Source organism: Corynebacterium sp. HMSC058E07, assembly GCF_001809885.1.
Taxonomy (GTDB): domain Bacteria; phylum Actinomycetota; class Actinomycetes; order Mycobacteriales; family Mycobacteriaceae; genus Corynebacterium; species Corynebacterium macclintockiae.
In genome coordinates this window covers 225,701-275,828 of record NZ_KV799281.1, presented here as the reverse complement: position 1 = coordinate 275,828, position 50,128 = coordinate 225,701, and the positions used below count along the sequence as shown (strand labels likewise).

Genomic DNA, 50,128 nt, shown 5'->3' with positions numbered 1-50,128 from the left:
CCGTCGGAGTCTCTGCGCTTTTGGTACTGATCTTCAGCTTCTTTCCATGGATTGGCTTCACATTCAGGTATTTTGACGAAAAGTCAACGCTGAGGATTAACGGTTGGGGTCACGCTGCCGAAAGCGGCCCGGAATTCGAGGATGATCTCGGTAATTTTGATTTCGGCAATGTAGACCTCGGTGGCCTGTTTATGATTCTCGTTCTGGGGCTGCTGATTGGCGCAGCGGTGATGCTGTGGTTGAAGGCTCAGTCTCGCATTGCTGTTTTTATGACGATCGGTTCCGGAGCGCTTTTGCTGATCTGGGCCATCGTGACATTCGTCCAGTTCAACGGTTCAATCAAGAAAGTGCAAAGCGTCTATGACTTTTATCTGCAAGAGGAGGAAGAGATTGGTATGTCCTGGGTCAGCCTCGATGGTGGCCCTAAGTTCGGGATGTTAGCGGCTATTCTCCTTGCTTTGGCGATCATTGCCTTCGGCGTGTTTGTAATCGTTAAGTACGGCCAACAGCTAAATGCCACCGGTAGCAACGTTTCGAACCAGTTCAGCCAGCCACAAGGTCAGCCACAGACCCAGCCAGGCAACCAGTTTGGCCAGCCACAAGGTCAGCCACAGACCCAGCCGGGTAACCAGAATTCCTTCGGCCAGCCGGACAACCAGAACCCCTAAAAGTCCCAGTTTGCAGGGGGGGGATTCCTCGATTGGAGTCGCCGGTTTGGTAGCTGAATGTAATAATTAGTCGGTTAGTAAACCACGATTTTTCGCAGAAAGATTGAGAGCATTCATCATGAGCGACCCGAACCCCTACGGTCAGCCGGGGCAAGATTTCGGTGGCCCGAACCAACCAAATCAACCTAACCAGTCATTCCCCGCGCAGCAGCCGCAACAACCGCAGCAGTTCGGCTCGCAGAACCAGTACAATTCACAGGGGTCGAAGGGGCTGTCGCTGCAGTGGAACCGGATGAGTGCGATTGCCGTCGGAGTCTCTGCGCTTTTGGTACTGATTGTCAGTTTCTTTCCATGGGTTGGCTTCACAATCGGGATGGGTAATGAAGGATTAATCGTGAGGATTAACGGTTGGGGTCACGTTGCCGAAAGAGGCATAAGCGGCTCGGAATCCCTGGATGATACCGATTGGGATTTCGGCAACGTAGGCCTCGGTGTCCTGTTTATGATTCTCGTTCTGGGGGTGCTGATTGGCGCGGCGGTGATGTTGTGGTTGAAGGCTCAGTCTCGCATTGCTGTTTTTATGACGATCGGTTCCGGAGCGCTTTTGCTGATCTGGGTGATCGTGACATTCGTCCAGTTCAACGGTTCATTCAAGAAAGTGGAAAGCGATTTTGGTTGGCTTCGGCAAGAGGAGGACGAGATGCTTGAAGTGTTTGGTGACTACTTGGTCGGCCTCGATGGTGGCCCTAAGTTCGGGATATTCGTGGCTATTCTCCTTGCTTTGGCGATCATCGCCCTCGGCGTGATCGCGATCGTTAAGTACGGCCAACAGCTAAATGCCACCGGTAGCAACGTTTCGAACCAGTTTGGCCAGCCACAAGGTCAGCCACAGACCCAGCCCCAGCCGGGGAACCAGAACCCCTTTAACCAGCCAGGGCAGTAGCTAAATTGCCTCCCCTGACTAGAAGCGCGTAAAGCGCTTAATCAGGCCGTCCTCCAGAGCTTTCCAGCCCTTGGCTTCTTCGTCGAAAGGTGCAGACGGCTGCGCGTCCGACGGGGATCCCAGCATGTAGGCCAGGTAGTTCTGCAGTTTCGGATAGCTCAGCAGGATCTTGTTTACGCCGTCGTCTCCGGCCCAGTCTGCGGCATCCGCCAGCAGCTCGTAGGCCTGGCCCAGCTGGTCGGTATCCACCGCGTCGATGGATTCCGCGATATCGTCGCGCAGACCGGCGAAGGAGTACTGGTTCGAGTCGTGCACCGTGACCTCCAGCTCGCCAGCGTTCGCGGCACTGACAAGGTCGCCCCAAGTATCCAGCTCTTCGAGGTCGTGATCGTGGGCGTCAATAAGCCACCGCACCAGAGCCCGAGAGTTCGGGAAGGTATTGATCTCCCCGTGGCGCCCCAGGAAGCGCGGCTTGTCGCCGACGTAGCAGCGCAGGGTGTAAACGTACTGGCCGTTCAGGCTAACGCGGATCGGGTCGATGCCGGCTTCCGCCCAGATCGTCTTGTCGTAGGGATCGACGTCCTCGCCGTCCTTGGACTCCGCCGCTGCTGCCGCCTCGGCTTCCTTTTCCTTCTGGCGCTTGTCGCGGGCTTCCTTTGCCTCGTCGATCTTCTCCTGTGCCTTTTCTACCTTGTCCTCATCGACCTCGGGCTCGCTCAGGTGCTCCTCGACATCGTCGAGCATGCCCTTCCAACGATCCAGCACGGTGCGACCGACGCCCGACCACTCCTCCAGGCCATTCTGGGATTGGTAGTGGTCCGGTCCACGGCGGACGTTATCCAGAATGGAATACGAGTGGAACCAGTTGTTAACGCTCTTTAGCCCCAACACGTTGCCCATGGAGCGCAGAAGATCGAAGCCACGGGCGACAGCCGTCGTCGATTCATAGCCGGGGCGCTGAGCCAACTTGCGGGGAACCTCGATCAGGTTGATCTTGCCGGCGCGGGAAGGGACGACATTCGTCGGCAGGTCAGCCTTGAACTGCGACCACTTCGGGTGCTCGGCCAGCTCATTGCGGCCGCCGTCCTCTAGGAAGGCCAGCAATTTGGCTGGGGACTCAAAGACGAAAATGTCATCGTCGTCGCCCAGGAAGCCCTGCCAGCGTTCCCCCTTAACCAGCCAGTTCGGAGCCCACAGGGTGTACCAGGTGCCACTGACGGTCTCTACCTCTACGGCGACGATGCCGTTTCCATATGTCCTCATGCCATTATCTGCTGCCATGGCTAGGCATTCTACTAGGTTAGTCCGACGACTGTTCAGGTCGTCTGGTGCGTAGCTCGTTCGTCAACACAGCCGGCACCGTTTTCGGCATTTCTCCTAGAAACTGCGCCGCCAGATATTCGCGGGGCGGGGGAGTGCTGACGATGCGCGCCAAACCACTGCCATGGGAAGGTCCGTTGATCAGTGACATGTTCTTTGCTCCTTATGTTTTAGTCGGTCTCAGTCAGTACTAGTTAGTCTCAGGCAGCCGTCGGTCGGTAAAAGCCCTTGAAAGCCATTCCGCTGTTTTCCTGCCGGATTGGGCTGATTTGCACCGGATCTCCAGCCTCGATCATGTGCTGGGAATCCACCACCATTGCTACGTGTCCATCCCATACAGCCAGGTCGCCCGCCTGCACCGCCGAACGTGCGATCTGTGGTCCTACCGCTTGCTCGTTGGAGGTGCGGGGTAGATCCACCCCTGCCTGCTGATAAGCCCACTGCACCAGCCCGCTGCAGTCCAGCCCTTTGCCCGGCACTGTTCCGCCCCACTGGTACGGCGTGCCCAGCGCAGTCTTCGCCGCCGCCACCGCAGCAGACGCCTGGGAGGTGGGGGCAGAAGCCGGGGCTTTGGCCTCGTACGCTGCAGGGGTCATCTCCGGAACCGTATCCGGGTTCCGCACAGGCAGACGCTCTGGAATCTGCTCCCGCTTCACCTTGTTCACGTCTGCCGTAAGCCCTCGCAGTTCGTCCTCCAAGGTATGCATGCGATCCTCGGCCCGCCCTATGTGCCGCAGCACCACGGGAAACGCAGCCCCCAGGGCGTTGACCCACCCCATTGGTCCCGCAGCACCGCTGCCCGCGACCGCCTGGCCAACCTCCCGCACACAGTCGTTCAGAATCCCGCCCAGATCCTTGATAGCCCGCCCGACGGCCTGTGCAGCCTGGCCCGCCAACTTGTCTAATGCCCCACCTGCTCCCAGCGCCGTCGAGACCGCCTTGGCCACCGAATCCAGGGAATTGTGCACGTTCCCGCCACCGCGTCCCTGCAGGGCAGCAGCCGCGAGGTTCCCCAGCCCCTCCAGCCCACTGACCCCGGCCGCACTGGCACTTGCACCCGGACTAAAAGGGGAGGGAATCGCCGCAACGAGGGGCGCGACCAGCCCCGCAATATCCAACATCTCAGACCTCCATCAGCCCGCCGAAGGCTTTGGAAAATGTACTTTCATGTCCGTCGAGTACGCGATCTATGCTGGCCAGCGCGAATGTGGCGTCATTAAAATAGCTATCCGCATCCCGCAGCAACCCCTCGTGGGCGTCCCGCGCCGCAGTCAGCGCGCGCAGAAAATCCCCCAATGCTGGGGGCGCTACCGCCCCCAGGGTGCCGTGCAGCGCCGTAGTGCGGCCCTGCAGCGACGTACCCACGGCTTCGGTGCGCCCCTTCAACAACCCCACCAGCTCCGGATCGGCCCGCAACGTATCGCCCATACCCTCGTCCCCCTGAGGCATAGAAACCCTCCCCAAATAATCGCTCAGAACAGTTAGACTCAGTAGCGCATCAAAAGGTTCAATCGGGGATCAACTAATGTGGGGAACCATGGAAATTCAGGTGGTCAATCATCCGCTCGTCGCCTCTCGCCTCAGCATCATGCGCGACAAGAAAACCAACAACGCACAGTTCCGTGCCGCACTGTCTGACCTGGGCGCCATGCTGATCTACGAAGCCTCGGCTGATCTGATGGTCGAGAACTTCGAGGTAGAAACCCCCGTCGCTACAGCCACGGGCGCGCGACTGGAAAAGCCCCCGATCATCGTGCCCGTCATCCGCGCAGGCCTAGGCATGATCGACCCGGCGCTGTCCATGATCCCCGACGCGCAGGTCGGATTCATCGGCATGGCTCGCGACGAAACCACGCACGAGCCCGTGCCCTACTTGGAGGCTCTGCCCCAGGACCTGCGCGACCAGCCGGTGTTCCTGGTCGACCCGATGCTGGCCACCGGCGGCTCGCTGCTGCACGCCATCCGCCTGCTGGAGGATCGCGGCGCCAACGACATCACCTGCGTGTGCATGGTCTCTGCGCAGCCGGGCGTGGATGCCCTGCTCACGGCCAAGGTCGGTGTGCGCAAGCTCGTTACCGCAACGATCGACCCCGACCTGAACGAGGCCGCCTATATCGTCCCGGGCCTGGGCGATGCCGGCGACCGCCTATACGGCCCCCGAAACATCGACCTGTAGGCGCTCCAACAGCGCCTCCACGGCCTGCGCGTCGGCCCCCGGCTCCGCGCTGACCTCCAGGTAGAACTTCGCCTTCGGCTCCGTGCCCGAGGCCCTGGCGACCACGCGCGCTGCCAAGTCCGCCGAGTGTCCGACCAGCCGCACGCCGTCGGTGCGATTGCCGGCGGAATCCTCAATCGGTCCGGCCTGCACAGCCACGCCCGCCAGCTCCGCCGGTGGGTTCTTCGCCCAGCGCGCAATCAGCTCGCCTGCTTGCTCTGCACTGTCGAATCGCGCGCTGACCTGCGCAGTTCTAAACACTCCATAGGTTGCTTCGATGTCGTCCAGCTCTGCGCCCAGGTCCGCCTCGGCCGCCCAGGCCGCCGCGATCAGCGCCGTTGCAATGCCGTCCTTGTCCGCCACGATGTGCGGCGCCGGTGCCGTGCCGATCGCTTCCTCATAGGCAAAGGCCAGTTCGCCGGGCCGACCATGAGCCGCCCGCGCAAGGTTCTTAAAGCCCGTCAGCGTCTCCACGTAGTCCCAACCCTCGGCGCGTGCCATGCGCCCGAGCAGCTGCGAACTCACCACCGTCGTTGCCACTACCGGTTTGTTCCTTGTGGACGCCCCTACGCCCGCCAACACCCGGCGCGCCAGCAAGGGGCCGGCCTCGTCCCCGCGCAGCATGCGGTAGTCACCATCGGCGCGCTTCAATCCCAGCATGCAGCGGTCGGCGTCTGGATCCAGGGCAATCAGCAGGTCCGCGTCGATGGCGCGTGCTTCTTCCAACAGCGCGTCGGTCGCGCCGGGCTCCTCCGGGTTGGGGAACTCCACGGTCGGGAAGTTGGGATCCGGCCAGCGCTGCGAGGCGACTGTGTGGACGTTGCCGAAGCCGTTCTCCCGCAGCGCCCACTCCATAGCGTTGCCGCCCACGCCGTGCAGAGGCGTGTACAGGATCTTCAGCTTGCGGCGTGGCGCCAGCTCGTCCTGGCGACCGGTCGCCACCAGCTTGCTGAGATCGGAGACATAGCCGGAGACGGCTGACAGGTCCACGGATTTTGCCTCGGAACGGGGGATCGCGGCCGCGTCGGTGGGCTGGGCTGCAATGTGCTCTTCGATTTGGCGGTCGGCGGGGGAGACCAGCTGCGAGCCGCCGTCCAGGTACAGCTTGTAGCCATTGTCCTGTGCCGGGTTGTGCGAGGCCGTGATCTGCACGCCCACATCCATCCTCCGGGAGCGCACCAGCCACGCCAGTACTGGGGTGGGGGCTGGCTCCGCGATGAGGGTGACCTCGAAGCCCGCGCCGGCGAAGGTTTCCGCGGTGGCGCGCGCCAGGGCGTGGGAGCCGTAGCGGGCGTCATAACCAACGGCTGCACGAAAGACCCCGTCGGCGCGTAAGGGGCGCTTCCGCTCCTTGAGCCACGCGGCCACACCAGCGGTGGCGCGGGTGGCGGTGGCCACGTTCATCTCGTTGTCGCCGGGGCCGACCTTTGCGCGCAGCCCGGCGGTGCCGAACTTCAGTTCGCTCATAGGCTGTTCACCAGCTCGCCCAGCAGCTTTCCCATGTCGCTGGCGGCATCCTTACCTGCTTGCAGAACTTCCTCGTGGTTCAGCGCTTCCCCGGTCATGCCGGCGGCCAGGTTCGTGACCAGCGAGATTCCCAGCACCTCTACTCCGGCCTCTCGTGCGGCGATGGTCTCGTACACCGTGGACATGCCAACCAGCCCGGCGCCCAGGGTGCGCAGCATGTGGATCTCTGCAGGGGTTTCGTACTGCGGGCCGGGCATCATCGCGTACACGGCTTCGCGCATGCCGGGGCGCAGCTGCTGCACCTTCGCGCGGAGCTCGGGACTGTAGGCATCCACCAGGTTGACGAAGTTCGCTCCTGTCAGGGGAGTCTTCGCGGTGAAGTTAATGTGGTCGGCGATCAGCACCGGCTCTCCCACGCGCATGCCCTCGGTCAGGCCGCCAGCGGCGTTGGTCAGAACTACCGTCTTCACGCCCGCCGCAGCGGCGGTGCGTACAGCGTGGGCGGTGCGCCACAACTCGTGCCCCTCGTAGGCGTGGGTGCGTCCCAACAGCACCAGTACGTTGCGGCCGCCGATCTTTCCGCTGCGCACCGTCCCGCCGTGACCTTCCGCGGTGGGGGCCAGGAAGCCCGGCAGCTCCGCCATCGGGAATTCCTGTAGGTCCTCCGCGCCTTCGCACAGCACGTCGGCTGCGGGGCGCCAACCGGAACCGAGCACCACCGCGCAGTCGTAGGAGTCCAGCCCCGTACGCTCCTTCAATGCCTCCGCAGCGTCCACAGCCAGTTGATAAGGGTCTTGGTATGCAGTCATGCCAATCAAGAGTACCGCAGGCGCTAGACTGAATAAGTCAGTCGAAGGAAGGGACGTGAGTAGGCAAGTGCAAGACGGCACACAAGAACACAGCGCACACTCTGTTGCCAAGTTCGTGCAGAACTGGACGCGGGACAATGTCCAGAGAGTTGTGGACTGGCGCCGTCACCTGCACCGCAACCCCGAGCTTTCCCACATGGAAACGGAGACCACGCGCTTCCTCACCCAGGAACTAGAGCGCGCCGGGTTGCAGCCCGTTGCCTTGCCTTCCACGGGGCTCATCGCGGACATCGGTCCGGTCGGCGCTCCGCGCATCGCCTTCCGCGGGGATATAGACGCGCTGCCGCTGCAGGAGGTTACGGGGCTGGACTTCGCCTCCGAGAACCCCGGGGTCATGCACGCCTGCGGTCACGACATCCACACCACGGTCGTGCTGGGGTTGGCCGTCGCCCTTGCCGAGTTTGTTGACGCCCACGGCGAGGATGCCCTGGGAATCCAGGTGCGCTTCATCTTCCAGCCCGCCGAGGAAGTCATGGACGGTGGCGCGGTGGACGTGATCGAGGCAGGCGCGCTGAACGGCGTGTCCCGGATCTTCGCCCTCCACTGCGAGCCGAAGCTGCGCGCAGGTGAGATTGGCGTGCGCACTGGTGCTATCACCTCTGCCAGCGACGTAGTGGAGATCATCCTGCGCGGCCACGGTGGGCACACCTCCCGGCCGCACCTGGCGGCGGATCTGGTGTACACCGCGGGGCTGATTGCCTCGCAGCTGCCGGGATTGCTGTCGCGCACCGTCGATCCGCGCACCGGCACCGTGTTGACCTTCGGTGCGATCAACGGTGGCTCGACATTCAACGCAATGCCCCAGGAAGTACGCCTGCTGGGTACGTTCCGCACGGCCGAGGTTGGAGTGTGGCGTCGTGGTGAAGAAACGTTGCGTGAACTGCTAGAGCACCTGGTGGCACCTACCGGGGCGCAGCTCGAGATGCGCTACACCAAGGGCGTGCCGCCGGTGATGAACGACGACGTGTCCACCGCCGCGCTGGCGCAGGCCGTCAACGACGTGGACCCGAACGCCCTCAAGGAGGCCCCGCAGTCCACTGGTGGCGAGGACTTCAGCTGGTACCTGGAGCACGTTCCGGGCTCCATGGCGCGACTGGGCGCGTGGAATGGCAAGGGGGAGCGGCCTGACCTGCACCAGCCGGACATCATCTTCGACGAGCGGGCCCTGGGCATCGGCATCCGGCTGTTCGCCGGGGTTATTGACCAGTTCCGTTAATGCGCTTCTGCGCGAACTTCATCGCGCTGCTGGTTAGCTGGTGGGTGCGCTGCTTGCGTTCGAACTTCCACTGGGCCTGCTGGGCGCGCTGCTGCATCTTCAGCTCCCGGAAGCGTTGGCGCTCTAGCTGCTTCGGACTGGGATCGTACCAGTTTTGCGGGCCGACCTTCATGACGTAGAGCATAACGAAGACAGCCGGGATGAACAGCAAAAGTATGGCGGAGTGCTCCCACATGCTATTGAGAAGCATGGCTAGGGCGCTGCTGCCGATCACGGTGCTGAGCAGCAGGCCGAGGCGGACATTGCGGCCGCTACGGTACAGGCGGTCGATTTCGCGGGCAGAGTAGTAGGGAACCAGCTCTCGGGAGGCCTCCAGCTTGGGAAGGTCGGAAAAGATCTGCTCCAGTTCGCCTTCGGATACTGCGGCGGTGGCCTGCTGCACGCGCTCCTCGTACTCCGTCATGGTGAGGCGACCGTCGGCAAAGTGCTCTCCGAGGGTGCTGATCGCGTTACTGCGGTCGACGTCGGAGATGCGGATGTGCCTACGAGACGGTTCGTTCATACACCTAACCGTATCACTAGCGGGCTAGCCGTCGAACCAGTCGAAAGTGCGCTCTACTGCGCGCTTCCATTTCGCGTACGCAACTTCGCGCTCCTGTGGGTCGCCTGCGGGGAAGTAGGTCTTTTCCTCCTGCCACAACGACTTAAGCTCTTCGAGGTCTTGGAAGAAGCCTACCGCCAGGCCGGCGGCGTAGGCCGCGCCGAGGGCGGTGGTCTCCGATACCTCCGGAACGGTCACGGGTACTTCCAGCTGGTCGGCCTGGAACTGCATCAATAGCGAGTTCACGACCATGCCGCCGTCGACCCGCAGGTTCTTCAGATCCACCTTGGAATCCGCGTTCATGGCCTCGACTACCTCGCGGGTCTGGAAGGCGGTGGCCTCCAGGGCGGCGCGGGCGATGTGCGCCTTGGTCACGTAGCGCGTCAGGCCGGCAATGACGCCGCGGGCATCGGGGCGCCAGTGCGGGGCAAGCAGGCCGCTGAAGGCAGGCACGATGTAGCAGCCGCCGTTATCCCCCACGCTGCGTGCCAGCGGTTCGATGTCGTCGGCAGTGTCGAAGAAGCCCAGGTTATCCCGCAGCCACTGCACCAGCGAGCCGGTCACGGCGATGGAACCCTCCAAGGCGTACACCGCAGGCTGGTTGCCCAGCCGGTAGGCGACGGTGGTGATCAATCCGTGCTCGGACCACTGCGGTTCGGTGCCGGTGTTGAGCAGCAGGAAGTTGCCGGTGCCGTAGGTGTTTTTGGCCTCGCCCTGGCTAAAACACACCTGGCCGAAGGCGGCGGCCTGCTGGTCGCCGAGGATGCCGGCGATCGGCACGCCCTGGACTGGCCCGCTGCGGCGCACCTTGCCGATCACCTCGGAGGAACTCACGATTTCCGGCAGCATGGACTGGGGAATGCCTAGCATCTCGCACAGTTCCGGATCCCACGTCTGTGTCCGCAGATCCATCAGCATCGTGCGGGAGGCGTTAGTCACGTCGGTGACGTGCCGGGCATGACCGGCACGCCCCGCTTTGGACTTCTTGTGGGAGCGGCGGGTGAGTTCCCAGACGAGCCATGAGTCAATGGTGCCGAAGGCCAGCTCCCCGCGTTCGGCCTTTTCGCGGGCGCCGTCGACGTTATCCAGGATCCACCGGATTTTCGGCCCGGCGAAGTAGGTAGAGGCGTTGAGCCCGGTGCGCTCGGAGATCATGGCCTTCTGCTCTTCGCTGAGGGCATTGACAATCTCGTCGGTGCGCGTGTCCTGCCAGACGATTGCGTTGTAGATGGGCTTGCCGGTGGTGCGATCCCACACGACGGTGGTTTCGCGCTGATTGGTGATGCCCACCGCGGCGATTTCTTCCACCGGTATGTCGCTGGATGCTGCGGCGTCCGCCATGACACGCCGCATGTTGCGCCGGATCTCTTCCGGGTCGTGTTCTACCCAGCCTGGCCGCGGGAAGATCTGCCGATGCTCCATCTGGCTGGTGCTCGCGATCTTTCCATGGGCATCGAAGATGATGCAGCGGGTAGAGGTAGTCCCCTGATCGAGCGCCAGCACATAGCCCCGTTTGGAGCTTTTCCACTTTGCCAAGGTTCCGGTGAGCTGATTCGTGAGGTTCTCTACCACTTAGTCTTCTGTGTTCTCGGTGTACTCGGCGGCTTCGTCCAGGTCGGCGTCTTCGTCCAGGTCTGCGTCGGTATTCTCCGCGTCCTCAGCCGGAGCCTTCTTACGCTGGCTCGCAAACGCCGCCAGAATCAGTATGGCCACGCCGGCGGCGCCGCACAGCATGGTTACCCAGCGCAGCGCCTGCAGGGTGCCGGAGGAGTACTTGGAGATGTAGATGGTGCCCGCGTCGCAGGTGTACTTGACCTTCGAGACGTCCTCGGTGAACTTGATGGAGGTGTACACGCCCTTGTTCTTGGTCAGTGGTAGCGATACATCGGAGATCTCCAGATCATCCGCATTGAATTTCAGCTCCGCCGTCTCGATGCGGTCGGTCATTTCCTTGCCGCTCTCGTCGACCAGGCTGCACTGTCGGGCGTTCAGCGCATCTTCGTCGGCCAGCAGGAAGTACTCTTTGCCTGCCTTAACGTCGTAGCCCTTTCCGAAGTCTTTGACCCCCACCAGGGAGACGATGGCGGTGATCAGCGCGACGATCAGCAGACCGAGCCCCAGGAAGAGCATGCTCTTCGAGGTTTTCTTCTGCTCGGGGGCGTTGTCGACATTGCGGTGCGTCATAGTGGCTACCTTCTTTTTTCGATTATTTATTCTGCGACATTATCAGTAGAGCTGTCGTCCTTCAGCTCCATTAGTGCTTGATTCTTTGTGACGCCATCGCCGTTTCCGACGCTCAGCGACTCAACCACACCGGCCTTGTGCGCCTTGACGGCGTTCTCCATCTTCATGGCTTCGAGCACCAGCAAGACATCGCCCTCTGCCACCTGGTCGCCTTCGGAGACTTCTACCTTGATGACAGTGCCCTGCATTGGGGAGGCCACCGTGTCGCCGGTGATTGCGATGTCCGCGGCGTTGGCGCGGCGCTTCTTGGCGCGGCTAACCGAGCCCCGACCGGCCAGGATTTCGCCCGGCACCATGACCTCTACGCGTCGGCCGTCGACCTCGACGACCAGCTTCTCCTTCGGCAGCGCCCCTTCGGCGGGTGCCGTGAGAGGCTCCTCGTAGGCGGGCAGCTGGTTGTCCCATTCCTCTTCGATCCAGCGCGTGTACACGCGGTAATCGCCGTCTTCGGCGACGAAGGCGGGGTCGTTCAGTGCAGCCAGGTGGAAGGGGATCACGGTCGGGATGCCTTCAACGAGGTACTCCTCCAGGGCCCGTCGCGAGCGCTGGATCGCCTCGGTGCGATCTGCGCCGGTGACGATGAGCTTGGCCAGCATAGAGTCGAACTGCCCGCCGACGACCGCGCCGGTTTCAATGCCGGAATCCATGCGTACGCCGGGGCCGGTGGGCTCCCGGTAGGTCTGGATGCGCCCCGGTGCGGGCATGAAATTATTGGTCGGATCCTCGCCGTTGATGCGGTATTCGATCGAGTGGCCGTGGATCTCCGGATCCTCCGTGCGCGACAGCTCCTCACCGCGGGCGATGCGGAACTGCTCGCGCACCAGGTCCCAGCCGGTGACCTGCTCGGTCACAGGGTGCTCCACCTGCAGTCGGGTGTTGACCTCCAGGAAGCTGATCAGCCCGTCGGACCCCACCAGGTACTCCACCGTGCCCGCACCGTAGTAGCCGGCCTCGCGGCAGATGGCCTTTGCAGACGAGTAGATGCGCTCGTTCTGCTCGTCGCTGAGGAACGGCGCTGGGGCTTCCTCGATCAGTTTCTGGAAGCGCCGCTGGGCGGAGCAATCGCGGGTGGAGGCGACCACGACGTTGCCGTGCTTATCGGCCACCACCTGCGCCTCGACGTGGCGGGCGCGATCCAGGTAACGCTCCACGAAGCACTCGCCACGGCCGAAAGCGGTGATGGCTTCACGAGTTGCAGACTCGAAGAGGCCGGGGATCTCGTCCATCGTGTAGGCGACCTTCATGCCACGTCCACCGCCGCCGAATGCGGCCTTGATGGCAATCGGAAGTCCGTGGCGCTCCGCGAAGGCGGTGACCTCTGCGGCATCCGCGACGGGTTCCTTAGTTCCCGGAGTCATAGGGGCGTCAACAATAAGAGCAATATTGCGCGCCGTGACCTTGTCTCCGAGCTTGCGGATGGCCTCCGGAGGCGGGCCGATCCAGTTCAGACCCGCATCGATGACTGCCTGGGCGAAATCGGCGTTCTCGGAGAGGAAGCCGTAGCCCGGGTGGACTGCGTCGGCGCCGGACTTCTTCGCGGCGGCGAGGATCTTGTCGATGTCCAGGTAGGTTTCCGCCGAGGTCTGGCCGTTCAGAGCCAGTGCCTCGTCGGCCATGCGTACAAAAGGCGCCTCCGCGTCCGGATCTGCATAAACGGCAACGGTAGCGATGCCCTCGTCGCGCGCAGCCCGGATGACGCGTACTGCAATCTCGCCACGATTGGCGATCAGTACCTTCGTCAAGGGGGCAGCGGTGCTGGAAGTCACGGGCAATCCTTTCGGGTCAATAGTTAGGGGTTAGTTAATGAGGCTACACTGCCCACTTAACCGCGCTCGATGGGCACGCGCATCATGTTTCCCCATTCGATCCACGAGCCATCGTAGACGCGCACGTCCTCCCATCCCAGCAGGAAACGCAGAACGAACCACTCCAGGGCTGCGCGGGCACCGTTGTTGCAGTAGACAACGGTGGGACGGGTGGGATCCAGGCCCAGGCCACTGTGGTTGGCCTCGATTGCCTCCGCGGAGCAGAAGCGGGAGTTAGCCAGCAGTGACGAATCGGCGCGGTGGTTAACGGCCCCCGGGACGTGGCCATTGCGGCGGATCGGGTAGCCGGGCAGGGTTACTTCGCCGGTGTACTCTTCGGCATCGCGCAGGTCGATGATCTGGCAGCCTTCGAACTTCGTGCGCAGCTCATCGACGAAGATGCGGTGGGTGTGATCGTTACGGCGGGAGGCCACGGGGTAGCCGGGCTGCTGCGGGATGTCATCGACGGCATAGGAGATTTCGCGTTCCTCCTGCATCCAGGCATCGCGTCCGCCATCCAAGATGCGCACGTCCGGGTGGCCGAAAAGCTCGAAGACCCATAGTGCGTAAACGGCCCACAGGTTGGCGTGGTCGCCGTAAAACACCACGGTGTCCTCCCGCGTGATGCCCAGGCGATCCATGAGTTCCTCGAACTCCTTGGAGCCAATAAGGTCGCGCCACACAGGGTCCGAGAGGTTTTCGTACCACTTGACACGTACGGCGGTAGGAATGTGACCAATATCGTAGAGCAGCGAATCCGCGTCCACCTCGACGACCTTCAGTCCGGGGGTTCCTAGCTTGGCGCCGAGCCAAGCGTTCGTGACCAGCTTGTTTGGGTGCGCGTACTGCTGGAGCTGAGGGCTGGGGTCGAATTCGATTCCCATAAATACCTGCCTTTCGATCGTTTGAAAGTCTAGCGCCTTATGAGGCGCCTTTCTTCCACTGCCGTGCGGGCCGAGTGGTCGTAGAATTGAAGGTGTTGGTCAGACAAGGCCACACGCACTGTATTTTTACTTCCAGAGCTAGGGGAAACCGTGCACAAGAACATTGTTGTCTTTGAGGTTCAGGGCGGAAACGACAAGGGTGAGGACGGCCACCGCCGCGACACGATGCCGATCGTCGAGGCTATCCGCGAGAAGGGCTGGGGTGCCGAGGTTGTCTACTTCGACCCGGAGAAGACCAACGAAATCTACGAAGACGTTGCCGCTAAGTACGACGCTTACATTTCCCGCGTCAACCCAGGCCACATTCCCGGTGGCGAAAAGGGCTACTTCGACATGCTGACCAAGCTGACGGAGGAAGCCGGCCTGGTTGGTATGTCCACCCCGGCCGAGATGATGGCCTACGGTGCGAAGGATGCGCTGGTGAAGCTGAACGACACCGATCTGGTGCCGGACGATACCGCTGCCTACTACGACGTCGATTCCTTCCACAAGACCTTCCCGACTTCCCTGTCGTACGGTGAGCGTGTGTTGAAGCAGAACCGTGGCTCCACCGGTTCGGGCATCTGGCGTGTGCAGCTGGAAGACAAGCAGCTGGCCGAAACCGTCGAGCCGGGTACGGCTCTGCCACTGGACACGAAGCTGAAGTGCACCGAGGCTGTCGACAACCACACCGAGGTTCGCGAGCTGGGCGAGTTCATGGACTTCTGCGACCAGTACATCGTGGGCGACAACGGCATGCTGGTGGACATGCGCTTCATGCCGCGCATCGTCGAGGGCGAGATCCGCATCCTGCTGGTCGGCCCGCACCCGGTGTTCGTGGTTCACAAGAAGCCGGCCGAGGGTGGCGATGCGTTCTCCGCAACCCTGTTCTCTGGCGCAAAGTACACCTACCAGAAGCCGGAGGAGTGGCAGGACCTGGTCGACATGTTCGCCGAGGCTCGCCCGGTTATTGCCGAGAAGCTGGGTGGCGACAACATCCCGCTGATCTGGACCGCCGACTTCATGCTGGCCGATGACGACGAGACTGGCGAGGACACCTACGTCCTGGGTGAGATCAACTGCTCCTGCGTGGGCTTCACCTCCGAGCTGGACATGGGTATCCAGCAGCTGGTGGCCGAAGAGGCCATTAAGCGTGTGGAGGCGAAGCACGCCTAGTTGCCTCTAGTACCCTACTTTCTTAGGGAGTATTAATTGCCCGTTAAGGAAGTAGGTAGTAGGTCAGATGGCAATTGTTTATGGAAAGAAGCGCCCCGGGCAGAGTGGGTGGGAAGACTTCGAAGCCTCCGTGGATGCGTTCCTGGAGGATGAGGTCGAAGGCTTCTCTGTTACATACGAAATGCGCCAGAACGCCTGGCAATACGACGGTGGCGAGTTGGAGCAGCGTGCGAATTTCAAAAGAAACCGCAAGCGGCTCCGTCGCATTGCGATGCTTGTGTGGGTCATCGGCGGCATCGTTGGCAGTTTGCTAGTGGTTGGCGAACAGGTTTATATCGGTGCCTGGCTGATACTGGCTTCCATAGCGGCGTTCTTCTATTTGATGTTCAGCTTCATTTTTTCCATGAACCGCAAGGTTGAGGGGAAAGATACCAGCAACCTCAAAGCCAACACCACTCTCGAGCAGTCTGTGGAAGACAGACGTAAGCAGGAAGCTCAGCGCCTTACCGCCATGGCGCGCCAGGGGTACATACAGCAGACTGGATTGCCGGCGGCTTTTCAGCGCGCCGCCCAGGGGTACAGGGCTGAGGAGCAGATTGGGTTGATGCTTGAGCAACGGCTTCCAGACCCGATCGAGATCGCCCACGACGTAATCATTCACCGCGATGGTCGCGACGGATTGACTAAGATCTTGGATGGTATGAGAGGGGTGGAGCAGCCCCTGATGTACGGAACCACCCCTACGGCGCGGAAGTTCGGCCTTGCCATGGGTATCTTTGGTGCGCTTGGGGAACTAACCGCCAGGAATGCTACGACGGCCAATGCGGACCACATTCTGTCCACGGCTGCGGGCCTTATCATGGTGGATACTAAACACTGGACGGGTGAGCTTAGTCTCGACTCGGCCGGTCAGTTTACCGCAGGTCCTAACCACCCGGGCAGTGAGTATCGAGAGAAGGCTGCGGATGTTACCCGGTTCGAGGCTTCGCGCATTAACCGTGGGGATGTATCCGTCATAATTCTCGCCGTTGTTGGCGGCAGTGTGCAGGATAAGTTTCTGCTGCAAGAAAGAGATGGTGAGGTTCCGATTGTTGCTGTCGAAGCGGAAGATGTGGCAGATACCATTATCAGGATTCACAACGACGGTCGGTTGCGCGCTCCGGTTTCCTTGAAGAGTGTGGAGTACAACTCTCCCGGCACGACGTGGTGATTCTTTAACCAGTACTGTTTTGCCCTTAAAAAATATTTGTTTAACTACATAACCCGTCGCGGGGCGTTAGAGTGAGGCGCATCACGTCCTCAATCTCCGAAAGGATCTAACCCCCGCGATGATTAACCACGACGTTCGCGTCCACCCCTCGGCCGACGACTTTCCGCAGGAAGAGCACCTCGCATGGAAGGTCGCGCAGGTCGCCGCCGACCCGGTCGAGGTGCCGCAAGACACCGCGGACATGGTGGTCAACCGCATCATCGATAACGCGGCCGTCGCCGCCGCCTCCCTCGTGCGCCGCCCCGTCACGTCGGCGCGCACCCAAGCGCTGTGCCACTCCGGTCCCAGCGCTGTTTTTGGTACGGACGCCACCGTCTCCCCCGAATGGGCCGCCTGGGCCAACGGGGTAGCGGTGCGCGAGCTGGATTTTCACGATACGTTCCTGGCCGCCGAGTACTCCCACCCAGGTGACAACATTCCCCCGATCCTGGCCGTAGCACAGGCGCGCGAGCTGGGCGGGCGCGATCTGATCCGCGGCATCGCCACCGGCTACGAGATCCAGGTGGACCTGGTCAAAGGCATTTCCCTGCACAAGCACAAGATTGACCACGTGGCGCACCTGGGGCCTTCCGCGGCCGCGGGCATCGGCACGCTGTTGCGCCTGGACCCGCAGGTGATCTACCAGGCAGTTGGTCAGGCACTGCACACCACTACGGCGACGCGCCAGTCCCGCAAGGGGCTCATCAGCTCGTGGAAGGCACACGCACCCGCCTTCGCCGGAAAGATGGCGGTGGAGGCCGTGGATCGAGCCATGCGCGGCGAGGGCGCCCCGGCTCCGATCTGGGAGGGCGAGGACGGCGTGATCGCTTGGCTGCTGGACGGCCCGGATGCCCACTACGTGGTGCCGCTGCCGGAGGCGGGGGAGCCGAAGCGGGCGATCCTGGATACCTACACCAAGGAGCACTCCGCGGAGTACCAGTCCCAGGCGCCGATCGACCTGGCTCGTCGTATGCGGGACAAGATCGGGGACCTCAGCCAGGTGGAAAGCATCGTGCTGCACACTAGCCACCACACCCACTACGTGATCGGCACCGGCTCGAACGATCCGCAGAAGTTCGACCCGAAGGCTTCGCGCGAAACGCTGGATCATTCCGTGATGTACATCTTCGCCGTAGCTCTGGAGGACGGCGAGTGGCACCACGAGCGCTCCTACGCCCCTGAGCGCGCTCAGCGCCCGGAGACCGTGGAGCTGTGGCACAAGATCTCCACCGTGGAGGATCCGGAGTGGACCCGCCGCTACCACTCCACCGATCCAGCCGAGAAGGCCTTCGGCTGCAAGGCGGTGGTCACTCTGCGCGACGGCACCGAGATTGTCGATGAGTTGGCCGTGGCCGACGCCCACCCGCTGGGCGCCCGCCCGTTCGGCCGCGCCGACTACATCAACAAGTTCCGCACCCTGGCCGAGGGCGTGGTGGACGAGGCCGAGCAGGATCGCTTCCTTGCTGTGGCCGAGGCCACCGCGGACCTGGCGCCCGGCGAGCTCGGCCAGCTGAACCTCGTGGTCAGCGACGATGTGCTGGCCCGCGCACCACAGATCCCCGGCGGTATTTTCTAAGAAAGGACCACTCACCATGACCGATCCAATCAAGGTTTCCAACGCTCCCTTCGACCGCGGACGTACCGACTTCACCACCCCGCGCGCCCAGTCCAGCAAGACCTCCAACGCCACCGGCACTGACAAGAACATCAACAAGGGTCTCAACGGCGTGGTGGTGGATACCTCGGCCGTCTCCAAGGTGAACCCCGAAACCAACTCCCTGACCTACCGGGGTTACCCCGTCGAGGAGCTGGCAGAACACTGCACTTTCGAGGACGTCGCCTACCTGCTGTGGAATGGCGAACTACCGGACTTCCGGGAGCTCGAGCAGTTCCGTCAGCGCGAGCGCGCCCTGCGCCCCATCGACCGCAGCATGCTGGACCTCATCAACTCTCTGCCGAAGACCGCCCACCCCATGGACGTGCTACGCACGGCGGTCAGCGTGTTCGGCACGGAGGACCTGAACTCGCACGACCGGAGCCCCGATGCGGTGCGCCGCACCGGGTTGACCCTGCTGGCCAAGCTGCCGACGATCATCGCCTATGACCTGCGCCGACGTAAGAACCTGGGGTACATCGCGCCGTCCCGCGACCGGGATATCGCGGAGAACTTCCTGTACATGTGCTTCGGCGACGGCGAGGACAGCCCCGCCAACAACCGTGACGACGTGGAGGCCTTCGACCAGTCCCTCACCCTGTACGCGGAGCATGGCTTCAATGCCTCCACCTTCACCGGCCGCGTGATCAGCTCCACCATGAGCGACGTCTACTCTGCCGTCACCGGCGCCATCGGCGCCCTCAAGGGTCCGCTGCATGGTGGCGCGAACGAGGCCGTGATGCACAACTTCCTGGCCGTCGAGGACCCGGCGGCCGCCGAGCAGTGGGTGCTGGACCAGTGTGACGCGAAGAACAAGATCATGGGCTTCGGCCACCGCGTGTACAAGAAGGGCGACTCGCGCGTGCCCACCATGGAGGCCGCCATGCGCCGCACTGCCGCCAACCACGACGGCCAGCGCTGGGTGGAGATGTACGACAACATGCAGAAGGCCATGGACCAGCGCACCGGCATCCAGCCGAACCTGGATTTCCCGGCGGGCCCGACCTACTACATGCTGGGCATCGACATCCCGTTCTTCACCCCGATCTTTGTCATGGCCCGCGTCGTCGGCTGGACCGCTCACATTGTGGAGCAGAACGCCGACAACGCCCTGATCCGCCCGCTATCCAGCTACGTCGGCCCGGAGCAGCGTGCCGTCAAGGCTGGCTAGCCCCAGAGGTCGGAGAAGTCGTATCCGAAGTGCGCCAGCCCCCGCCGTAGGGCGGGCAGCGATAACCCGATCACGGCCGACGGGTGCCCGTCGATGCTTTCGATGAACCACCCGCCGAGCGCCTCCAGGGTGAAGGCTCCGGCGCATTCCAGCGGCTCGCCGGTGGCCGCGTACGCCTCGATGGCGCGGTCGGACACGTCGGCGAACTGGATCTGTGTGGCGACAACCTCCTCGTAGATCTGCCCCGAGGCGGCGTCGATAAGAGCGTGCCCGGTGATCAGCTCCGCGCGTTTCCCGCGCTGCTGGCGCCACCGTCGCACCGTCTCTTCGCGCGTGTGTGGCTTGCCTTGCAGCTCGCCGTCGATGAGCAGCATGCTGTCGCCGCCCAGCACCAGCTCTCCCTCGACCGCCCGCGCCTTTGCGGTGGCCAGGTGCTGCACGTAGTCCGCCGGGGTAGGGTTCACGAGTCCCACCACGGCGGCTTCTTCGTCCACACCGGGGGAGACCTTGCGCGGGTACACTCCGGCGGCGTTCAATACCTTCTCGCGCGCGGGCGAGGTGCTAGCCAGCGTGAGCTGCATGCCCTAGCCCCGCGGCATCCGCGGATTGCGGAACGCGCCCGGGTTGCCGTGTAGCACCCCGCGCCCGTAGTGCCCGCGCGTATCGGGCTTCGCGTTGCGCAGTGCCTCGGCCTCCGCGGCCAGGTCGTCAACGATGAGTTGCAGCGCCCGGGTCTCTACCTCGTCCGGGTTGCCCTTGATCACCTGAAATTCGGTCACGCGCTTCCTCCTAGAACGGCAGGTTGTCGTGCTTGCGCGGGTAGCTATCCTCGGCCTTGCGCTCCACCAGTCGCAGGCCGTCGATGATGCGGGTGCGGGTCTCGGAGGGCGGAATTACCGCGTCGACCAGTCCCAGCTCGGCGGCGGAGTAGGGTTCCGCCTGGTAGCTATCGTCCTGCGCGATCTGCGCGGTCGGCCACGCGTACACCAGGTCGGTGCCCAGTCGCTTAGCGCCCAGCGAGAGGTACGCGTCCCCGAATGCCTTGCGCGTAATCACCGCGATCTTGCCCACGGAGGCCTCAGCCGTCACGCCGATCAGCTTCGCGGTGCGGCGGAACAGTGCGTCCGGCGCGTAGCCCGCCGAGTCCACGAAGGTCACCAGCGGCACGTTGAACGCGTCGCAGAAGCGGATGAAGCGTGCTGCCTTCTCGGCCGCCGCCACGTCGATCGCCCCTGCCTGCTGTTCGGGCTGGTTCGCAATGACGCCCACACTTCGGCCGCCCACCCGCGCCAGCGCCGTAATCAGGTTCGGTGCGTGGAGTTTCTGCATTTCCAGTACGGTATCGGCGTCTACGACGCGAGCCAAGACCTCGTGCATGTCGTAGGTCTGCGCGTCAGAGTCGGGGATCAAGCCGTCCAGTTCGCCCGGCTCTGCCGAACCGTCCTCGCCAGGCAGCGGGAGCGCCCGGTTGTTGCTGGGCAGATAGCCCAGGAGGTCTGCGACGAGTCCCAGCGCGGAGGCGTCATCCTCGGCGACAAGGTGGGCGGTGCCGTCTGCGGCGTCACCTACAAAGCCCCCGGCGCCCTTGACCGCAACGACGACATCGGAAAGAACCACCGAGTGCACCAGCGCGCCACTGGTGGGGCCGGCGACCAGCGCGATCTGCGGAACCACGCCGGAGAGCTTCGCCTGCAGGTTGTGGATGCGGGAGAAGTACTCGAGGGCGGCGATGCCCTCCTTCGGGCGGGCGCCCGTGCCCTCGTAGATGCCGATTAGCGGGGTGCCGGACTTTACGGCCAGCTCCATGACCTTCAGGATCTTCTCGCCCGCGGTTTCGCCGATCTGGCCGTCGAAGAGAGTCGCGTCCTGGGAGAACACGCACACCGGGCGACCGTCGATGGTGCCATAACCGGCGACCATGCCATCGGTGACGGGGCGGAACTTGTCGGCCTTGAAGGCGGTGGCGCGGTGGCGGGCCAGCGCGTCGGTCTCCACGAAACTACCGGCATCCAGCAGTGCGTCCACGCGGCGACGGGCGCGCGGAATCTCGTCCCCCTGCGGCTTGTGGGTCTCCGCCAGGCGATCGCGGAGGTCGGCGATCTTCCCGGCGGTGGTCGATGTGTCGGTGGTAGAGCTCATGGTGGCCATAATACGGCGTAAAAACTCCAGCGCCGTGATTGGTGGGGCTAGAGTGTCTGAGGGAAGGCATGTGAAGAGAAAGGACGGTAATGCCATGCGCGCGCCCCTGGACCCCCGCCGCCTGGCCGAGCGCCTGGCCCCGCTGGGCTACCGCCACGTCGAGGTGCTAGAGACCACCGGCTCCACCAGCACCGACCTGGCTGACCGCGTGCGCTGCGGCGAGGACCTGCCCGACATGTCCCTACTCATGGCCGAGGAGCAGACCGCCGGGCGCGGTCGCAAGGGTCGCTCCTTCGAAGCCCCGGCCCGCAGCCAGTTGATCTGCTCGGTGCTGGTGCGCCTGCCGGACGTGCCGGTCGACCGTATTAGCCTGCTCCCACTGCTGACGGGTCTGTCGATCGTGGAGGGCATCCGCGCCAGCGCCGACATTCCTATCCAGCTGAAGTGGCCCAACGACTGCGTGCTGGATGGCCGCAAGCTGGTGGGCATCCTGGTGGAGGCCGTGCACCTGGACCCGCACCCGGCGATCATCCTGGGCTTCGGCATCAACCACGACCTGCAGACCGACGAGCTGCCCGTCGCCCACGCCAGCTCCATCGACCTCGAATGCGCCCGCCTGGGGATGCCCTGCCCGACGCGCGAGGACGTCGCGGTGGCCGTGTTCGCGGAGCTGGCGGCGAATCTGGAGCGGTGGCGTCGACTAGGAGGGGCGGCCCAGACCGTGCTGCCGCGATACCGCCAGGCTTCCGCGACCATCGGCACGGCCGTGCGTGCTTTCCTGCCCGGCGACGAGATCGTGGAGGGCACGGCGACCGACATCGACGACGACGGCGAGTTGCTGGTCCGCACCGCGGAGGGCACGCGCCTGATCCGCGCGGGCGAGATCGTGCATCTGCGCGCCGACGGCACCGGCGACTACGGAGGGCGCTACGCATGAGCAAAATAACCTTCGACCCGGACGAGCAGATCCTCGCCGAGCTCAGCCCCGCCCGCCGCTCCATGTTCTTCCCCGTCCTGCGCCTGCTGTTGTGGACGGGATTGTTCTGGATGGGCATCGGCGCGCTGGATCAGTACATGGCCACCCAATTTCTGGACGCCCCTACGGTGGAAGCCTGCATGTGGCTTCGGCGGGGGCTGCTGGTTGCGTGGCTGTTGGTGTGCTGGAGGCGCTGCGTGCGTCACCTGGTTTTCCGCGCGCGCTCCCGTATGCTGCTGACCGACAGGCGCCTGATTACCGCGACCGGCCACCTGCGCAGTCGCATTGGCCAGATCCCACTGGCCAACGTGGTGGATTGCAGGGCCCACCGGGGCGACGTGGCGGTGTACGTGGCCGGGGCGCGCGTGCCTTTGGTGCTGCATTCGGTTCCCTATACCCGCAAGTTCGAGAGGCTGCTGAAGAGCCAGATTAAGAGTGTCGGGCCGGGGAACTATAGTTGGGAGCTGTGAGTGAGAGCAATGGGAATAACACAGCCGACTGGTCTTTAGCGCGCCCTGCCGCACACGCGCCGGGAGCGCCGCTGGTGACGATCATCGGTGATGGTCAGTTGGCGCGTATGACTCAACAGGCGGCGATCGAGTTGGGCTTAAGTTGCCGTGTGCTGGCCGGGGCGCCGGATTCCTCGGCCGCACAGGTGACCGCCGACGTGGTGCTGGGGGATTACGCACTGGAGGAGCACGTCCGCGAGGTTGCCCAGGATTCCGACGCGGTGACCTTCGACCACGAGCACGTGCCCAATCGTTTCCTGGATGACCTCATCGCCGCGGGGGTGAACGTCCAGCCGCAGCCCGCGGCGCTGATCAACGCGCAGGACAAGCTGGTGATGCGCAAGAAGCTGCGCGAGCTGGGCGCCCCGGTGCCGCCCTTCGCTGCCATCGAGTCCGCCGATGACATCGCCGGGTTTTTCGAGGCCGTGGGTGGCCAGGTCTGCCTGAAGGCCTGCCGCGGTGGCTACGACGGCAAGGGCGTGTGGTTCCCCGCCACGGTGGATGAGGCCCGCGAGCTGGTGGAGAAGCTGCTGGACAAGGAGATCCCCCTGATGGCGGAGAAGAAGGTCGCGCTGGTGCGCGAGCTGTCCGCCATGGTCGCCCGCACTCCGTCCGGCGAGGTGCAGGCGTGGCCGGCAGTGGAATCCCTGCAGGAAGATGGCATCTGCGTGGAGGCTGTGGCACCCGCCCCGAACTCCACGCCGGAGATCCTGGCCGCCGCCGAGCAGTTGTCCCGTGACATCGTCACCGAGCTGGGCGTGACGGGCGTGCTGGCCGTGGAGCTGTTCGAGACCACCGACGACAACGGCCAGCCGGAGATCATCGTCAACGAGCTGGCGATGCGCCCGCACAACACCGGCCACTGGACCCAGGACGGCTGCGTCACCAGCCAATTCGAGCAGCACGTCCGCGCCGTACTGGATCGCCCGCTGGGCTCCACGGAGCCGACCGCGCCGGTGGTGGTGATGGCAAACGTGCTGGGAGCGGACGAGGATCCGGCGATGCCGATGCACGAGCGCATGGATGCGGTGTGGCGTCGCTTCCCGAACGCAAAGATTCACATGTACGGCAAGGATTGGCGCCCGCGCCGCAAGATCGGCCACGTCAATATGCTGGGGGAGGATCCGGCGCGCATGCGCGAGCAGGCGCGGCTGGCCGCGAAGTTCCTGGAAACCGCCGAATGGGAGGACTAACCGATGACTGAGAACGCACGCACCCCGCTGGTCGGCCTGGTGATGGGCTCCGACTCCGACTGGCCCACCGTCGAACCGGCCGCCGAGGTGCTGGCCGAGTTCGGCATCCCCTTCGAGGTCGGCGTGGTCTCCGCGCACCGCACCCCGGAGCGGATGCTCGACTACGCCCGCACCGCCCACTCCCGCGGCGTGAAGGTGATCATCGCCTGCGCCGGTGGTGCCGCCCACCTGCCCGGCATGGTCGCCGCGGCTACTCCGTTGCCGGTGATTGGCATCCCGCGCGCACTTGGCAACCTGGATGGGCTGGATTCCCTGCTCTCCATCGTGCAGATGCCGGGCGGCGTGCCGACTGCCACCGTCTCCATTGACGGCGCGAAGAACGCCGGACTGCTGGCTGTGCGCACCCTCGCGGTGGCTGACGAGGCTCTGATGGACAAGATGGTCGAATACCAGGAGAATATGCGCGACGCGGTGCTGGAGAAGGATCGTGCCCTGCAGCAGAAGTTGATGGGGTGAAGCGTTCTAACTGGGTAGGGGTCGTCGGGGCTGCCTACTCATCTACTTTGTGGAGAACGGGAAAAACTCCTTGAGGCCTGTCGGTAGCAGAAAAACTATCTTGCAAAGTTCTTATAAAACCATCTTCGCAGAGGATTAAACTATCTGGTTTCGTGTCGTCTAGTTTCGCGGCCTGAACTCGGTATTTATCCCCTAGATGCGTCAGGGTTACATCATCTATATGGTCAATACTGCCAATTTTGTGAAGTCGAGTTCCTTTCTCGACGCTTATGTCTTGAATATTTGTGGAGTAGGATGATCTATCATTGCTTCCTTGGTAGAGGTTGACAATTCCGGGAAGAAAATCAATTTCATAGTCCCCGGCGGGCGTGGTTATTCTTAGGAAGCTGACGGTAAGGACCTGCCCTGTGTCTGGATTGGATACAACATCTCCATCATTCGGGCGACTTAATGGGTAGCCGGATGGGTCGATGATTAAATAGGCCATAATTTACCTCATCTCGCAATTTGTGTAGCCCAAGAGACTGACTCATCCCCAGCAGGTGTGAATCGTATTGTCTGGATGGCTGGTTTTAAACCAGGTAGCAAAGAAAACTAAGATCCTCGATCGATAAGATTCTTATCCTACTCGGTAGAAGTATTCCTTGGGGGGATTAATGGCTCAAGAATCTCATTTAGGATTGCGCAAACAAGGGCGGCAATTAGGCAGGCATAGAAAGGCGTAAGGATAATGTAAAAAACAGCAGCCAAGAGAAAGGTGCCACCAATTGTGGACGCCCAGTACTCTGACGGGCAGATTCCGAGCATAATGAAAGCTCTAGCAACAATCGCAACTGAGATGTCCAATATCGGCGACAGGATGAGGACGGTTAAGCTCCACAGTGGCACAGCCCAAACGCCGCCGACGCTGAATCGCCAGTGCGCGTTTGGGATGATCCATTGCGTTGCAATGACAGTCAATACTATCGGGAGACATATGGCCACAAGGGTGAGGGTCAATGCAATGAGTGAGCCAAGTTCGCCGATTTGCTTCTTCATCAGTTTTAGAAGCCTAACATGATCTCCAGCCAATCTGCCATGTCTCGGGCTAGGTCTGGCGACATCCTCTGGTTGATCATATAGCGTTCGAACGCCATTTGTTGCCGAGCAGAAGTTGTTTCGTCAATGGCCTGCTTGTTTACGGCGATAGGGTGCGACTGTAGCTAGACTCTTCATACATGTCTTATGAAGCAGTTCCTCGCCCGGTGTGGTGGCGGGATGCCTCCTGGTGGGTGTTCGTATCCATCGCGGGCTTCCTATACTTCTTCCTCGGTGCCGGCGCGACATTCGGCAGCGGGATCGTTAGCGCCACCTGGCAGGTCGTGCTTGCAGTCGTTGGGCTGATCACCAGCTTCATCGGCCTGCTTCTGCAGAGGTTTCGGCCCGAGCCGGGCGTGGCAGTCGTGGCGCTCGGCATGTTTTTTTTCGCTGCGTCTGCGATGCTGGTCTGGCCTCTCGGCTACCTGGTCGTGGCCTACGAGGCTTACTTCATCTCCGCGAAGCTGACGCTGCGCCGCAAGCTGTGGCTGACTTTGCTGCTGCTCGGCTCTTTCTTCGCGATGGTGTGGGCGACTTGCTACAACGCGGGCACCACTGGGGTCGGCGTAGACTTTCGGACCGCCGAGTTCTGGCTATTCTGGGGGCTAATTGTCCTGCTCACCGTCTTGACCGTCGCCCTGATGTGGCTGACGGGCCGCTATTCGCTGCGTCGTGACCAGTCCGTTGAGGCGTTGGCCGCCCGCGCCGAACTCGCCACCGTCAGCGAGCGCAACCGTATCGCCCGCGAACTTCACGACATCGTCGCGCATTCCCTCACTGTCGTCATCGCGCAGGCGGACGGTGGTCGTTACGCGGGTCGCAAGGATCCCGACAAGGCCATCGAAGCCCTCGACACGATCGCCGCGCGTGGTCGTTCGGCTTTGACCCAGATGCGGGAGCTGCTCTCTGTTCTTCATGAGGACGCCCCCTCGCCGCGATCCACCAGCGTCACCCCTGGGGTGGCCGGCGTTCCCGACCTGGTGGAGGATGCAAAGCGCAGCGGGGTGCAGGTGCAGCTCAAGGTTATTGGCGAGCCGCGCCAGCTGGACGAGGTCCGCGACCTCAGTGTGTATCGCATCGTGCAGGAATCCCTGACCAACGTGCTGAAGCACGCGGGTTCTGTGCCCGCGCAGGTGCGGTTGGAGTGGGAGCCTGCCCGGGTGTTCATTAGCGTGGATAACGCGCCTGGCGACGAGCAGATCGAGGGCTCCGGGCGCGGCCTGACCGGCATTCGCCAGCGTGTGGCCATTCATGGCGGCACGGCTAGGTGGGGAGCCTCGGCGGTTTACCCCGGAGGGTGGAACGTCACCGCTACGGTGCCTTATGCGAAGGAGGATTAAGTGATACGCGTAGGTTTGGCCGACGATCAGCAGCTGGTGCGCGCCGGGTTTGGCTTGGTATTGGATTCGCAGGACGACATCGCTGTCCAGTGGCAGGCTGCCGACGGGCAGGAGGCCTGCGAGCTGGCCGAGTCGCAGCCCGTCGACATCATCCTCATGGATGTGAAGATGCCCCGCTTGGACGGCATCGAGGCGACCCGCCGGGTGGTTGCCGGCACCACCGGCGCCCGCGTGATCGTGCTGACCACCTTTGATAACGACAACTACGTCCTCGGCGCCGTGGAGGCCGGGGCCAGCGGTTTCCTGCTTAAGGACACCGACCCCGAGGACCTTATCTCCGCCGTCCGCACCGTCGGTGATTCGGCGGCCGTGATCAGTCCGAAGGCCACTGCACGGCTGTTGCGCAGCATCCGCATGGAGCAAACCCCGCAGCGTCGCGGGCCCGTGGAGCTGGATCTTCCCGATCCGCTCACCCCGCGCGAGCAGGAGATTCTGAAGCTCATCGCGCTGGGGCTAAGCAACCAGGAGATCGCCGACAAGCTTTACATTTCGCTGCCCACCGTCAAGACTCACGTCGGCCGCGTGCTCACGAAAACTCAGTCCCGTGATCGTGTACACGCGGTGCTGTTTGCGTTTAAGCATCACCTCGTTCACGCTGACGCTCTGCTAGAACAAACTTTCTAAAACTTCCACTTAAGCTTTAGGGGTATTCTCGCTGTTCAGGCTGGTGGCGTCATTAAAAAAGAAAAAAGTTTTGGCTGGCTATTGACTTGGGTTGTGCGTGTGTTCTATTCTGTGTTTAGGAAGTTTGGCGGGGGTAACCTCGCCGCACCACCAGGGGAGTTCCATGCACACGAAAGATCCCACCTCACCACCAACATTTCGAATAGCTACCTCGCAGGATCCGCTGACCATTGCGGCGCGAAACCTTAACCAACAACGGTTCCGCCTGATCATGGCATGCGTGCCGGACGGGGACGATCTGGTGCCCGATTTCTGCACCCGACTTGCCGTGCGCCTAGGCGTTTCGGTCGGAGTTGCGGAGGCCTGGGCCGAGGCCGCCTTCGTACTGCGCGACTATCCGCGCCTTGTCGATTACTTCGAAGAAGGCTGCTTCACCGACCGCCATGTATTGCGGGTGGCGCAGGATCTTTTTGCGGTGGCGCCGGACGATCGCTCGGTTGTTGAAGAAAAGGTTCTTTGCGAATTGACGCCCTCACGTCCCAACCAGCACGTGATGTCCCCGAGGACGATCCACAATCGCATCGCGAAGATTTTGCAGGATATCGACCGCGACGTCGTACCTAAGGATGAGGCCACGTCGGCCGAACCGTGTTTGGGAGTGGATTGCCGCGACCCGGAGTACACCACGTTCACGCTGCGCGTTCCGCGGATGGAGGGTATCGAGATCGACAAGATCGTGCGCGCCACCGCCAAGAAATACGACTGCTCGCAGCCCGAGGCTATGGTGCGGCTGATCACCGGTAAGGCCGAGGTCTCCGTGACTCTGAACCTGTACCACGATCCGGCGAACGACGGCGCGGTGCTAGGGGAGGACCACTGGCTGAACCGCTCCGCCTCCAAGACTTGGCTGCAGCGGGTGACGCATCTGTCCGCGCCGGGCTATGCGGAGTGCGAGGGCTACGCGCCGACGGAGAGCATCAAGGCCGCCGTCGCGGGGCGTGACCTGCACTGTCGCTTCCCGGGCTGCGAGGTTCCCGCCTATAAGTGCCAATACGACCACGTGCGGCGCTACGGCAGCGGGCCGACGTCCACGGCAAACTTACACTTGCTTTGCTCGAAGCATCACAACCTCAAGACCGCGGGAAGCTGGGACGTCGCCCTGTATCCCGACGGGCACGAGGTGTGGACCTCCCACGGTGACGGGCACAGCGTGATCACAGAGGCCGAGGGGCCGCTGGGGCGCGAGACCTTCGCCCAGCGTAACGTCCGCAAAACCAAGACATTGGCCGAATATCACCAGGCGATAGAGGAAAGGGGTGGCGGGCCGTCATACTGAGGTAGGACACGCAAGATCAACCCCTCGTCCGATGTGGGAACACCACCCCGGGCGGCAGCATGGGAACCATGATCATCGTGGAAAACCTCACAAAGAGGTACGGCAAGAAAACAGTAGTCAACGACCTTTCATTCACCGTTCCGGACGGGCAGGTGACCGGCTTCCTCGGGCCCAACGGCGCGGGCAAGTCCACCACCATGCGCTGCATGCTCGGCCTCGATAAGCCGAGCGCCGGCAAGGTGACCTTCAGCGGCAGGGGATACGCCGGCGATTTCGCAGGCCTGGATAGCAAGTCCAGCATCGCCGGTGCGGTCCTGGACGCCACCTGGTTCACCCCTGCCCGCAGCGGCCGCAACCATCTGCGTGTCATCGCGAAGGGTGCGGGCATCTCCGACAAGCGCGTGGACGAATGCCTCGACATGGTGGGCCTCACCAGCGCGGGCAAGAAGAAAGTCGGCGGCTACTCCCTCGGCATGAAGCAGCGCCTCGGCCTGGCCGCCGCCCTCCTTGGCAACCCGCAGCACCTGATCCTCGACGAGCCGGTCAACGGCCTCGACCCGGAGGGTGTGTCTTGGATGCGTCGCACCATCCGCCATCTCGCCGACGACGGCCGCGGCCTGCTGGTCAGCTCCCACCTGCTCAGCGAGATGCAGCAAACTGCCGACCGCCTCGTACTAATTGGCCAGGGCAAGCTCATCGGCGAGCAAACCCTAGACGAGTTCCTCGCCGGCGGCGCCCACGTGGAGGTCGAGTGCAAGGAAGCGGTCCTGCTAGCAGACAGCCTGCGCAGCCGCGGTTTCCAGGTCGATCTGGATCGCGAGCGGACGCTGCGTGTGGGCGTCGACAACATACCAGAGCACGAGGTGCGCGCAGCGATCGCGGCCACGGCGCTAGAGGAAAAGTTTGCGGTGACCAAGCTCGCGACTACCGCAGACAACCTGGAACAGCGCTTCCTCGCCGCGACCGCCAGCCAACAGGAATACCGCAGCAACTAGCCCCCACCGCACAGAAAAGAGACAAACCATGCTCAAAGCAATCTCCTCCGAAGTTACGAAGCTGCTAAGCCTCCGCAGCACCTGGATCTACGTGATCCTGTTCACGGGTTCGATCTACGGCCCGACGACGCTCTACATGCTTTTCAACGACTCCTCGCGATTGGTTGGCGGCTGGCCCGAGCTTCTATTCGGCGGAATGATCTTCCTGATGATCGCCATCATTTTCGGCGCTTCGACGACGGGCGGCGATATCAGTAACCACATGACGGCTCACGCTTTCCTTACTCAGAAGAGTAGGAGTTCCTGGCTGCTGGCCCGCGCGCTGGTGGCGGCGGTGTTCGTGGAGCTGAACTACATCCTCGGCGTGGCGCTCAGCTGGGCAGTGTTCAATGTATTCCCGGCCGGGCACTTCACCGGCGAAGGCCAGCTGCTGGTGTGGGGATACGCGGTGGGCGCCCCCGCCTTCGCCGTGATGGCCGTCGGCATCGCCGCACTGCTGCGTAATCGAGTGGGTGCCATCGCACTGCCGCTGGTGTGGATGCTCGTAATTGAAGGTCTGCTGGCTATGGGTGGCCAGAAGATCCCGTTCCTCAAGACCCTCTACCACCTCTCCCCAGGTAGCCGCGTCCCAGACATGCAGTCGTGGGTCGTTTCGACGGACCATGCCGGAATGGCTTCTCCTACCTCCGGATTCATTGTGCTTATCGCCTGGATGGTCGTCCTGCTGGCACTGGGGCTGTACAGCAACAAGGTGCGAGATGTGAAATAGAATTTGATAGCCTGACGGCATGATCGCAGTCAAAGAATTAACTAAAAAGTATGGGTCCACGGAGGTTCTCCATGGGCTCACTTTTTCTGTCCCAGATAGCCAGGTCACAGGCTTTCTGGGGCCGAATGGTTCCGGAAAGTCCTCAACGATGCGCTGCATTCTGGGGCTGGATACGATTGGCAGGGGAGAGGTCACTTTCGACGGCCAACCTCTGCATGCCTACCGCGCGCAGCGTCCTCACATCGCCGGCGCGCTACTGGAACCGACCTGGTACATGCCCGGCCACTCCGCCCGGGCGCACATCCGCTCCATCGCCCAGGCGGCCGGGATCTCGCAGTCCCGCGCCGACGAGTGCCTGGAGCTGGTGGGCCTGGCCGAGGTGCAAAAGCGCAAGATCAAGAAGTTCTCCCTCGGCATGAAGCAGCGCCTGGGTCTGGCCGTGGCTCTGCTGGGCGACCCGCAGCACCTCATCCTCGATGAGCCCGTCAATGGCCTCGACCCCGAAGGTGTGCACTGGATGCGTGGACTGATCCGCCGCAGCGCCGCCGAGGGGCGCGCCGTACTGGTCAGCTCCCACCTGCTGCACGAGATGGAACTCACCGCCGACCGCCTAGTCGTCATTGGCAAGGGCTCCCTCATCGGCGAATACACCATGGACGAGTTCCTGCGCACGGGCGCCCAACCCACCATCCGGATGCGCGTGGCCGATCCCGATTCTTTTGTGGACGCCACCTCGCGCCTGGATGGCGTAAACCTCACACGGCAAGCCGACGGCTCCCTGGAGTTCGCCTCCGAAGCCCCCGACCTGGACAGGCGCCTCGGCGAACTGGCGCGCGACACCGGAGCTGTGGTGCTAGAGATGACCCCGCAGCGCGCGGGCCTGGAGCAGAAGTTCCTGGACGCGACCGGGCAGGCAGTGGAGTACAAGACTCAGGACAGGAGGGGCCAGTAATGTTGGGAATCATTCGCAGCGAATGGACGCGCTCGCGGGTCATGTTGGGCACCTGGATCATGCTGGGGTTCGTCCTGCTGTTCTACATCGGTGCCAATGCGCTGACTCTGAGCTACTACAGGTCCGAATACGGGATGAATGAGCCGGAGGTGGACTTGACGGAGCTGGGCGGGGGCCTCATGCCGGCTTACTTGCTAATCCTGTCGCTATCGGCCGTGCGAGTCAGCGGTACGCGCGGGCACAACCTGCATGCGCAGTCCTTCTTGGTGATCCCCGCCCGCTGGCAGCAGCTGTTCGCGCAGCTGTTCGTCAACGCAGCCCTGGCGATGGTGACCATGGCCGTGGCGGTGGGAGTCTCGGTGGCGATGATGGCGACCCTGCCGCAGGAGATCAACACCGACCAGCTGCCGCTGCTGGGCTACACGATACTGTTCGCCGGGCTGATCAGCCTGATGGCCTCGGCGATCGGCGTGTTGATTCCCTCCACGGCCGGCGCGGTGGTGCTGCCGCTGGTGTGGGCGACCGCGGTGGAGCTGATCTCCCAGCAGCTCAGCCAATGGATCGCCGACAACATCGCGCCCTATTTGCCGTTCAGCAACATTTGGATGATCCTGGGCAACAGCGTCTCCGTTGGCAAGCACGACACCCTGGTCAGCGTGGCGATCGTCGTCGCCTGGACGGTTGTGCTGGTGGCCTGGGCCTTCCTCGTCCACCAGCGCAGGGACGTTAAATAGTCGCGTTCTCCGCCGCTGCGATCTCGGCAGTGGGCTCGGTGGCCATCACCACCGACCCGCCGTCGCGCAGCGGCTTTAGTGTATCCAGCATCGACTGGGTATCGGTCCACGCGGGCACCAGCACCCGCGGACCAGCGGGGGCGGCGGCCACAGCCGGGCCGGGGTAGGTATCGGGTTGCACGCGCAGCTCGGGGGAGAAGTCGTTCACGCCGAAAGGCAGCTCACCGCCGGACTCCTCCACGCCGCGGCCAAAAGGATCGTCGGAGAGTACGAAAACCTCACCCGAGTGGGCCTCCGCCAAGTTTAAGTCGTCGGTAAAAAGCACGTCGCAAGAGTCGGCGTCCACAATAGAAACACCAGTCCGCCAGCAACCCAGAACAATCATGAGCGGCTGCCAACCCGGAGCGCAGGCGATCCCGACTGAGGTTGGGGCGAGCGAATCCAGCAGGTGAGCCGCCTTCGATTGCCAGTTGTGCAGCGTCTGGGCGGACAGCTCCATGCGGCCCGCCGGAGTGTAGGTGGTCAGGCGCGGGCTGGCCGGATCTTGGGCGACGAGCGGGGCGATAATATCCATTAGTTCACACACATCGGACCGTCGCCACCGGCGTCGATCGGATCCTTACGGTCGGTGCCCTGGCCGGTACCCGGCGTGCCAACGGTGGAGGGCTTGGCGGCGGTGGAAGTGGAGTCGGCAGTGGTGCCCGCGCTCGTGGTCTCGTCCGGAATGCCATCGCCGTCGAGGTCCTTCATGCCCTCGGTCAGCGTGCCGACATTCGGATCATCCGGCTTGGTCAACGGGGCGGACTGCTCCAGGATGCCCGGGCCGGCGTAGGTGCCGGACAGGGTGACGGACAGCTCGTGTTCGTCCAGGGAGGAATCCTGGACGACGGGCAGCCCGCCCAGCTGCTTGGCCAGCGCCCGGGCGGCCGGATCGTCAGCGTTCTTCGCGTTGACCTGGGACTCAGACACACCGGTCTCCGGGTGGTTACCCACCTTGCCGGACTTGTAGCCGTACTGCTTTGCCAACTCCGACACACGCGCCGCAAGGCCGGCCTGCTCGGAAGCGTTGAATACGTTGACCTTGTAGTCCCCGGCCTTGTAGTCGGTAATGTCCGCCGGCTTGTCGGAGGTGGGTTCCTCCTCGCCCGGCTTGTCGCCCAGCAGTTCCTTGAAGAACTTGTGGACCTGGTCGGTATCGACCGTGACGACGGACTCTCCGTAGTCGCCGGTGCCGTCGATGCTGGTGACGGGGATGGTCTGGAAGCTCACGTCGCCGCCGGCCATGTTCTGCATCTGTGTAGCCAGGCCCATGACATCCCAGCCGCTATCCAGCACCACGGAGCGCTGCACCGCGTTGTTGAGCTTGGACATGCTGCCGGGATCCGTCAGCGTCTTCGAGGACAGGACGTGGTTGGCCAGGCTGGCCATGTACGCCTGCTGGCGGGTGATGCGATCCAAGTCACCGCGGGGCAGTTCGTGGCGCTGGCGGACAAAGCTCAGCGCATCCTGGCCGGTGAGGGTCTGGCGCCCGGCCTTGAACTTCGCGCCGGACAGGGGTTCGTCCACCTTGTTTTTCAGGCACACGTCCACGCCGCCGACCGCGTCGGTCAGCAGCACAAAGCCCAGCAGGCCGACCTCGGCGTAGTGGTCCACGTTGATGCCGGTGAGGTCAGCCACAGAACTAATTAGCGCCTGTCGCCCGGCCTCGGTGGACTTCTTGTCGACCTCGGATTTGTTGGTCTCGCCGTTCTTGGACAGTTCCTGCGACTTCTCGAACTTCGCCGTTCCGTACACGCCGTTGAGCTTCATGTTTCCGTAGTCGCGGGTGCGCACGTAGGTATCGCGGGGCAGAGATACTGCGGTGGCGGAGGATCCATCATTCGGGATGCGGATCAGGATCATCGTGTCCGTGTTGGTGGCCTCTTCCTCGCCAGCGCGGAGCATGTCGATCTCCTGCTGCGACAGCGGATTGCCCTTCGCGTCCGTGCGCGAATCCACGCCCACCAGCAGAATGTCGGTCGCCCCATCGGGCTGGTTGCCGAGGTTCAGGTTATCGGCCTGAGCAAGACCATCGTTGAGGTTGCCGACGGCCATGTAGCCGATCCCCATCACGACCAGCGATAGTGCCGAGACTGCGGCGACTACTCCGCGCGACAGTCGGGAACCGATCTGCTTGGCTTCCCGGCCGCCCGGGGCTGCCTGGATGCGCCGCGAGTGGCGGCCTCTTTCATGCTCAGTCATTGTTATCACTTTAGCGGCAAAAATGCGGCTGGTGTAGTACTGGATTCATGAGTGTTTTGGTTTTCGGCGCCTCCGGCCAAGTCGGCCGCGCACTGTTGCGCCTTCGCCCGGACTTTGTGCCGGTAGGGCGAGCGCAGGCGGATCTGGCGGTGGCAGGTTCTGTGGATTCTTTCTTATTGACGCCACCATCTCCCGTCAAAGCCATCGTCAACCTCGCCGCATTCACAGCGGTCGACGATGCCGAAAAGCCTGAGAACGCGAGTGCTGTGCACCAAGTGAATGCGGTAGCCCCTGGGCGCATGGCCTCCTGGGCGTGGGCGCACGGAGTGCCGATGCTACACGTCTCCACCGACTATGTGTTCCCGGGAAATCTACCCGTGGGCTGGGAAAACCCAGTCGACGGCCAGCCCGCACCCGTGAACGCGTACGGGCGCAGCAAGCTGGAGGGGGAGCGGCAGGTTCTGAACTTCGGCGGGCGCGTGGTGCGCACGGGGTGGGTGTACGACGCAGAAAGCCGGAACTTCGCCACCACCATGGTGCGCCTGGCCCGGTCGGGAGTGAGCCCCACGGTGGTAGACGACCAATACGGCAGGCCCACTCACGCCTCCGTGCTGGCGGCGGAGCTCGCCGCCATGGTCGACGGGAAGCGCACCGCAGCGATCAGCCACGTGACAGGCTCCGGTCCGGTGGCCACCTGGTGTGGATTCGCCCGCGAGATCTTCGCCACAATCGGCCACGACCCCCGGCGAGTGAAGGCTGTGCCGAGCAGCGAGTATCCCACCCCCGCGCACAGGCCCCGCAACAGCACCCTGCAGATTCCAGCGAGCGGCTTGCCCGCGTGGCGAGATAGTTTGCGTGCCGCCCTGGGGTAACCTCAACGGCCATGACAGAGGCACCCATCGCGATTATCACCGTGACCTATTCACCGGGGGAGTACCTGGCCAAGTTCCTGGACTCGGTGCCGGCAAACGCCCGGGTCGTCATGGTTGATAACGGCTCCACCGACGGCGCGCCCGAAGCCGCCGCCGAGGCAGGAAAGGCGGAGTTGCTCTACAGCGGGGGCAACATCGGCTACGGAGCCGGCATGAACCTCGGCGCCCGCCACCTGCGCGCGGCTCGCGAGGCTGGAGAGATCAACCGGGACTACCTGGTGATTTCCAACCCGGACGTGGTGTTCGGCGACGGTGCGATCGACGAGCTAATGGAGGCGGCGCGGCGTCATCCTCGAGCAGCAGCGCTGGGCCCCCGCATCGTAGAGGCAGACGGCACCGCCTACCCGTCGGCACGCGCAGTGCCGCAGCTGGGGTCCGGCATCGGGCATGCGCTTTTCGGCAAGATCTGGCCGGCGAACCCCTGGACCAAGCGCTACCTGGACGATGCCGACATGGACAGCGAACGGCCCGCGGGGTGGCTGAGCGGATCCTGCCTGCTGCTGCGCTGGGATGCGTTCGAGGCGCTGGGTGGCTTCGACGAGCGCTACTTCATGTACATGGAGGACGTGGACCTGGGCGACCGGCTGGGGCGCGCGGGCTGGCTGAACGTCTTCGTGCCCAGCGCCGAGATCCGCCACGCCAAAGGTCACGTGGCCGGGAAGCACCCCGACGTGGTGCTGAAGGCCCATCACGACAGTGCGTACCGCTTCCAAGCTGATCGGCTGCCCGGGCTGCGTTACCTGCCGGTGCGGCTGGTGCTCAAGGCGGGGCTGAAGGTGCGCGAGAAGATCGCAATTGCCGCGGCCCACGGCGTGGGTTCTACAGCGGGCCGTTAACAGTAGCTAATCTGTGAAAATTAACAGCTATAGCAAGGGTATAGAAAGGCTAAAGAAGTGGTAGATCTCGCAGCCACGACCGACGCAGTGATCCTGGTCGGCGGCAAGGGCACTCGACTGCGCCCCCTGACCAACTCCATCCCGAAGCCAATGCTGCCGGTGGCGGGCGCGCCCTTCCTGGAGCACCTGCTGGCTCGCATCAAGGAGGCCGGCATGACGCACGTTGTGCTGGGGACCTCGTTCAAGGCGGAAGTTTTCGAGGAGCACTTCGGCGACGGCAGCCACCTGGGGCTGGAAATTGAATACGTCGTGGAAGATGAGCCACTGGGCACCGGCGGTGGCATCCGCAACGTCCTGGACCACCTGCGCTACGACCGTGCGATGGTATTCAACGGCGACGTTCTGGGCGGAACGGACCTGCAGGCCGTGCTGAATACGCACGTCGAGCAAGAGGCGGACGTCACCCTGCACCTGCTGCGCGTTTCCGACCCCCGCGCCTTCGGCTGCGTGCCGACGGATGCCGACGGTCGCGTGAGCGCCTTCCTGGAGAAGACGGAAGATCCGCCGACGGACCAGATCAACGCGGGCAGCTACGTGTTCAACCGATCCGTGATCGAGAAGATCCCAGCCGGCCGCCCGGTCAGCGTGGAGCGCGAGATCTTCCCGGGATTGCTGGAAGCCGGCGCCCGCGTGTTCGGGCACGTGGATCAGGCCTACTGGCGCGACATGGGCACCCCAGCCGACTTCGTCCGCGGATCCTCGGACCTGGTGCGTGGTATTGCCCCTTCGCCACTGCTGGCTGGACGCAACGGAGAGAGCCTGGTGGATGAGTCCAGCGCCATCGCCGGGGGAGCGCTGCTGCTGGGCGGCACCGTGATCGGCCGCGGCGTGGAGGTCGGCGGCGGTGCACGCGTCGAGGAGTCTGTGATCTTCGACGGAGTGCAGATCGAAGCCGGCGCAACCGTTGAGCGCTGTGTTATTGCCGCGGGCGTGCGAATTGGCGCGCGGGCGCACCTGGTGGACTGTGTCATCGGTGAAGGCGCCGTCATCGGCGCGCGCTGCGAGCTGCGCGACGGGCTGCGCGTGTGGCCGGGAGTGAACCTGCCGGACGGTGGAGTGCGCTTCTCCTCTGATATTTAAGGCCGGTTTCGCGCCCGGCGAAAAAATTTAAAGAAATTTCACTACATCTAGTGTGTCCTGAACTAAAGGTTCAGGAATACGCCCATATGTTGTGGTTTTAAATTTGGCCGCACGCATACATTGTGGTTGTGCGGCGTACCATTCGCTCAGGATTGCGGGGCGTATGGGGCGTATGTGACTGCTGTGACTAGTGGGGCTCCCGGGATTTCGTCAAAGGTTGACGTGGTGTAATTACCAGTGTGTAATCTTCAGTAGACCGACAAAAACGAAGCCTTTCAATGGCGCCAATCAGATGAGGAGATCCCCGTGGACAAGTCAGTAGACACAGCCCTTCGTGGCCACTTTGCTGACGGTTCCTCGGCGGTTGAGCAGGAGGCGAACGTGGATAACGAAGCTCGCCAGAAGAACCTCTTCGATCTAACGCAGGACTTCGATCTACTCTTCGATGCTGTGGAACAGGACTGGCAGGAACAGGCCCTGTGTGCACAGACGGATCCGGAGGCCTTCTTCCCGGAAAAGGGTGGCTCTACTCGCGAAGCGAAGCGAATCTGCCAGGCATGTGGCGTGCGTGACGAGTGCCTGGAGTACGCCCTCGAACACGACGAGCGCTTCGGTATCTGGGGCGGACTCTCGGAGCGCGAGCGTCGCCGACTGAAGAAGCGTATCGGCTAATTAGCTTAAGCGGGGGTCGATCTGGTCGGGGGACACATTCAGGTAGCAGGCCACCAAGCGCACAATGATCATCCGTAGTAGTTCGTGAAGATCCTGCGCGGACGCTGCACGGGATTCTACGGGGCGGCGGAAGATGATGATGCGGGGGCGCGTCGGCGCCCCTTTGCTGTCCACGCCCGCCACGACTAGCCGACCCAGGGGAACCTGGCCATCGGCGACAACATCCTCCGGCCACTGCCGGTAGCCAGCACTCAGCCGCATGCGCGGGACAACGTCGACAGCAATGTCGAGGCTGGACAGTTCGGCGTCAAAACGCTCCAGGATTGGCTCGAAGGCATCGATAACCGCATCGTCGAAGCGCTGCGAACGCGACTTATTGCGCGGCACCTCCGGCAACAGGATGCCGCGGATGCCTCGACCGCGGGGATCCTGCCTCATGCGCGCCTCTTGCCTCATAGCCCCACATCTTAACCGCGGTACAGCGACATGCCACGAGGGCACGCTCGAAAGCGGACGGAAAAGGGCTACACTAATGCGCGTGACTTTCATCCGACAATGCTCTCGCCCCGGCTGCGGCAAACCCGCCGTCGCGACGTTGGAGTTCAACTATGCAGAGCAGCTAGCCATCGTGGGGCCGCTGAGCGTTAGCGGAAATCCGCACCGGTGGGATCTGTGCGAAATCCACGCTCGCCGCACCACCGTCCCCCAGGGCTGGCGGCTCGAATTTGTCGACGCCCCGGCAGAGGAGGCTGACGAAGAAGACCTTATGGCCCTGGCGGAAGCGGTGCAGCAGGCCGCAGAACACGATGTCGAGGAAGCACCGCAGCCAGCCCCCCGGCTTTACCGGCGCTCCGAAATCCCGGAGGCCACCCCGCACCACCCGTCGATGAAGAACCTGCCCCGATCCACCCCGCGCCGGCACCTGCGCGCGGTACGTAACCAGCATTAGCGAAAGGAAACCCCCATGGCTACCCATTCTCCCCAAGATGTAGCAGCGGCCATTAAGGCCTACGACGTACGCGGAGTTGTCGGCGAGGGCGCCGGATTCCTCAACGAGGACTTCGTGCGCGACGTGGCGGCATCCTTCGCCCGCCTTATGCGCGAAGAAGGGGCCGACACGATTGTGATCGGCCACGACATGCGCGACAGCTCCCCGAGCCTGGCCGCCGCTTTCGCCGAGGGCGTGAACGCGCAGGGACTGAACACCATCACTCTGGGACTTACCAGCACCGACGAGCTCTACTACGCCAGCGGCGTGAAGCAGTGCCCGGGTGCGATGTTCACCGCCTCCCACAACCCAGCGAAGTACAACGGCATCAAGCTCTGCCGCGCCGGCGCCCGCCCCGTGGGGCAGGATTCTGGCCTGGACCGCATTTCCTCCGAGCTGGTGGAAGGCGTGCCAGCCTACGATGGAGAGCCCGGCACCAACACCACTGAAGATGTACTGGAAGGCTACGCCGACTACCTGAACAACCTCGTGCCGCTGAACATCCACCCTCTCAAGGTTGCGGTGGACGCAGGCAACGGCATGGGTGGCCTGACCGTTCCGGCCGTGCTGAAGCAGGACGCGCTGGAGATCTTCGACCTCTACTTCGAGCTCGACGGCACCTTCCCCAACCACGAGGCAAACCCGCTGGATCCCAAGAACCTGGTCGACCTGCAGAAGTTTACCGTGGACCAGGGCGCGGATCTGGGCATCGCCTTCGACGGCGACGCGGACCGCTGCTTCATCGTCGACGAGTTGGGTGAGGCCGTTTCCCCTTCCACCATCTGCGCTATGATCGCCGAGCGCTACCTGGACGAACAGCCGGGGGCGACGATCATCCACAACCTGATCACCTCCAAGTCCGTGCGCGAGCTGGTGGAGGCCAAGGGCGGCAAGCCGGTGCGCACCCGCGTGGGCCACTCCTTTATCAAGGCCCAGATGGCACAGGAATCCGCAGTATTCGGCGGCGAGCACTCCGCCCACTACTACTTCAGCGACTTCTTCAACGCCGACTCGGGCATGCTGGCCGCCCTGCACGTCCTAGCTACCCTAGGCGGACAGGATAAGCCCCTGTCGGAGCTGAAGCGCGCCTACGAGACTTACCGTGCCTCCGGGGAGATCAACTCCGAGGTTGCCGACCAGGCGGGCCGCACCGAAGCCGTGGTGGAGGCCTTCGCCGATCGCACGGTATCCGTCGACCGGCTCGACGGCGTGACCATCGAGCTGCAGGATGGCTCGTGGTTGAACGTGAGGGCGTCCAATACAGAGCCCCTTCTTCGCCTCAACGTCGAAGCGCGCGACGACGAGGGCGTACAGGCCATCGTCGACGAAGCACTGGCAATTATCCGCGCTTAAGGGAGTTAAATGCAGCTCATCGAGGGTGTAGTACAGAATTACGCATGGGGTTCGCACGAGGCCCTGGCGCAGATCCAAGGGCGCCCGGCGCCAACCGAAAAGCCCGAGGCTGAACTGTGGTTCGGCGCGCACCCGGGAGCGCCGGGAGTGCTGCTGGACCTCATCGAGGCCGACCCGGAAGGGCAGCTGGGGCAGGGGCGCACGCGCCTGCCGTTCCTGCTGAAGCTGTTGGCCGCCGAGCGCGCCCTGAGCATCCAGGTGCACCCCACGAAGGCGCAGGCCGAAGCCGGATTCGCTGCTGACGAGGCCGCGGGAATCGCCCTCGACGCTTTCGAACGCAACTACAAGGACGACAACCACAAGCCCGAACTACTGGTAGCTCTGGGCGAGTTTGAGGCGATGGCCGGCTTCCGACCCCTGGCGCGCACCGCAGAGCTGCTGGAGTGGCTGGCTGTACCCGAACTGGACTTCCTGCGCGCCGCCGTGGTCGATGGCGATCTGCGCGAGGCCGTCGAGCGCACCCTGCACCTGCCCGCGCAGGACCTTCCCCGGATTATTGACGCCCTCACGCGGCGCTGCCGGGATGTTGCGGGCCAGGATCAGGGCTGGATGGGCGACGTGGCGGACCTTGTTGTGCGCCTGGAGGAGCAGTATCCGGCAGACGTCGGCGTGCTCTTTGGCCTGCTGCTCAACCGCGTGGTGCTGCAGGAGGGGGAGGCCCTCTACCTGGACGCTGGGCAGCTGCACGCCTACGTGCGTGGCACCGGCGTGGAGATCATGGCGAACTCCGATAACGTGCTGCGCTGTGGGCTGACCCCGAAGCACATCGACGTGGCGGAGCTGCTGAGCGTGGTGCGTTGGGAGGAACTGGCGGATCCCCGATTGCGTGCCGATAATGCTGGGGTGTACCACACCCCAGCAGAGGAGTTCAGCCTGTGCCGGATCGATGGCACAGGGCAAGTCACGGGGCCGGCGATCGTCCTTGCAGTGGGGGACACAGCAGAATGCGGCGAGCTGCAGGTAGAAAGCGGATCGGCAGCCTGGGTGCCCGCGGGCGAAGAGGCTACCGTGCGCGGAAAGGCCTTTATCGCTCGGCCGGGGGCGTAGCGTCCGTCGCCGGTCCCTTTGTGGTGTCGGTGGGCTTGCCCGTCTTCGGTTGCGGTTCGTCTGGATCGCTAGGTTCGCTCGGCGCCACCTCTGCATCCGTCTTGCCCGGGGTGGGTTTCTCGGTGGGGGTGGAGTGATCCTGATCGTCAGACCCGGCCGGCTCTGACGGGCGGGGGAACTCCGGGATTGGCGGAATCGGCGGAATGTGTGGGATTCCCTGATTCGAATCCTGGCCAGGCTTGGTGTGGGGCTGAGGCTGTGCCTGGGGCTGCGGCTGGGCCTGGGATTGGGGCTGTGCAGAGGTCTGGGGGGTGTTCTGCGAATTCAGCCCTTCCGCAATGATCGTCTCTGACGGCTGTGGGTTGGAGGTCTGGCGACCGTTCCACGCGTTCGGCGGAAGGTAGGGATCCTGTCCCAGCGGAGCTACGTTGGTGTAGTGTCCACTGCCGGGGCTTGCCTGGTGGGACGTGGAATAGGCCGGAGCCTTGGGCTGAGCCGTGGGCTCTGCCGAGGAGGGATTGTCGGGAACCACATCGTGTTCTTGGGACGCCGCTCCCGTGCTGATGGCGATCGTGGACTCCTCGGCGGACTGTGGCTTGGGTGCGGTGGCATCGGAGCCTGCCTGCCAGGTCCACACGCCAATCACGCCAGCAAGAGCCAAGCCGACCACGGCGATGCCGCTAATGACGCGAGGAAACCGCGGGTGCTCCTCGGGGGACTCGTAGATTACGGTGGTGCTTTCTTCTGTGGCCACTCGGCTCACCTCCTTTACTCTGTCGGTGTTGTCGACTCCTGCTGTGCAATGCGGGCGAGGGAAACAATGTTCCCCGGAAACCTACACTCGCGAACAAGAAAAGGTCACAATTTGGTTAAGGATAGGGAAGAGCCTAGCAGGGATCGTGCCATTTGACCATGGCTGCCACGCGCGCAAACGCGCTACAGTCGGTAATTAAGTGACAGAAAGGTCGGCAGGATGAGCAACTGGGACGAATTAATCTTCACGCAGGAAGACAACGTGGACTTCCTTGACGAAGTGGCAGAGCTTGAGGGCAACGAGGTTGCCCAAGCGCTGGTGGACGCAGTGAATCTGGCGCTACGTGACGGCCAGCCCGGATCCGTGGATCACTCCGTCGGCCTCTGCGCCGCAACCGTGGCGGCCATCTGGTCGGGCGCGCCGTTTAGTGTGGCGAACGTGGCCGACGATCACCCCTTCATCCGCGCCCACATCGGCCAGTGCCCAACCAACCTGCAGGAGGTTTCCTTGCAGCTCTTGGATGGCGAGTATGAGCGGCTGAGCGCCACGGAAGCAGTAGAGGCAGAAGACCTGGAAACCTTTGTTGAGGCCTTAAGTTAGAGTCCGGGACTGCTTGTCCAACACGTCTAATACACTGTGTTTGGTTTGTTAAATACAGCGTTTGCTAATCATGTGAGGAGTCACCCCACCCATGGAGTTTAAAGTCAAGGATCTCTCTCTGGCAGAGGCCGGCCGCCACCAGATCCGCTTGGCGGAATACGAGATGCCGGGGCTGATGCAGCTGCGCCGCGAGTACGCCGAGGATCAGCCACTGAAGGGCGCCCGCATCGCTGGTTCCATTCACATGACCGTGCAGACGGCCGTTCTGATCGAGACCCTGGTGGCCCTGGGCGCGGAAGTGCGCTGGGCTTCCTGCAACATCTTCTCCACTCAGGACGAGGCCGCGGCGGCCATCGTGGTCGGCGACGGTACCCCGGAGCAGCCCGCCGGCGTGCCGGTGTTCGCGTGGAAAGGGGAGACCCTGGACGAGTACTGGTGGTGCCTGAAGCAGATCTTCACCTGGGGTGAGGGCGTTGAGGCGAACATGATCCTCGACGACGGTGGCGATGCCACCATGGCCGTCATTAAGGGCATGGAATTCGAAAACGCCGGCCTCGTTCCGGATGCCGAGCCGCAGGATGCAGACGAATACAAGGCCTTCCTAGAGATGCTGCGTACGACTTTGGCGGAGGACGGTAGCTTCTGGAGCCGGGCGTCAGAAAACATCAAGGGCGTAACCGAAGAAACGACGACGGGCGTGCACCGCCTGTACCACTTCGCGGAACAGGGTGTGCTGCCGTTCCCGGCGATGAACGTCAACGATGCGGTGACGAAGTCCAAGTTCGATAACCGCTACGGCACCCGCCACTCGCTGATCGACGGCATCAACCGCGCCACCGACATGCTGATCGGCGGCAAGTCGGTGCTGCTGTGCGGCTACGGCGACGTCGGCAAGGGCTGCGCCGAAGCGCTGGCGGGACAGGGCGCGATCGTGAAGGTCACCGAGGTCGACCCGATCAACGCCCTGCAGGCGCTGATGGACGGATTCGAGGTTGTGCAGGTAGAGGACTTTATTAGTGACGCCGACATCGTCATCACCGCAACGGGGAACCTCGGAATCATCACGTTTGAGCACATGCAGATGATGAAGAACCACGCGGTACTGGGCAACATCGGCCACTTTGACAACGAGATCGACATGGCCAGCCTGCTGCACCGCGAAGACGTCAGCCGCGTGACCATCAAACCGCAGGTCGACGAGTTCACCTTCCCAGGCGCACACGGCGACCCGGTATCTATCGTGGTGCTGAGTGAAGGGCGCCTGCTGAACCTGGGCAACGCCACCGGCCACCCGTCGTTTGTGATGTCCAACTCCTTCGCAGATCAGACGATTGCACAGATCGAGCTGTTCACGAAGTCCGACCAGTATGGCAACGAGGTGTACCGCCTGCCGAAGATTCTGGACGAGATGGTTGCGCGCATCCACGTTGAGGCGCTGGGTGGCAAACTGACGACGCTGACGAAGGAACAGGCCGAGTACATCGGCGTGGACGTTGCCGGCCCGTTCAAGCCGGAGCACTACCGCTACTAGACCATGATCATTAGCTTCGAAGGAGTAGACGGCGCCGGGAAGAACACCCTGGTTACTGCCGTGGAAAAGGAACTGGTGGCGCGTGAAGTGCCCGTGGCTCGGGTGGCTTTCCCGCGCTATGAGGAATCGCACTCCGCCATGCTGGCGCGCGAGGCACTGCACGAAAACCTGGGCGACCTGATTGATTCCGTGCACGGCATGGCCGCCCTGTTTGCGCTGGATCGCGCTGAGATCGGGGCAGAGCTGGCGGACTTCGATGCCGACGGCTACGTGATCCTGATCGACCGCTACACCGCATCGAACGTGGCCTACTCCGCGGCGCGGGTGGGCGGAGACGTGGCAGAAGTCGGCGAGTGGGTCACCCGCCTGGAACAGGACAAGCTAGGGATTCCAGCGCCCGACCTGCAGATCCTGGTGGACGTGGAGGCCGACGTGGCCGGGCAGCGCGCCCAGTCGCGGGAGGCACAGGATCAGTCGCGCGCGCGGGACGCCTACGAGCGGGACGGGAACCTGCAGGAGCGCACCGTCCGTGCTTACCGGGATCTCGCGCAGCGGGAATGGCTCAGTCCCTGGGTGGTGGTCGACAGCACCGGAGACGACTGTGAAGGACGCGCGGCAAAGGTCGCGGACCTGCTGGAAGAAATGAGAGGATAACACCGTGGAAACGACAATTCTGGTGGTCGATGACGACCCGGCAATCGCGGAAATGCTCACGATCGTCCTGCAGGGCGAAGGGTTCCGCACCGTCGTCGTGGGCGATGGAGTAGAGGCAGTAAAAGCAGCACAAGAGTGCAACCCCGACCTGATTCTGCTGGACGTGATGCTCCCCGGCATGAATGGCATCGACGTGTGCAAGGCGGTGCGCGAGCACTCCACAGTGCCGATCGTCATGCTGACGGCGCGTACCGACACGGTGGACGTGGTGCTGGGGCTGGAATCCGGCGCGGATGACTATGTACACAAGCCCTTCAAACCGAAGGAGCTAGTGGCGCGCGTGCGCGCCCGCCTGCGCCGCACCCCGGAGGAAGCCCAGACGGTGGAGTCCATCGACATCGCGGATCTACACATCGACGTGCCTGGCCACCAGGTGATCCGCGATGGCCAGGAGATCTCGCTGACCCCCATCGAGTTCGACCTGCTGGTCACCCTCGCCTCCCGTCCGCGCCAGGTGTTCTCCCGCGAAGAGCTGCTGGAGCAGGTCTGGGGCTACCGCAAGTCCAGCGATACCCGCCTAGTGAACGTGCACATCCAGCGACTGCGCTCGAAGGTGGAGGTCGATCCGGACGACCCGAAGATCATCCAAACCGTCCGCGGAATCGGTTACAAAACCGGCGAATAGGCGCCCGTGGATCAGGAACAACGGCAGGACGGCACGCGTAAGAAGGACCGCAAGTCCAGGGCGGCAGAGGTTGCAGCCCAGCTGAGACGGCGGAAGGAAACCCTCGAGGAGGGGGCTACATTCTGGTCAGTGCTGCGCGACTTCTTCTGGCGACCGAAAGAGACCTGGCGCCGGGCGAAGAACACACTCTGGCTACGGTGGCGCGAGTCGATTCAGACACGCGTGATTGGCAGTGTGCTGGCCTCTAGCTCGGTGGCGATTCTGCTTATCGGCTTCATCCTGACCAGCTTCCTTGGCCAGCAGCTGCTGAACACCAAGTACTCCGAGGCCATCGAAGGCATGGATCGGGCGCGTGCTGCGGTGGAAGAGCAGATCGGTGCGACGGACTCCTCCAACCCGATTTCGGTGCGCCTAAGCTCAGCCCGGGCTGTACTTTCGAATCGCTCTGCGGGCGTGGACGAGACAAGTGCACCGGTGTATAACTCCGTCCTCATCGCCTCTGATGCCAGCGATGCGGACACGCAGATCCCGACCGACATCACCATCCCCGATGGCCTGCGCGACTTCGTGCGCCAAGGGCAGGTGGCCTACCAATACGCCCGCGTGGACGGCGACAACGGCAGCTACAAGGCGCTAATCATCGGCAGCCCGGTGAACTCCGATATCCCTGGGCTGGAGCTTTATCTGTTGATGCCGCTGTCTGCCGAGGAAGCCACGCTGAGCCTCATGCGAGGCCTTCTGGTGGCCGGCGGGATCGTCCTGATCGTCCTGCTGCTGGTTATCGCGTGGGTGTTCTCCCAGCAGCTCATCGGCCCGGTGCGCTCCGCCTCGCGTATCGCGGAGCGTTTCGCCGCCGGCCACCTACGGGAGCGCATGGTGGTCGACGGACAGGACGAAGTTGCGAAGCTGGCCATTAGCTTCAACGACATGGCCGAGAAACTGTCCACACAGATCCGCAACCTGGAAGAGTTCGGCTCTCTGCAAAGGCAATTCACCTCGGACGTCTCCCACGAGCTGCGCACCCCGCTGACAACCGTGCGCATGGCTGCGGACATGATCGAGGACAACGCAGATGAGCTCGACCCCGTCACTGCCCGCGCCGCGCACCTCATGACGAAGGAGCTCGACCGCTTCGAGACTCTCCTCGGCGACCTGCTGGAGATCTCCCGCCACGATGCGGGCGTGGCGAACCTCTCGGCCGAAAAGGTCGACGTGCGTGGTGTGGTGCGCTCCGCGCTGCAGCAGGTGCGCGCCATCGCCGAAGACGTCGGCACCGAGTTCAACGTGGATCTGCCGGAGGAACCGGTGGTTGTCCCCGTCGACTCCCGCCGCGTGGAAAGAATCTTGCGTAACCTCCTGGCCAACGCTGTCGATCACTCCGAGGGCAAACCCATCGACGTCGAGATGGCAGTAGGCAAGGGCTCCCTGGCCGTTGCCGTCACCGACCACGGCGTGGGGCTCAAGCCCGGTGAGGAAGAGATGGGGTTCAACCGTTTCTGGCGCTCCGATCCCTCCCGTGAACGCCGCACCGGTGGCACGGGCCTGGGCTTGGCCATCGCGAAGGAGGATGCAAACCTGCACGGTGGTCGCCTCGAAGCGACCGGAGAGCCCGGTGTGGGCGCCTGCTTCCGCCTGACCCTGCCCCTGAAGCAGGGGCGGACCGCGAAGGCCTCGCCGCTGCCTTTGGAGGTTGAGGCTGAGGGCGTCACTACCGAAGAGCAGGAAGGAGGCAACGATGAGTAACAAGACCATGAAGGTGCTGGCCGCAGTGACGGGGCTGGGGCTGATCGCGGCGTGTTCGACGCTGCCGGATAACTCCAGGCCCGAGGCGATCTCGAGCTACGCGCCGGCCCCCAGCGGGCAGGAAGCCCCGACACCGGGTGACGGGCAAGCAGCCGACCTGCTGCTGCGCGACTTCTTCACCGCCAGTGCCCACCCGTTACGCGACCATCAGGCGGCGAAGAAGTTCCTGACCCCAGGGATGCAGAACAGGTGGCAGTCCAACGCGCCGACGATGGTCCTCGACCGCATCGACATCGCCTCGGAAGGCGAGGGTAGCGACACCAAGATCACCTACCGCGTCCGCGGCAACATCGTCGGCAACCTGGGCGTGGGCGGCGTGTTCGACCCGCAGTACTCGGCGTTTGAAACCAACTACGAGCTGCAAAGCATTGACGGCCAATGGCGCATCAGCAACCTGCCGAACGTTGTGGTGCTGGATCGCCAGGACTTCCTGAGCACCTACCGCGCCCGCAACGTCTACTTCCCGGATCTCAACGGTCGTGCGCTCGTGCCGGATCGTCGATGGATCTACACCGGCCAGCAGTCCACCGCTGCCTCCTTGGTCTCGCTGTTGGTCGCCGGACCGCAGGAGCGCTTAAAGAAGGCGGTGCGGAACCTTCTTCCTGAGGACGCCACCGCCCAGGTTTCCGCCGACAACGAGGGAGACCCCTCCGTCAACTTCAGCGGCATTGAAGGGCTGTCGCCCGACGTGCGGCGCCTGCTGGCCGCGCAAGTGGTGTGGACCCTTGCCGGATCCGAGGTTCGCGGCCCCTATGAGCTGTTGGCGGACGGCACGCCGATGTCCGACGACATGCGGCAAAAGTGGCTGGTCCAAGACCTGTCGGAATTCGATCCGAACGTGCAGGCACAGGTTCCGCTGCGGGCGGTCTCCGGCGGTGATGTTTATCAGCAGGACGGCGCACGGGCCAAGAAGCTGGACGGCTGGCTGGCCGATCGCTACGTCGAGTCTGTGGCCTTGAGCCCGCGCGACGAGGTCTACGCCGCCGTGACCGGGCGAGGGGACGAGCAGCGCCAGCTGGTGATCGGCGGGAGGGACGAGCAGCCCGTCAGCTCCGTACAGGCGAAGTCCCTGACCCGGCCGACCTGGGGCCTGGACGCCACGACGCTCTACGTGGTGGTTGATGGCGAGAAGATCGTGCAGATCACCCGCAACCCGGAAACCGGCATCGCGGGGGAGAAGGAAGTCGACGCGGAAAACCTGAAGATGATCGAAGGCGACGAAAAACGCATTAGTGTGTTCCGCGTTTCGCACGATGGCACGCGCGCGGTGATGGTTGTCAACGGGCGGGTATACGTATCGGTGCTGGAGACCACCGAGGGCAGTAACAAGCGACTGGGTTCGCCGGTGGAGATCGGCAGCGCGGTGGGGGACACGGCCGTCAGCGCCGACTGGACCGAGGACGGTTCCGTGCTGGTCGGCACGCGCGCCAACGATGCGCCGGTGTGGGACGTGGAAGTGGATGGCTCCTATTCGCAGCAGATCACCGGTAGGAACCTGGCCGCGCCGGTGGTGTCGGTGGCAACGGACGGCAACAAGATTTACGTCACCGATGCCAATGCCTTGATGCAGTTCGACGTGGCTTCTGAGGAATCCCGCTTCTGGCGCGAAGTGCCGACCATGCAGGGAAAGCGGGCGACACCGGTGCTTGCGGACTAGGCTGGCTGCTTGTGGGGATCAGGGGGGATCTGGAAGCGCTTGCGGGGTTGGTCTGGCGGGCTGACTGCGTGTGCTGCGGACAGTTGAATGCGCAGCCGGCTGGGGGCGTGGTTGGTCGGCAACTGTGTGCAGAGTGCGGGGTGCAGCTGCTGCAGCCGTGGCAGCGTTGGCAGCCGCGGGTGGCCACCGTGCCGGTGTTTGCCGCGGGTACGTATGGCGGGGCGCGCCGGATGCTTATCCTGAGTGCGAAGGATCGTCTGCGGCCAGCAGCAATCACCGTCGCCGGGCGAGTGCTGGCCGCCGGGATTTTGCATGTTGCGGGATTGGGCCTGGTGCCGGATCCGCGGTTGGGGCGAGTGGTGTTGCTGCCTGCCCCGACGCGCAAGTCCGCAGCTCGACGCCGCGGCGGGGATATTGTGACGCGCATGTGTCAT

Annotated in this window: 53 protein-coding genes (1 of these 53 only partly in view); 33 read left to right on the top strand and 20 right to left on the bottom strand. The window is 63.3% G+C overall.

Translation table 11 applies throughout. The annotated features are described in order from the left end of the window. Positions 1-668: hypothetical protein (locus HMPREF2678_RS09370; protein WP_070552118.1), on the top strand; the 668-nt coding region annotated here is incomplete at its 5' end. 118 nt (positions 669-786) lie between these two features. Beyond that, positions 787-1,611, top strand: a complete 825-nt coding sequence (locus HMPREF2678_RS09365) for a hypothetical protein (RefSeq protein ID WP_070552116.1) — start codon at positions 787-789, stop codon at positions 1,609-1,611. Between the two features lie 18 nt (positions 1,612-1,629). Here HMPREF2678_RS09365 and HMPREF2678_RS09360 read toward each other — a convergent pair whose 3' ends face one another. Genes HMPREF2678_RS09360 through HMPREF2678_RS09350 form a run of 4 tightly spaced genes read right to left on the bottom strand, consistent with a single transcriptional unit; the run spans position 1,630 to position 4,380 of the window. Next, the gene (locus HMPREF2678_RS09360; RefSeq protein WP_034992046.1) at positions 1,630-2,892 is read right to left on the bottom strand and encodes a hypothetical protein; all 1,263 of its coding nucleotides are present in this window, start codon (positions 2,890-2,892) and stop codon (positions 1,630-1,632) included. 19 nt (positions 2,893-2,911) lie between these two features. Beyond that, positions 2,912-3,082 carry a hypothetical protein gene (locus HMPREF2678_RS10405; protein ID WP_168163094.1) on the bottom strand — a complete coding sequence of 57 codons (171 nt, stop codon included), beginning with the start codon at positions 3,080-3,082 and terminating at the stop codon, positions 2,912-2,914. Between the two features lie 49 nt (positions 3,083-3,131). Further along, complete coding sequence (locus HMPREF2678_RS09355) at positions 3,132-4,052, bottom strand: C40 family peptidase (RefSeq protein ID WP_070552114.1); 921 nt, start codon at positions 4,050-4,052, stop codon at positions 3,132-3,134. A 1-nt stretch (position 4,053) separates the two neighbouring features. Next, positions 4,054-4,380 (bottom strand): hypothetical protein, encoded by a 327-nt coding sequence (locus tag HMPREF2678_RS09350; RefSeq protein ID WP_237743889.1) that lies wholly within the window; start codon positions 4,378-4,380, stop codon positions 4,054-4,056. An 88-nt stretch (positions 4,381-4,468) separates the two neighbouring features. Here HMPREF2678_RS09350 and upp point away from each other — a divergent pair, with 88 nt between their 5' ends. Then, entirely contained in the window at positions 4,469-5,107 is a 639-nt protein-coding gene (gene upp / locus HMPREF2678_RS09345; RefSeq protein WP_070552226.1) for a uracil phosphoribosyltransferase, read from the top strand. Here the strand turns inward: upp and HMPREF2678_RS09340 are convergent. Both HMPREF2678_RS09340 and HMPREF2678_RS09335 read right to left on the bottom strand, forming a co-directional pair. Continuing rightward, complete coding sequence (locus HMPREF2678_RS09340; RefSeq protein WP_070552112.1) at positions 5,078-6,613, bottom strand: phospho-sugar mutase; 1,536 nt, start codon at positions 6,611-6,613, stop codon at positions 5,078-5,080. The two genes, upp and HMPREF2678_RS09340, sit on opposite strands and share 30 nt — an antisense overlap. Further along, entirely contained in the window at positions 6,610-7,422 is an 813-nt protein-coding gene (locus tag HMPREF2678_RS09335; protein ID WP_034979625.1) for a purine-nucleoside phosphorylase, read from the bottom strand. Before HMPREF2678_RS09335 ends, HMPREF2678_RS09340 begins: the two co-directional genes overlap by 4 nt. A 55-nt stretch (positions 7,423-7,477) precedes the next feature. Between HMPREF2678_RS09335 and HMPREF2678_RS09330 the strand changes: the two genes are divergently transcribed. Beyond that, entirely contained in the window at positions 7,478-8,698 is a 1,221-nt protein-coding gene (locus HMPREF2678_RS09330) for an amidohydrolase (RefSeq protein WP_070552110.1), read from the top strand. Here HMPREF2678_RS09330 and HMPREF2678_RS09325 read toward each other — a convergent pair. From HMPREF2678_RS09325 to HMPREF2678_RS09305, 5 genes are read right to left on the bottom strand one after another with little or no spacing between them, the layout of a single operon-like run. Beyond that, positions 8,679-9,260, bottom strand: coding sequence for a DUF1707 SHOCT-like domain-containing protein (locus tag HMPREF2678_RS09325; protein WP_083303458.1), 582 nt, complete (start codon positions 9,258-9,260; stop codon positions 8,679-8,681). The two genes, HMPREF2678_RS09330 and HMPREF2678_RS09325, sit on opposite strands and share 20 nt — an antisense overlap. Positions 9,261-9,284: 24 nt before the next feature. Next, on the bottom strand, positions 9,285-10,871 hold the full coding sequence (gene glpK, locus HMPREF2678_RS09320; RefSeq protein WP_070552108.1) for a glycerol kinase GlpK: 1,587 nt from the start codon (positions 10,869-10,871) through the stop codon (positions 9,285-9,287). Beyond that, complete coding sequence (locus HMPREF2678_RS09315; RefSeq protein WP_070552106.1) at positions 10,872-11,483, bottom strand: hypothetical protein; 612 nt, start codon at positions 11,481-11,483, stop codon at positions 10,872-10,874. 26 nt (positions 11,484-11,509) lie between these two features. Continuing rightward, positions 11,510-13,309 carry an acetyl/propionyl/methylcrotonyl-CoA carboxylase subunit alpha gene (locus tag HMPREF2678_RS09310; RefSeq protein WP_070552104.1) on the bottom strand — a complete coding sequence of 600 codons (1,800 nt, stop codon included), beginning with the start codon at positions 13,307-13,309 and terminating at the stop codon, positions 11,510-11,512. Between the two features lie 56 nt (positions 13,310-13,365). Beyond that, positions 13,366-14,232, bottom strand: coding sequence for a sulfurtransferase (locus HMPREF2678_RS09305; RefSeq protein WP_070552101.1), 867 nt, complete (start codon positions 14,230-14,232; stop codon positions 13,366-13,368). Positions 14,233-14,382: 150 nt separating this feature from the next. Here HMPREF2678_RS09305 and HMPREF2678_RS09300 point away from each other — a divergent pair, with 150 nt between their 5' ends. From HMPREF2678_RS09300 to HMPREF2678_RS09285, 4 genes are all read left to right on the top strand, one after another. After that, the gene (locus HMPREF2678_RS09300; protein WP_034979607.1) at positions 14,383-15,447 is read left to right on the top strand and encodes a Cj0069 family protein; all 1,065 of its coding nucleotides are present in this window, start codon (positions 14,383-14,385) and stop codon (positions 15,445-15,447) included. Positions 15,448-15,514: 67 nt separating this feature from the next. Further along, positions 15,515-16,657 (top strand): NERD domain-containing protein, encoded by a 1,143-nt coding sequence (locus HMPREF2678_RS09295; protein ID WP_070552099.1) that lies wholly within the window; start codon positions 15,515-15,517, stop codon positions 16,655-16,657. 118 nt (positions 16,658-16,775) lie between these two features. After that, positions 16,776-18,272 carry a 2-methylcitrate dehydratase PrpD gene (prpD, locus tag HMPREF2678_RS09290; RefSeq protein ID WP_070552097.1) on the top strand — a complete coding sequence of 499 codons (1,497 nt, stop codon included), beginning with the start codon at positions 16,776-16,778 and terminating at the stop codon, positions 18,270-18,272. A 16-nt stretch (positions 18,273-18,288) separates the two neighbouring features. Continuing rightward, complete coding sequence (locus HMPREF2678_RS09285) at positions 18,289-19,521, top strand: bifunctional 2-methylcitrate synthase/citrate synthase (protein ID WP_034992017.1); 1,233 nt, start codon at positions 18,289-18,291, stop codon at positions 19,519-19,521. Here HMPREF2678_RS09285 and HMPREF2678_RS09280 read toward each other — a convergent pair. From HMPREF2678_RS09280 to HMPREF2678_RS09270, 3 genes are read right to left on the bottom strand one after another with little or no spacing between them, the layout of a single operon-like run. Continuing rightward, positions 19,518-20,102 (bottom strand): Maf family protein, encoded by a 585-nt coding sequence (locus HMPREF2678_RS09280; protein ID WP_070552095.1) that lies wholly within the window; start codon positions 20,100-20,102, stop codon positions 19,518-19,520. The genes HMPREF2678_RS09285 and HMPREF2678_RS09280 overlap by 4 nt on opposite strands. Positions 20,103-20,105: 3 nt before the next feature. Next, positions 20,106-20,300 carry an acyl-CoA carboxylase subunit epsilon gene (locus tag HMPREF2678_RS09275; protein ID WP_034971230.1) on the bottom strand — a complete coding sequence of 65 codons (195 nt, stop codon included), beginning with the start codon at positions 20,298-20,300 and terminating at the stop codon, positions 20,106-20,108. A 10-nt stretch (positions 20,301-20,310) separates the two neighbouring features. Continuing rightward, the gene (locus HMPREF2678_RS09270; RefSeq protein WP_070552094.1) at positions 20,311-21,669 is read right to left on the bottom strand and encodes an acyl-CoA carboxylase subunit beta; all 1,359 of its coding nucleotides are present in this window, start codon (positions 21,667-21,669) and stop codon (positions 20,311-20,313) included. A 61-nt stretch (positions 21,670-21,730) separates the two neighbouring features. Between HMPREF2678_RS09270 and HMPREF2678_RS09265 the strand changes: the two genes are divergently transcribed. The 4 genes from HMPREF2678_RS09265 to purE are packed head-to-tail and all read left to right on the top strand — an operon-like array spanning position 21,731 to position 24,854. Then, positions 21,731-22,597 carry a biotin--[acetyl-CoA-carboxylase] ligase gene (locus HMPREF2678_RS09265; protein ID WP_246817931.1) on the top strand — a complete coding sequence of 289 codons (867 nt, stop codon included), beginning with the start codon at positions 21,731-21,733 and terminating at the stop codon, positions 22,595-22,597. Then, complete coding sequence (locus HMPREF2678_RS09260; protein ID WP_034971233.1) at positions 22,594-23,106, top strand: hypothetical protein; 513 nt, start codon at positions 22,594-22,596, stop codon at positions 23,104-23,106. Before HMPREF2678_RS09265 ends, HMPREF2678_RS09260 begins: the two co-directional genes overlap by 4 nt. Beyond that, entirely contained in the window at positions 23,103-24,338 is a 1,236-nt protein-coding gene (locus HMPREF2678_RS09255; protein WP_083303457.1) for a 5-(carboxyamino)imidazole ribonucleotide synthase, read from the top strand. Before HMPREF2678_RS09260 ends, HMPREF2678_RS09255 begins: the two co-directional genes overlap by 4 nt. Positions 24,339-24,341: 3 nt before the next feature. Beyond that, positions 24,342-24,854, top strand: coding sequence for a 5-(carboxyamino)imidazole ribonucleotide mutase (purE, locus tag HMPREF2678_RS09250; protein WP_034971235.1), 513 nt, complete (start codon positions 24,342-24,344; stop codon positions 24,852-24,854). Between the two features lie 34 nt (positions 24,855-24,888). On the opposite strand, the gene HMPREF2678_RS10275 is transcribed toward purE, so the two are convergent. Continuing rightward, complete coding sequence (locus HMPREF2678_RS10275) at positions 24,889-25,341, bottom strand: hypothetical protein (RefSeq protein WP_141747083.1); 453 nt, start codon at positions 25,339-25,341, stop codon at positions 24,889-24,891. Between the two features lie 137 nt (positions 25,342-25,478). Then, the gene (locus HMPREF2678_RS09245) at positions 25,479-25,892 is read right to left on the bottom strand and encodes a hypothetical protein (RefSeq protein ID WP_070552087.1); all 414 of its coding nucleotides are present in this window, start codon (positions 25,890-25,892) and stop codon (positions 25,479-25,481) included. A gap of 179 nt (positions 25,893-26,071) precedes the next feature. On the opposite strand from HMPREF2678_RS09245, the gene HMPREF2678_RS09240 reads away from it, so the two are divergent. The 7 genes from HMPREF2678_RS09240 (at position 26,072) to HMPREF2678_RS09210 (ending at position 32,741) form a co-directional block, all read left to right on the top strand. Next, a complete protein-coding gene (locus HMPREF2678_RS09240; protein WP_083303456.1) occupies positions 26,072-27,271 on the top strand; it encodes a sensor histidine kinase in 1,200 nt (399 codons plus the stop codon). Further along, positions 27,272-27,955 (top strand): response regulator, encoded by a 684-nt coding sequence (locus HMPREF2678_RS09235; RefSeq protein WP_070552085.1) that lies wholly within the window; start codon positions 27,272-27,274, stop codon positions 27,953-27,955. A 163-nt stretch (positions 27,956-28,118) separates the two neighbouring features. After that, positions 28,119-29,291, top strand: a complete 1,173-nt coding sequence (locus tag HMPREF2678_RS09230; RefSeq protein ID WP_246817930.1) for an HNH endonuclease signature motif containing protein — start codon at positions 28,119-28,121, stop codon at positions 29,289-29,291. Positions 29,292-29,350: 59 nt separating this feature from the next. After that, positions 29,351-30,286 carry an ABC transporter ATP-binding protein gene (locus HMPREF2678_RS09225; protein WP_035001208.1) on the top strand — a complete coding sequence of 312 codons (936 nt, stop codon included), beginning with the start codon at positions 29,351-29,353 and terminating at the stop codon, positions 30,284-30,286. Positions 30,287-30,314: 28 nt separating this feature from the next. After that, positions 30,315-31,055, top strand: coding sequence for an ABC transporter permease (locus HMPREF2678_RS09220; protein ID WP_070552080.1), 741 nt, complete (start codon positions 30,315-30,317; stop codon positions 31,053-31,055). Positions 31,056-31,074: 19 nt separating this feature from the next. Continuing rightward, a complete protein-coding gene (locus HMPREF2678_RS09215) occupies positions 31,075-32,007 on the top strand; it encodes an ATP-binding cassette domain-containing protein (protein ID WP_070552078.1) in 933 nt (310 codons plus the stop codon). Further along, positions 32,007-32,741: an ABC transporter permease gene (locus HMPREF2678_RS09210; RefSeq protein WP_070552076.1), complete on the top strand. Its 735-nt coding sequence runs from the start codon at positions 32,007-32,009 to the stop codon at positions 32,739-32,741. The genes HMPREF2678_RS09215 and HMPREF2678_RS09210 overlap by 1 nt, the downstream gene beginning before the upstream one ends. Here HMPREF2678_RS09210 and HMPREF2678_RS09205 read toward each other — a convergent pair. Beyond that, positions 32,734-33,315 (bottom strand): TIGR03089 family protein, encoded by a 582-nt coding sequence (locus HMPREF2678_RS09205; RefSeq protein WP_034971247.1) that lies wholly within the window; start codon positions 33,313-33,315, stop codon positions 32,734-32,736. The genes HMPREF2678_RS09210 and HMPREF2678_RS09205 overlap by 8 nt on opposite strands. Continuing rightward, positions 33,315-34,982: an LCP family protein gene (locus HMPREF2678_RS09200; protein WP_034972353.1), complete on the bottom strand. Its 1,668-nt coding sequence runs from the start codon at positions 34,980-34,982 to the stop codon at positions 33,315-33,317. The genes HMPREF2678_RS09205 and HMPREF2678_RS09200 overlap by 1 nt, the downstream gene beginning before the upstream one ends. A gap of 47 nt (positions 34,983-35,029) precedes the next feature. Here HMPREF2678_RS09200 and HMPREF2678_RS09195 point away from each other — a divergent pair, with 47 nt between their 5' ends. From HMPREF2678_RS09195 to HMPREF2678_RS10595, 4 genes are all read left to right on the top strand, one after another. After that, positions 35,030-35,854: an SDR family oxidoreductase gene (locus HMPREF2678_RS09195; RefSeq protein WP_070552074.1), complete on the top strand. Its 825-nt coding sequence runs from the start codon at positions 35,030-35,032 to the stop codon at positions 35,852-35,854. Between the two features lie 11 nt (positions 35,855-35,865). Then, positions 35,866-36,750, top strand: a complete 885-nt coding sequence (locus tag HMPREF2678_RS09190; protein WP_070552072.1) for a glycosyltransferase family 2 protein — start codon at positions 35,866-35,868, stop codon at positions 36,748-36,750. A gap of 57 nt (positions 36,751-36,807) precedes the next feature. Further along, positions 36,808-37,890: a mannose-1-phosphate guanylyltransferase gene (locus HMPREF2678_RS09185; RefSeq protein WP_034977737.1), complete on the top strand. Its 1,083-nt coding sequence runs from the start codon at positions 36,808-36,810 to the stop codon at positions 37,888-37,890. Between the two features lie 306 nt (positions 37,891-38,196). Beyond that, positions 38,197-38,562, top strand: coding sequence for a WhiB family transcriptional regulator (locus HMPREF2678_RS10595; RefSeq protein ID WP_034971252.1), 366 nt, complete (start codon positions 38,197-38,199; stop codon positions 38,560-38,562). Here HMPREF2678_RS10595 and HMPREF2678_RS09175 read toward each other — a convergent pair whose 3' ends face one another. Further along, complete coding sequence (locus HMPREF2678_RS09175) at positions 38,563-39,018, bottom strand: metallopeptidase family protein (RefSeq protein ID WP_034971253.1); 456 nt, start codon at positions 39,016-39,018, stop codon at positions 38,563-38,565. 82 nt (positions 39,019-39,100) lie between these two features. Between HMPREF2678_RS09175 and HMPREF2678_RS09170 the strand changes: the two genes are divergently transcribed. The 3 genes from HMPREF2678_RS09170 to manA are packed head-to-tail and all read left to right on the top strand — an operon-like array spanning position 39,101 to position 42,010. Further along, positions 39,101-39,511, top strand: coding sequence for a DUF3499 domain-containing protein (locus tag HMPREF2678_RS09170; RefSeq protein ID WP_141747082.1), 411 nt, complete (start codon positions 39,101-39,103; stop codon positions 39,509-39,511). Positions 39,512-39,526: 15 nt separating this feature from the next. After that, on the top strand, positions 39,527-40,903 hold the full coding sequence (locus HMPREF2678_RS09165) for a phosphomannomutase/phosphoglucomutase (RefSeq protein WP_070552070.1): 1,377 nt from the start codon (positions 39,527-39,529) through the stop codon (positions 40,901-40,903). Positions 40,904-40,912: 9 nt separating this feature from the next. Next, positions 40,913-42,010 carry a mannose-6-phosphate isomerase, class I gene (gene manA, locus HMPREF2678_RS09160; RefSeq protein ID WP_035006899.1) on the top strand — a complete coding sequence of 366 codons (1,098 nt, stop codon included), beginning with the start codon at positions 40,913-40,915 and terminating at the stop codon, positions 42,008-42,010. Here the strand turns inward: manA and HMPREF2678_RS10555 are convergent. Continuing rightward, positions 41,988-42,764, bottom strand: coding sequence for a hypothetical protein (locus HMPREF2678_RS10555; protein WP_230580178.1), 777 nt, complete (start codon positions 42,762-42,764; stop codon positions 41,988-41,990). The two genes, manA and HMPREF2678_RS10555, sit on opposite strands and share 23 nt — an antisense overlap. Positions 42,765-42,983: 219 nt before the next feature. On the opposite strand from HMPREF2678_RS10555, the gene HMPREF2678_RS09150 reads away from it, so the two are divergent. The 7 genes from HMPREF2678_RS09150 to HMPREF2678_RS09120 form a co-directional block, all read left to right on the top strand. Beyond that, a complete protein-coding gene (locus HMPREF2678_RS09150) occupies positions 42,984-43,364 on the top strand; it encodes a DUF4259 domain-containing protein (RefSeq protein ID WP_034971258.1) in 381 nt (126 codons plus the stop codon). A 91-nt stretch (positions 43,365-43,455) separates the two neighbouring features. Next, on the top strand, positions 43,456-44,895 hold the full coding sequence (ahcY, locus tag HMPREF2678_RS09145) for an adenosylhomocysteinase (RefSeq protein WP_034971259.1): 1,440 nt from the start codon (positions 43,456-43,458) through the stop codon (positions 44,893-44,895). Positions 44,896-44,898: 3 nt separating this feature from the next. Then, positions 44,899-45,549 (top strand): dTMP kinase, encoded by a 651-nt coding sequence (locus HMPREF2678_RS09140; protein ID WP_034971260.1) that lies wholly within the window; start codon positions 44,899-44,901, stop codon positions 45,547-45,549. A 4-nt stretch (positions 45,550-45,553) separates the two neighbouring features. Then, positions 45,554-46,234 carry an MtrAB system response regulator MtrA gene (mtrA, locus tag HMPREF2678_RS09135; protein ID WP_034972343.1) on the top strand — a complete coding sequence of 227 codons (681 nt, stop codon included), beginning with the start codon at positions 45,554-45,556 and terminating at the stop codon, positions 46,232-46,234. Between the two features lie 129 nt (positions 46,235-46,363). Further along, complete coding sequence (mtrB, locus tag HMPREF2678_RS09130; protein WP_246817940.1) at positions 46,364-47,977, top strand: MtrAB system histidine kinase MtrB; 1,614 nt, start codon at positions 46,364-46,366, stop codon at positions 47,975-47,977. Next, positions 47,970-49,694 carry an MtrAB system accessory lipoprotein LpqB gene (gene lpqB, locus HMPREF2678_RS09125; protein ID WP_034971263.1) on the top strand — a complete coding sequence of 575 codons (1,725 nt, stop codon included), beginning with the start codon at positions 47,970-47,972 and terminating at the stop codon, positions 49,692-49,694. The genes mtrB and lpqB overlap by 8 nt, the downstream gene beginning before the upstream one ends. A gap of 107 nt (positions 49,695-49,801) precedes the next feature. After that, positions 49,802-50,128: the 5' portion of a ComF family protein gene (locus tag HMPREF2678_RS09120; protein ID WP_230580177.1), read on the top strand. 279 nt of this gene lie beyond the right edge of the window; 327 of the gene's 606 nt are visible here — the first part of the coding sequence; it begins with the start codon at positions 49,802-49,804; its stop codon lies beyond the right edge, outside the window.

Excerpts from the sequence above, each read along its gene's own strand:
- HMPREF2678_RS09140 (WP_034971260.1), top strand. The coding sequence starts at position 44,899 with ATGATCATTAGCTTCGAAGGAGTAGACGGCGCCGGGAAGAACACCCTG.
- upp (WP_070552226.1), top strand. The coding sequence starts at position 4,469 with ATGGAAATTCAGGTGGTCAATCATCCGCTCGTCGCCTCTCGCCTCAGC.
- HMPREF2678_RS09335 (WP_034979625.1), bottom strand. The coding sequence starts at position 7,422 with ATGACTGCATACCAAGACCCTTATCAACTGGCTGTGGACGCTGCGGAG.
- HMPREF2678_RS09175 (WP_034971253.1), bottom strand. The coding sequence starts at position 39,018 with ATGAGGCAAGAGGCGCGCATGAGGCAGGATCCCCGCGGTCGAGGCATC.
- lpqB (WP_034971263.1), top strand. The coding sequence starts at position 47,970 with ATGAGTAACAAGACCATGAAGGTGCTGGCCGCAGTGACGGGGCTGGGG.
- HMPREF2678_RS09150 (WP_034971258.1), top strand. The coding sequence starts at position 42,984 with ATGAGCAACTGGGACGAATTAATCTTCACGCAGGAAGACAACGTGGAC.
- HMPREF2678_RS09305 (WP_070552101.1), bottom strand. The coding sequence starts at position 14,232 with ATGGGAATCGAATTCGACCCCAGCCCTCAGCTCCAGCAGTACGCGCAC.
- HMPREF2678_RS09285 (WP_034992017.1), top strand. The coding sequence starts at position 18,289 with ATGACCGATCCAATCAAGGTTTCCAACGCTCCCTTCGACCGCGGACGT.
- HMPREF2678_RS09280 (WP_070552095.1), bottom strand. The coding sequence starts at position 20,102 with ATGCAGCTCACGCTGGCTAGCACCTCGCCCGCGCGCGAGAAGGTATTG.
- HMPREF2678_RS09200 (WP_034972353.1), bottom strand. The coding sequence starts at position 34,982 with ATGACTGAGCATGAAAGAGGCCGCCACTCGCGGCGCATCCAGGCAGCC.
- HMPREF2678_RS09360 (WP_034992046.1), bottom strand. The coding sequence starts at position 2,892 with ATGGCAGCAGATAATGGCATGAGGACATATGGAAACGGCATCGTCGCC.
- HMPREF2678_RS09195 (WP_070552074.1), top strand. The coding sequence starts at position 35,030 with ATGAGTGTTTTGGTTTTCGGCGCCTCCGGCCAAGTCGGCCGCGCACTG.
- ahcY (WP_034971259.1), top strand. The coding sequence starts at position 43,456 with ATGGAGTTTAAAGTCAAGGATCTCTCTCTGGCAGAGGCCGGCCGCCAC.
- HMPREF2678_RS09205 (WP_034971247.1), bottom strand. The coding sequence starts at position 33,315 with ATGGATATTATCGCCCCGCTCGTCGCCCAAGATCCGGCCAGCCCGCGC.
- HMPREF2678_RS09165 (WP_070552070.1), top strand. The coding sequence starts at position 39,527 with ATGGCTACCCATTCTCCCCAAGATGTAGCAGCGGCCATTAAGGCCTAC.
- HMPREF2678_RS09270 (WP_070552094.1), bottom strand. The coding sequence starts at position 21,669 with ATGGCCACCATGAGCTCTACCACCGACACATCGACCACCGCCGGGAAG.
- HMPREF2678_RS09210 (WP_070552076.1), top strand. The coding sequence starts at position 32,007 with ATGTTGGGAATCATTCGCAGCGAATGGACGCGCTCGCGGGTCATGTTG.
- HMPREF2678_RS10275 (WP_141747083.1), bottom strand. The coding sequence starts at position 25,341 with ATGGCCTATTTAATCATCGACCCATCCGGCTACCCATTAAGTCGCCCG.
- HMPREF2678_RS09350 (WP_237743889.1), bottom strand. The coding sequence starts at position 4,380 with ATGCCTCAGGGGGACGAGGGTATGGGCGATACGTTGCGGGCCGATCCG.
- HMPREF2678_RS09230 (WP_246817930.1), top strand. The coding sequence starts at position 28,119 with ATGCACACGAAAGATCCCACCTCACCACCAACATTTCGAATAGCTACC.
- HMPREF2678_RS09355 (WP_070552114.1), bottom strand. The coding sequence starts at position 4,052 with ATGTTGGATATTGCGGGGCTGGTCGCGCCCCTCGTTGCGGCGATTCCC.
- HMPREF2678_RS09190 (WP_070552072.1), top strand. The coding sequence starts at position 35,866 with ATGACAGAGGCACCCATCGCGATTATCACCGTGACCTATTCACCGGGG.
- HMPREF2678_RS09340 (WP_070552112.1), bottom strand. The coding sequence starts at position 6,613 with ATGAGCGAACTGAAGTTCGGCACCGCCGGGCTGCGCGCAAAGGTCGGC.
- prpD (WP_070552097.1), top strand. The coding sequence starts at position 16,776 with ATGATTAACCACGACGTTCGCGTCCACCCCTCGGCCGACGACTTTCCG.
- HMPREF2678_RS09245 (WP_070552087.1), bottom strand. The coding sequence starts at position 25,892 with ATGAAGAAGCAAATCGGCGAACTTGGCTCACTCATTGCATTGACCCTC.
- purE (WP_034971235.1), top strand. The coding sequence starts at position 24,342 with ATGACTGAGAACGCACGCACCCCGCTGGTCGGCCTGGTGATGGGCTCC.
- HMPREF2678_RS10405 (WP_168163094.1), bottom strand. The coding sequence starts at position 3,082 with ATGTCACTGATCAACGGACCTTCCCATGGCAGTGGTTTGGCGCGCATC.
- HMPREF2678_RS09365 (WP_070552116.1), top strand. The coding sequence starts at position 787 with ATGAGCGACCCGAACCCCTACGGTCAGCCGGGGCAAGATTTCGGTGGC.
- HMPREF2678_RS09295 (WP_070552099.1), top strand. The coding sequence starts at position 15,515 with ATGGCAATTGTTTATGGAAAGAAGCGCCCCGGGCAGAGTGGGTGGGAA.
- HMPREF2678_RS09240 (WP_083303456.1), top strand. The coding sequence starts at position 26,072 with ATGTCTTATGAAGCAGTTCCTCGCCCGGTGTGGTGGCGGGATGCCTCC.
- HMPREF2678_RS09315 (WP_070552106.1), bottom strand. The coding sequence starts at position 11,483 with ATGACGCACCGCAATGTCGACAACGCCCCCGAGCAGAAGAAAACCTCG.
- manA (WP_035006899.1), top strand. The coding sequence starts at position 40,913 with ATGCAGCTCATCGAGGGTGTAGTACAGAATTACGCATGGGGTTCGCAC.
- HMPREF2678_RS09325 (WP_083303458.1), bottom strand. The coding sequence starts at position 9,260 with ATGAACGAACCGTCTCGTAGGCACATCCGCATCTCCGACGTCGACCGC.
- HMPREF2678_RS09220 (WP_070552080.1), top strand. The coding sequence starts at position 30,315 with ATGCTCAAAGCAATCTCCTCCGAAGTTACGAAGCTGCTAAGCCTCCGC.
- HMPREF2678_RS09260 (WP_034971233.1), top strand. The coding sequence starts at position 22,594 with ATGAGCAAAATAACCTTCGACCCGGACGAGCAGATCCTCGCCGAGCTC.
- HMPREF2678_RS09225 (WP_035001208.1), top strand. The coding sequence starts at position 29,351 with ATGGGAACCATGATCATCGTGGAAAACCTCACAAAGAGGTACGGCAAG.
- HMPREF2678_RS09215 (WP_070552078.1), top strand. The coding sequence starts at position 31,075 with ATGATCGCAGTCAAAGAATTAACTAAAAAGTATGGGTCCACGGAGGTT.